The sequence below is a fragment of the Nostoc sp. CALU 546 genome, from assembly GCF_048836525.1.
This window is the reverse complement of the sequence record NZ_JAWJTF010000016.1, coordinates 1-47,788: the sequence shown is the minus strand read 5'-3', so window position 1 is coordinate 47,788 and position 47,788 is coordinate 1. Positions and strand designations below refer to the sequence as shown.

Here is a 47,788-nt window from a genome sequence, read left to right as displayed (position 1 = left end):
GTCGTCGAAGCCATCGCCGTTAATGTCCCCCGCACTGCTGACAGAGCCGCCTGAGAAGTCACCCGCATCAATGCCGTTAATTACAAAGCCGTTGCTGCCATCGAGGTCAGACAGGTTAAGACTGGCTCCAAACCCACTGCCGCTACCAAACACCACGTAGCTCTCCCCAGCTCTATCCTGACCGTTGGGGTCGGCACTTCTTGCCCCGATAATCAGGTCATCGAAGCCATCACCGTTAATGTCCCCCGCACTGCTGACAGATATAGGTATGCCTGAGTAGTCACCCGCATCAATGCCGTTAATTACAAAGCCGTTGCTGCCATCGAGGTCAGAAAGGTTGAGACTAGCTTCAAACCCACTGTTGCTGCCAAACACCACGTAGCTCTTCTCGGCCAAACTCTGATCATTGGGGTTGGCACGATATACCCCGATAATCAGATCATCGATGCCATCGCCATTAATGTCCCCCGCATTGCTGACAGAAAAGCCTGAGTTGTCACCCGCATCAATGCCGTTAATTACAAAGCCGTTGCTGCCGTTGAGCGTGGAAAGGTTCAAAACTGAAATAAATTTGGGTTTGGGTGCGTCATTGACTCCGTTAATGGTCAAATTGACGCTAGCTGTATTATTCAACTTGCCATTGTTAGCGCTGTATGTAAAGCTATCACTAGCGCTTTCACCCACAGCCAAACTTTCAAATTGAGCATTTGGGTCGTAGGTCAAGCTGCCATCAGCATTAAGGGTAATTAAAGCACCAGAATTCACGGTAATGGCAGTGCCAACAACAACTTCCTTACCATCAATAGCCGTCACCCTTAAGGAGTTGCTGTCGTTGGCTAAAATCTCTATATTAACGGCAGTGTCTTCGTCGGTGGTAGCCGTGTCATTAACTGGCATAGACGTAGGAGATGCAAAACCAAACACCACGTAGCTCTCCCCAGCTCTATCCTGACCGTTGTTGGGCGAGGCACTTCTTGCCCCGATAATCAGGTCATCGAAGCCATCACCGTTAATGTCCCCCGCACTGCTGACGGAAAAGCCTGAGTAGTCATAGCTATCAATGCCGTTAATTACAAAGCCGTTGCTGCCATCCAGTTCAGAGAGGTTAAGACTAGCTCCGAACCCACTGCTACTGCCAAACACCACGTAGCTCTCCCCGGTGCTATACTGACCGTTGAGGTCGGCACCAGGTGCCCCGATAATCAGGTCGTCGAAGCCATCGCCGTTAATGTCCCCCGCACTGCTGACGGAAAAGCCTGAATAATCATCCCTATCAATGCCGTTAATCACAAAGCCGTTGCTGCCATTCAGTTCAGAGAGGTTGAGACTTGCTCCAAACCCACTGCCGCTACCAAAAACCACGTAGCTCTCCCCAGACCTAAACTGAAGGGTGGAGAAGCCTTTTCTTACCCCGATAATCAGGTCATCGAAGCCATCGCCATTAATGTCCCCCGCATTGCTGACAGAGTTGCCTGAGTTGTCATAGCTATCAATGCCGTTAATCACAAAGCCGTTCCTGCCATCCAGGTCAGAGAGGTTGAGACTGGCTCCAAACCCACTGCCGCTACCAAAAACCACGTAGCTCTCCCCGGCATAATACTGACCATTGGGGGAGGCACCTGTTGCCGCGATAATCAGGTCGTCGAAGCCATCGCCGTTAATGTCACCCGCACTGCTGACAGAGTTGCCTGAGAAGTCATCGCTATCAATGCCGTTAATCACAAAGCCGTTGCTGCCATCCAGGTCAGAGAGGTTGAGACTGGCTCCAAACCCACTACCGCTACCAAAGACCACGTAGCTCTCCCCGCCTCTATCCTGACCGTTGGGGTCGGCACTTCTTGCCCCGATAATCAGGTCATCGAAGCCATCGCCATTAATGTCCCCCGCATTGCTGACGGATGTGCCTGAGTTGTCATAGCTATCAATGCCGTTAATCACAAAGCCGTTGCTGCCATCCAGGTCAGAGAGGTTGAGACTGGCTCCAAACCCACTGCCGCTACCAAACACCACGTAGCTCTCCCCGGCGCTATACTGACCGTTGGGGTCGGCACTTCCTGCCCCGATAATCAGGTCGTCGAAGCCATCGCTGTTAATGTCCCCCGCACTGCTGACGGAGCCGCCTGATACGTCACTCCTATTAATGCCGTTAATTACAAAGCCGTTGCTGCCATTGAGGTCAGAAAGGTTGAGACTAGCTCCAAACCCACTGCCGCTACCAAAGACTACGTAGCTCTCCCCGGCATAATTCTGACCGTTGGGATCGGCACGATATGCCCCAATAATCAGGTCGTCAAAGCCATCGCCGTTAATGTCACCCGCACTGCTGACAGATGTGCCTGATTCGTCACCCCTATTAATGCCGTTAATTACAAAGCCGTTGCTGCCATTGAGGTCAGATAGATTTAAAAATGTATTCGCCATTATTCTTGATTCTCTTTATGAATGAATTTAGGTTGTGTTGTTTATCAGGTGTAAAGAGGCAAAATTTCACCTCTGGACTCATCCCATTGTCACCATCCGCCGAATTTCATCACTCTTGAAGCCGATCGCCATTGGACGACGTACCCCCCCAAGTGCCACCACGTCATATAATTCCAGTACCACCCCTTCCATTCGCAGGGAATGCACAATATCCCCACTCCGCAGGTCAATCACCAACAATCCACACCGAGGTTCGACGTTTTTTTGTTGCAATTTCTCATTTAGGGGCAACCCACTAAAGGTCTTATTGTGCCTCGGCTGAGAAATCCCCACGATCGCAAAGTCGCCATGAAATGCACAACCACGCATGTATCCTGGACAAAAAGCCACGGGTTCAAAGCTGCCTCGTTCTAAGTCGACATACCCAAAATCGCCTGTCCCAGAGTTGAGTAACCACAGCTTGTCTCTATACCACCGAGGAGAATGAGGCATAGAAAGCCCCTTTAGTACTATCTCGTTACTCTCTACATCAATGACGCAACCACCATCAACCCGCCTGTCCCGCCATCCCTCCGCCGCATCTGATTGACTAACAACAGTGACGTATTTGGGTTGACCATCCCGCATTGCCAAACCGTTGAAATGACACCTATCTTCCGCTGCCAATTTACTAATAAATGGCGGTTGCCACAGGGGTATGAAACTGTGGGTGGGGCTAACTTTTGATAAACAGCTAAATAGCGTATTGACAAATATTAGATTCTCTGATTCATTTAAACCACCACTGGCAATTTTGCCGTTTGGGAGTGGGGAATTACTCAGAGCAATATCGTGAATATCTAAGTCGCCTGTTACACAACTCATCTGGGGCAAATAAACAGCATCGTAGTTGTCGTGAACTTGTCCCGGCTGTAGTATGTTCTCGAAGCGCCACAGTTGATAAAGCGTACTCATATACAAACTCCTCCCACAGGCGTACAAACCCATGCAGCGCTCAAAGGTGCGCTCGAAGACTGAGAGTTTGCCGTTTGGTTGCAAGCCAACGAAAAATAATTTACCTGCTTGATAGGTGCTGAAAGCTAGACTGAGATTCTGCTCTAACAGCCAAGGTGTGAATTGCCGTGAGGCATTTATTTCTAAGCTTTTAGTTGCAGCTACAGGAAATTGATTCATTTTTCTATCAGGGAGGAAAATTAAACACGATCTTATCCCGATGTAGGTTTATTCACTCTTGAATTATCTCTTTCTTCAGTAAGATCACATAACCTGCTTCACCAAATCTTGAAGATATAACTTTTTATCTAATTTGATAAATGATCAAATTTACATTAAATTAACTTTATTATTCGTTTGCGAATATTTTTTTTACTGATTATAAATTCCATATACTATGAAATTCTCTGTGTTTATTGACGAAAACACATTTTCTTTTTGTGTTATGGCTCATTATGTGATATTAGTTTTTACTAAAAATACATAAGTAAATTCTATAAATATAAATAGAGAACAATCTCACATCAGCAAGAATCAAGTTCATACAAGCTTTATATTCCCCTTCCGTACCCAGGACTGTCACAATAGGTGATACCATTCACGAAAAATATGATACAGATTTAACCCCTGAAAGCTTTCCTGCATCTAATTTTTTTAATTGCGAATGGGCGAAAAAGCGAATTGTGAATTGGTATGATCGCTGTCCTTAATTTTGCGTAAGCGAAAGACCTGGATGTGCAAGTCACGGAAGATGCTGTTTACGTTAGCGGTGAGAGGAAATCAGAAACTAAAACTGATGAAAAAGGTGTTACCAGAAGTGAGTTTCATTACGGCAAATTTCAACGCGTAATTCCTCTATCGACTCGAATTCAAAATACTAACGTTACGGCAGATTATAAAGACGGCATCTTGAATCTGACACTGCCTAAAACTGAGCAAGAAAAGAACAAAGTTGTCAAGGTTAATTTAGAATAACCTGCTAACTAATGGTTTGCGCTCAGACTAATTTACCTCCAATGATTGATTGAAATAGTTAAGAGCTTGGTCATGCGAGTGACCAGGCTTTTTTCTAAGCAATTTAGCGTTGATAAAAAAGTACTAAAGACTTTCGAGATTTTTAAGCACCTCTGTGGCTGACTGATATCGTTGAGTGAAGTCAAAATGTACCATTCTATTTAAAATAATAACTAACGCATTTGTAGCCTCAGTTAGTTCGCGCCAATGTTGCCAAACCTGTTGATTCCCATCAGATTCTTTTGAAATAATTATTTCACCAGTGTTTGTGTCTCTACGAAATTCTCTTGGTTCTACCCCAGTTAAACCTTGTATCCCCATAATTCCCAACGCATAAATATCGCTGTTGAGTTTTGGCAATCCACTCATTTGTTCAGAAGGTGCATAATTAGGAGTGCCAATTGAAATGGTCTGAGCTTCTTGCTGCTGAGGCTGAATTTGCTTAACAGCACCAAAGTCAATTAAAACAATATGCCCATCTGATTCTCGTCTAATCAAGTTGCTAGGTTTAATATCTCGATGGATGACGCCATAACTGTGAACAAAAACAAGTACGTTTAAAACTTCTTTGAGCATCTCCACAACTTCAGCTTGTTTGAGTTGCTTCCCAGAGGATAGCTCTTTATCCATAGCGTGCCCTCGAACAAATTCTTGGACTAAAGAAAATTGTCGATTTTCTTCAAAAAAAGCTAGCAATTGGGGAATTTGTGGATGCTTACCCAAAGTTTCTAAAATTTCTGCTTCAGCGTCAAATAGGCGTCTGACGACATTTAAATATTCTGCATCTTGGCGGGGAGGTCGCAACTGTTTAACCACACACTGCGGATTACCAGGGCGCTGGATATCGTCAGCCAAATAAGTATTGCTAAATCCTCCAGAACCCAAGGGTTGAGTAATTTTGTAGCGGTTGTTTAGCAACGTGCCTAGCGAAATTTCCTGCCCAATGGAATCAGCAATTACCGTTGGCGCTTCATTTGCGGCATTGCCGCGCTGCCGTAAAAGACCTTGCAATTCCACAATTAATTGTTGGTGTTCTTGAACCCGTTGGGTAATTTCTTTTTGCTCTTGCTTCGTTTGATAAGCAGTATAAGCAAGGACACTCCCAGCGGTAAATACTAACCCCAACGCCGGAGATATTACTGGCAACCATCCAGCTTGGGTAAAAATGACAAAATTAGCTCCAAATAACACTGCAAGGGCTGTTGCTCCTGCTAATCCTAAGCCTAGTGGATGTTGAATTCGCCATACTAACAACCCACCAACTAAAGTCCATCCCCATATTAAAAGGACTTCACCCCACTCAGGCAAAAACCAAAATAGAGGCTGTTTGTTAAGAACAGCACTGAGAATTTGACTAACGCTGTGGGCATGAATCTCAATTCCGGCTATTTTGCCAGAATTATCTGACTTACCGCTAGCAAATGGTGTATTAAAAATATCATTTAAACTATTGGCTGTTGAACCAATCAAAACGATGCGGTCTTTGACCAAATCTGGTTTAACTTGATTTGCAAGTACTTCTGTAATAGTTACCTGTTGGGCAACTTGATTACCAGAACGGTAGTTAAGCAGGATTTGGTAGCCATTGGTATCGGCTTTTTGATAACCGCCAGCGTTACTTTGCAGAGGTTTAAATACTGTATCTCGTAGTTGTAATTCCTTTGTTGGGGTAAATTCTACTTGGATGCCTCCAACTTCCAAGTATTTGAGTGCTAGTTGCAAGCTAAAAGAATAAGTACTTTGACAAGAATCGGACTCCTCTGCATTTACCAATAATAGGTTGCGGCGAATTGTGGAATCAGTGTCTTCTACGACATCATTAAATCCTACTCGCTCTGCTTCAACCCCTTTTGGAGGTGCTATTCCCGGATTGTTAGAACCAGAATGTTTGCAGATAGGAATGATGATATCGCTCTGTTGTAGGCGTTGTAGGAGTTTTTCATGACCAGGCTGTACTGGTAAGTCACGAAATATATCTAGACCAATGGCTCGCGGTTCATAAGCTTCAAGTTTGGCTAATACTTGGTCTAGAAGTTCACCAGACAGGGGCCAATTCCATTTTTGGATATCTTTTTCACTTAAAGCAACAATCAACAGACGAGCGTCTGGGCCTGGGTCGGCACGTAATTGCATCATTTGGTCGTAGACCTTCATTTCCAGAGGCTCGAAAACCCCAAGTTTTTGAATGCCTACTAGTAAAAGTGTAGCGATCGCACTTGAAAGAATAACTGGCTGTCTAAATAAACTTTTAAAATTTGCAACCATCTTTTTAAATAGGTTTTACTTTAAAATATACGAATATTTTTAGATTAATTTTTATTATTGAAATTATTCTATGCAATTTGCAACTTTTCAAAAAATATAGTAATTATATTTTACGTATGAAAATCTTAAGCTTAAGACTAAGATTCCCGATTTTTACAAGAAATCGGGAATCTTATTGTTTATGAATCATTAAGTAGGGCTACATAAGACTCATATTTGATTGCTGAAAAAACTCCGTAAAACTCAAAAACCCTTCTTACCTATTGCCTTCTTGCCTATTGCCTATTGCTTTCTTGCCTATTGCCTGTCTACACAAATCAATTCAAAAATCAAAGCAGATTTCTATCCCTCTTTAAGATAATGCACGATCGCCTCTGCTGTTGGCAAATTAGTTGCCAGTAAAACTTGATTAATAGTACACAATCTCAGCAATGCTTCTTCATTTGCTTGACCAGACTGAGGTTGCAGCAAATCTCTCAGGAAAATAACTGCTAAAATCTCTCCGGCTCCAACCAATGAAGCAATTGTTTGATATCCTCCAGAAGTTGGTGCAGGGGTTTGTTGACTAATAGTTATTCCTGCTTGTTGATGTAAGACTTCACTAACAGATGGCCACGTAATTGTAAAGCTCTCTGAGAAAAATTCCTGATGTTGAGAAACAAATTCAGCAAGTTCTAATTTCTTGCTTTCGTGAGCAATGAGGACTATATTTCTTTCAATGAGCGTTTCTTCCGGAGTTTCCTCAAACTCATCTTCTTTTACTTCAGGAACTTCTTCAATAGTCTGACTGATACTCTCAGTAGCTCCACTTTCTATTGTTTTCAAGAATTGAATATCAGCGGAGTTAAAAACTTCACTTGCTTGTTCAGAAACATCATCAACATCTACACTGACTTCTTCAGTACTTGTATTACTCGAATCAATGTATTGACTGCTGAAAACTTCCGGGACGTTATCATCAAGCGTAGTCAACGTTTCAGGAACTTCATTGACTGTTTCATCAGTAGCAGAACTAGATTCTACTTCATCAACATCTGCGCTGTCTTCTGCTGTAAACAACGTATCTAAATTTACTACTTCATCACTGATATCCTGTGTCGCTTGGCTCAAGGGTTCTTCTGGCTGAATGTCCGCTTCTTCAGGAATTTGACTGATAGCCTCATCAACATCTGCACTAACTTCTTCTACTACTGGCGTATCCAAGTTTGCTACTTCATCATGAGTAGCTTCTGGAACGAAGCTCTCTTCCTTAGATACTTGGTGAAAAATATCGCGCGGCTGCACAAAAGTGACTTCTGCTGCTAGTGCTGCTTCCCATTCTGCATCTTCATCGGAAATAGATTCTGCAATGGTACTCTCCTGTGCAGGAACTTCGTTGAAAATATCACGCGGCTGTACGAAGGTGACTTCCGCTTCCAGTGCTGCCTCTAACTCTGCATACTCATCGTCGGTAGCTTCTGGAATGGCACTTGTATCACGCTGCTGGACGATAGTAGATTCTGCCGCTAGTGCTGCTTCCAAGTCTGCAATCTCGTCGTCGGTAGCTTCTGGAAGAATACTTTCCTCTTCAGGAGTTTCAATAATGTTTTCAGGTGGAGCGATCGCATCATCAGCTACAGTAAAAGAAACTTCCTCACCATCTTCGCTGACTTCTGCAACTTCTACTTCCTCAACATCTGCGCTGACTTCTGTTGTAACTAAACGCAAATCCACAATTTCATCACGAACATCGTGTGGAACTTCGCTGACTGCTTCTGGTAACTGAATGATGTTTTCAGGGGCGATTATCTCAACAACCGGGATGACATCATCACCTTGATTAGAAACAACTTCGGAGATTTCGCTGATTTCTGGGGAAGGTGTTTCTACTTCGGGAGTAATTGGCGCTGCAACTTCGTTGACTACTTCTGGGGCTGGAGTAGCAACGTTGGGAGTGCTGATATTTTCAGGCGATCGCGGCCGAGAAAACAGTGAAGGATCTATAATTCTAAAGACTGTCTCTGGTTGCTCATAAGCAGGAGCAACTGCTTCTAAGATCAAAACATAATCTGCAATCCGAATAACGTCTCCATCGCTCAAAGAATATGGTCGATCTTTTTCAGCTTGTTTCCCATTAAATATTGATCCATTTCTACTGCCAAGGTCAGAGAAGTAGTAATTTCCACCTTTCACAAAAAACTTAGCGTGTACCCGACTAATATCAGGGCTGTCTAGTAGTAAATCAGAATCAGGAGAACGACCTATTAGCCATTCTCCTCTCGTTGGATTTTCTATGGTAAGGTCAACTTCATTGACTTCATTTAAAGTTGGTGAGTAGCTAACTTTTACTTTCATATTAATTTTTGGTTAATTTTATTGATTTCCGCTACCCAGCGCTGACGGGTAGTATGTTCTAAATTTAAAATATCATCTTGCGACCAGTGGAAATGATAAGCAATAAAAGCTACCTCCTCATATAAAGTATCAGAGGGGTAGCTTAGGACTCCCCCGCTAGTTCTAGCTCCACTGAAAATTGATTATTACAGTGGGGACATTGTGTCGGAATATTTACATTGCCTTGCTGATTAATTCGATTGTAAAATTCTCGGAGATAGGCAATGTCATGTAAAAGCAGTCCTTCGAGTAAATCAGGACTAACAGAGTTGAAACTACCCAAGCGAGTAATAACTCGTGCAAGCATCACCAATACACCGTAAGCTGGATTTTCCTGAACTCCGCGTTCTTGTTGCACCAAAATTTCATCTTTGGCGGTGGCTAAACGCATTACCCCATGACGATGTACTCGGTGTTCACCATCACTCAATCCTCTAGGAAGAGTGAAGGCAAATTCTGTGCAGAGAGTATCCTTTTTACGGCGCATAGGTAATTTAATTTGGGCATTGGGAATTGGAAATTGACTGGTTCCTAGCCTGAAGGCTGGGAACCCATTCTGGGAGGCTCCGCCTCCTCTTTGTTGACAAGAGGTAGAACCTCTGAGAATACATTTCCAGCCTGGAGGCTGGGAACGAGGCTAATGAGTCTTTGAACTCCATTCATGAGCCTTTGATACTCGTGAATGAGTCTTTGAACTCCGTTAACGAGTCTTTGAACTCCGTTAATGAGCCTTTGATACTCGTGAATGAGTCTTTGAACTCCGTTAATGAGCCTTTGAACTCCGTTAACGAGTCTTTGAACTCCGTTAATGAGCCTTTGATACTCGTGAATGAGTCTTTGAACTCCGTTAACGAGCCTCTGAACTCCGTTAATGAGTTTTTATCTCTATTCTCTACTCTCCTGCTCCCTGCTCCCTCATCCCAATTCCCCAGTCCCCAGTCCCCTTTCCCCAATTCAATTTTGAAGAAGTGCTTCGGGAGAATTTACTGTATCTTCCGGTATGGAAGTTTCGCCTTCCAAGCCATTAATTCGTCGGTAAAAATCTTGGAGGTAATTTAAATCTTGGGAAAAAAAGTTTTCCACGATTGCAGGAGTCACTTCTGATAAAGCACCCAAGTGGGTAATCACTCGCGCCAAGATAATAATTGTGGCATAAACGGGATTAGCTTTAACGCGGGGGTCACGCAAGGGTGCAATTTCGTCTATCGCCGTTGATAATCGCATTACGCCTTTACGGTGGAGGTTGCCTTCAGAGTCTAGATACCCCTTTGGCAGTGTAAATTCAAACTCTGTGGGAAACATACTCCTCCTAAATTACTTCAAGCGTTTAAATTCCTCAAAAGCAACCTCCACCTCCTCAATTTCGATGTCATGGCTGCGGGCGTTAACATCGGCAATTTTGTAACTTGCGGGCCAAGCACCGGCTAATTCAAATCTAGCTACTTCTTGATTTGCCTGATTATAAATAGACAAAGCAACAAGTCTACGTTGCTGTGACCAATTACCTTTTTCGACTTTTTCAAACCACTTCCAAAAATCCATAGAGTTGGTAGTACCTCTACGCAGAGTGAGATTACCACTCTTGGGATTGCTAGGAAGCTTAGTTCTCACCACCTGACCTTTTGATTGCCCTTTTGTACCCCAGGTTTGAGAAGTAACTTCAGAAATTTCAATTACCTCTTGGGTTCTTTTGAAGCCTTGACACTCCAAAAAAAAGCAATTGGCATCGTTTTGACCTTCTAGTGTCAGTTCCAAATAGAACCGATGGGCTGTCAGAACTTCTGGAATTCGGCTTGCGGATTGTACCACTGTTAATTACTGCAAATGCTAATTATTTGATTCGTTTAATTCCTTCGTGAACCAATTCAATAGTTTCATTCGCCATTTCACCACCAGAAGCAGTTAGGGTAGGCCCGGTGTATTTACAGGGATAGCAATTGACAATGTTCCAGCGTGCTTTTTCAGAGCCTTGTTGGTCGTAAGCAACAACCGAGCCAGTTTTACGATTCTGTGCCCACTTCCGAGGGTCTCCCATGTCTTCGTTACAGTCTTGATACCATTTATAAAGGTCTATATCATCAGTGGCGATGACTTTGACTGTGATGTTGGTAAATTTAACAACAGTTGGTGTAGCTTGACGCATGAGTTTTGCGCCCTTAGATGAACCGTGGACTTCTTGCGCTGGTGTATTTTCAACGCCTAGTCCGCTAATTTCTTTGATGAATTTATCAGTAATTCCGTCAGCCTCAAAGTAAAACTTACAAGAGGTTAAAAATTCGCCTGCCATACTTTTAGACTCCTTTGTGTGTAATTAATTTTGGGAATAGGGAATAGGGAATGGGGAAAAGCAATGCCCAATGCCCTATTCGCTATCTTCAATGCCATTCCATTGGCTGATGCGGAAAACAACAAATTCAGCCGGTCTGACGGGACAAACACCGACTTCAATATATAAACGTCCTAAAATTCTGGTTTCTGGTGGGTTTAATTCTTCGTCGCACTTCACATAAAATGCTTGGGCTGGAGATGCACCAAATAAAGCACCTTCACGCCAGATACGCTCTAAGAAGTTACTGACGGTGCGGGTGACACGTGCCCATAAATCTTGGTCGTTCGGTTCAAAAACTACCCACTGAGTCCCCAATTCTAAGGATTTTTCGATATAGCTAATTAATCTACGCACACTGATGTAACGCCACTCTGTTTTATCTGGCTCAACTAAAGTGCGTGCGCCCCAAATGCGGATACCTCGGTTGGGGAAGTTGCGAATACAATTTATTCCAAGTGGGTTTAATAGTTCTTGTTCGCGGAAGTTGGTGTCATAGCCCAAACCGATTACGCCTCTAGGAACTTCATTTGCAGGGGCTTTGTAAACTCCTCTGGTTTCGTCGGTGCGGGCCCAAACACCCATTACATGACCACAAGGAGGTACTAAAATTGGATTACCGCGATCGCGTGGATTGGGTACTTTAATCCAAGGATAATAAAGGGCCGCAAACATGGAACGACGGTTAAATCTATTCAACCACTCCACTACTTGTTGCGGTTTGACGGCTTCTGGTGGCGCATCCAGTACAACCATGCGGTTGGGCGGATTGGGAATATCGCCACTGGCGGAACCCTCGCACATACTAATCATCAACTCAATGATGCCGTGGACTTGATCTAAATTCAGTACTTGCTCTTGATAAGCCCGCATCACATCAGGACAAGCCAGCATTGTGATTTCATCAACTTCAAAGATACCGCGTACTCCGGTGCGATCGTCTCGAACCCCTTCTAAATTTTGCGAAAATCTATCGGGTGGGGCGGCGACAATGGGCGGTGCTAGTTCATATTGACCATTCACGGGACGACGAGCTAAAGGTTGTCCACTTTGAGTTATGTCTTCTACAGTGACATACATGGAATTTCTCAATGCCGCCAGCGCATAAGTTGCAACTTGAGCATTCGGTTCGCGGTTCATGCTCAAGTTTTCGTATTCCTCTAGAAGTTCATCTCCCCGACGAATTTGGATGGTGAAATATTCACCTGTATTTGGAGGTGCTTCTCCTTCAGTACCTTCAGGTAAGGCGCGGGGCGAACCATCAATAATTACAATATTTACTAATCCACCTGATGCTTGCTCAGGACGCAAAGTAAAGCGCAGGGCTGGACGATTACCTCTAGAGTTGATTCTGAGGGTAGCCGGTTCTGGAGTCGCCTGTCTGGGTGCGCCTGGTAACTGAGTCCCAATGCTTGTCACCCAGCAGCGACCGCCACCATTCATAAAGTAGCCGTAGACTGAAAAGGGTAAATAAGCGTTGAAGTCGGTGAAACCATCAGAATTGGGACGGGCAAAGTAGTTTAAAAATTGCGTCCAAGTGGTTACTAGCATGGGCTTGTATAACTCAGCCCCACCTCGGACATCTTCAGTAAAGCCTACAAATCCGGCAACTGCTGTGCTAACACCTTCAATTGGTCGGCTACCCCGGTCAATTTCTTCGATATAGACACCAGGAGCAAAGTAATCAAGTCTAGCCATGAAAGTCTCTCCAAGTCAGTAAAAATCTAATTATTCAGGAGTTAGAAATATTTCTTTGAAAGTATGACTTTGGTTATCTACCAATGCATTGACGTTTTGGGGTAAATAGCCAGGATGATTCAGTGTCAAAACATAATTACCTAAATGAAGGTCTTCAAAGAAGAACAGCCCTTCTTTAGTGGTTAATATGGATTTTTCAGTTCCCCTCACAGCCACTTCTGTCGCTACCAACGGCAGATTTGTCACCGCACTTTTGACAATACCTGCGATCGCAACTCGCCTGGTTAATACTAGACTGTCACTATCGCGAGACAATTGATTTCGCAAATTGAAAATTCGCTCCCAAACCAAAGGTACTGGAGTCGGTTGTGGCTCGAAGGGAATTGTAACTGTCAAATATAAGGCTGAACGCAATGGCACGTTGAGAGCGCTCCATAAAGAGCCAATCTCAATTGGTGGCTCTAGGGCAACTGTCAGGTTCAAATTACCATAGCCCCGTAATTCCGGAACCAAAAACTCCTCTTCCAAGGTGCGATGGCGCAACAGCACAGTCAACGCCTCACTAATAAAGTGATGCTCACCTAAAGCTGTTCTATCCCACGCTGTTAATAGCAGCGAAACATCAAACCAAGCTGGTGCCCAATTTACAGTAGCAGGTTGTAGAGCGCGTGTTAGCTTGCGTTCAACTTGCCTGCCAGAATGTTGTACCTGCTTACTCTCACGTATATCAAAAATGTATAAATTGAGAGTCGGGCCTGCTCCCTCTTCCCTCCGATTACCAGGATGGCTAAAGTCAATTTGCTCTGTACTGGTAAGTGAGGTTCCTCCAGCGAGAATTTCGGCTAAAGTTTGAAGAACGAAGATAAGCATGAAGGTGTTCTGCTGGTAGCTAATCCAGATGCATCTACAGTATATGTATCAGCCTTCTAAAGTTAATTAGACTTTTGTCGATATTTTGGGATTGGGCATTGGGCATTGTCTCATGGATAAATTCCCTGTAGAGACGGCGATTTATTGCGTTTCTCTAACCGTCAAAATGAATTTGACAGACCATTAGAGAAGATTTAGATTTTCAAAAATCCGAAAAGCGGTAACTTCAGTTTGTAGATTAGTCTGGAATAGTTCTTAATCGGACGCACTACATTTTTTGTGGGGCGGGCAATTTTACCATTGGTGTTAAATGTGAAAGCCATATTAGAACAAGCTTTTAGATATGTCTCGTTCCCAGTCTCCGACTGGGAATGCCCATCGTTGAGGCTCCGCCTCTAGACTTGCGGCTCTGCCGCTTTTGAGTTGCATTTCTAGCCATAGGCTGGAAACGAGATTTGAAAAGGGTTTTACTTTAAGTTGACACCAATAGCGACACACTTATCTCACAAAAGTTATTGAGTTGTGACTAATACAACTATTAAATGCTTGTATATACTTAGAAAAATCACATGCGGTTTTGAATGTAAACTTAATAATTCTTTGTATTAATGAGTTACAAAGATAACTTAACAAAAAAATAAACATTCCTGAGACTGCATAATTTTATACTGGTCAGCAGAAGAGTAAAAACATTTGGTTGCAAAAAGCGAGTGAAGCTATGACACTAAGCTTTTCTGTACAAAAACTAGACAATGGCTCTAATTATTTGAATTCCTCAGAAATTCAGAGCTTTTGTCAGCTTGAGTCTGAGCAGTTAACTAGTCAATATCCAATTTTTTTCGCTCGGATTGTCTATCATGATTCGTTATTGAGAGCTAATCAGGAAATTATCAATTATGGTCAAGACCAAGCTCCTTTTTGCCAAAAGACTTTAGCTTATTTGCGCTCAGAGGTATGGCTGACAGATTTTCCGCCTGTTTTGACTTTACATAAATTTAGACTTAAGGACTTTTCATGCATTTCCTACATTTGCCCCATATCCTATAGAAATCAAAAACCTGAATACATTCAAATTATTACTCGTGAACCTCTCTCATTGAATTTGCAATTATATGTAAAACGTTCTGCGATGCTCCTGAGTAACTATGTAGATATTTACTTAGACTATGGAAGACAAAAAACTGAAATTCAACTCCTGGAAGATATCCTGCATCGAGTAGGACATCAATTGCGTAACTCTCTAGGACTCATAGGATTGTATGCACATAATTTATGCTTAGGATTAAAGGATAGCCCTTGGCAAGAACAAGCAACAATTATTGGCGAAAGCATACAAAATTTAGATATTAATTTAAACGAACTGATTGATTGTGGTCAAAGTGCAAAATTAAGGATCACACTTCAAGATTTAAGAAGCATAGTGGTTGAAAGCATCACAAATTTACAGCCTCTAATTAATCAGAAAAAACTTAAAATATTGATTCCCGATACATCGACAATACTCAAGATAGACAGATTACAAATCAAACAAGTATTTGACAATATCCTCAGCAATGCTGTTCATTTCAGCCCTAATTCAGGAACTATAACCTGTAACTGGCAAATTTTTCAAGATGAAGTTTTAATTAAAATTTCTGACCAAGGGTCAGGACTATCTCAAGAAGATTTACAAAAAGTATTTACCCCATTTTATTCCCGGCGGAAAGGAGGCACAGGACTGGGTTTAACTATTGCTAAAAAAATTATTCTGGATCATCAAGGAAGTATCTGGGCGCAAGTTTTATCAGAAAGTGGGGCACAATTTTCGATGATTTTGCCTCGACCAAGAAGCGGATAAATAATTCGTAATTCTTAATTCTTAATTCGTAGTTTGTAATTAATAAAGATGGCTAATGATAGTAAGAAACTTTCGGTTTTGCTGGTAGACGACGAAGAACGCTTTCGTCAAGGGTTACGTACTCTCCTGAATTTTTATAGTATTAATTCTGCATTACCTGTAGAAGTTATGGGTGATGCGGATTCTGTAGAGCAGGTTTTAAAGTTTACAGCCCAGAAGTGTCCAGATTTAATTTTGCTGGATATGCAATTAAAAGGATGTGATGGGATTACAGTTTTAGCACGTCTTAAGGAAACTGCTTATACTGGCAAAGTTTTAGTATTATCGGCTCATCAAGAAGACGACTGGATTTTTAGAGCAATGCAAGCGGGAGCCGCAGGTTATGTGTTTAAAAATCGTTTAGCAACCCAATTGTGTGAGGCTATTGACACTGTTACAAGGTCGGAAATTTATCTACCTTCAGAAGTTGCTAGTCGATTTTTCCGGTTTTTTCAGGCTTATTCAGATTCTTGTGTAAAAGCGTGTCATGAAGTGCATTTAACCGAAAGAGAGCAAGAGGTTTTATACTGGTTAACTCAAGGTGCTTCTAATGAAGAAATCGCTAAACATCTATATGTAACAGTTGCTACTGTTAAGGCGCATCTCACCAGTATTTTTGAAAAATTGAAGGTTACTAGCCGGACTCAAGCGATTGTGACAGCCCTCAAGTTAGGATTAGTTCACGCTTGAGCGCGACGGAAGTAATCGGCGCAATTCACGAAACTCTTTGTATATGCCTTCATTTGAATCTTTATATCAAGAATACCCCTGCTCGTATAATTCTCCCTTAAATTGCGATCGCCCTTTCCAAACGGCACAGCAAATTAAGGGCGCTAAGTTTTGCTTGGAATGTGGTTTTCCAGCAACTTTACCGCAGGAGGCTGAGATTAAAGGAAGTCAGGGGACTTATCAAATAGCTAGTTTTATTGGTGTGCGGGGTTTAGGCCGCTTATACTCAGGTGTTCAACTCAAGGACAAACAGCCTGTCATCATCAAAGAATACCTCCTACCCAATCGTTGTTTTAATGAAAACGAGACTCAAAAGCGCAAAGAGACTTTCAAACGAGTGGGTGGGATAAGTTTAGCCGATAGTCGAATTCAAAACTTCCGTCTTGTGGAAACTAAAGAAGCGATCGCAGATGAAAAAGGAAAACGCTGTTATCTAGTTACTCAAGGAATAGACTCATCCCAAACTTTAGCTAAGTATCTCATAGAAAAAGGAGCAATGATATCTGCCGATGTGCGTGAGGTACTAAATCAAGGTTTGCAAACTCTCCAGTTTCTCCATACCCAAAAGCTGCGTTTTCCCTCGAATCAAACACAACTCGGTATAACTCACGGCAACATCAGTTTAGATAGTACCTTAATTAAAATAGAAAATAATCAAAAGTTTTCTATATACTTTTGTGATTTAGCTATTTGGGAAAACTTATTTATTCCACCTATTATTGCTCAACCCACTCCCGCTAGACCTGAGCAAGATTTAGAATCATTAGGCTTACTAGCCTTTTATTTATGGACAGGACGGACAACTAACTTTTTATCCAACCAGCCTCTCGATCCTAGAGATAATCAACAATGGCCAGATACCGATAGCCATTTAAAGCAGTTTATTTATCGACTAATTGGGTTAGAAACTCCTTTCGAGAACGCAGAAGCGGCTCGTCAAGCACTGCTGCAACTTCCCAAAGAAGATCATGGCAAAGGTTCAAGTTCCCTACGTTCGCCAGCTTCTAAAGAAACAGCAAAGCGTTTCCCAATGCCCTTAATATTGCTAGTAATTATGGCGTTATTACTACTCGGTGGGGGAATTTGGTATTGGCTTTGGGGCAGGAAAACAGATAATCCTAATCAATATATACTATGGTCTAGACTTGTGCGGAATTTCTCAGAAGTTCCCAACGTTCCTTCTGGGCAATTTACTTACACAGGAGAAAAAGAAAGTACATGGAGTTATATTTTAACGCAACCAGTAGACAACAGTCGCTTAGGAGATTTATTGACGAAACCAAAGCCAGATGCAACAGCAACATTTAAGTATGAATCTGTTTTGTCAGCAAATATAGGTAATCCAATTAAAAGTATTGCAGAAGTCCAAACAAGCCAAAAAGATTTTGCAATTACTAGTTTAGTAGACAATATCACAGATAAACTTGCTAAAAAACAGGTTGCTTATGATGGATTAATTGTTTTTGTAGCATTTAATAAAAGAGACTCAAATCTTGCTAATGCTTTGGGGGGACAAATCAATCTTGAGCAATTGCGTCAAATATACACAGGTAAAATTACTAATTGGCAGCAAATTAATCCCAAACTTCCAAATCTGACTGTGAAACCTTTTGCTCCAAATGAACCAGAAGCAATCAGTAAATTTCAGGAAATAGTTCTTAAAAACGCTCCCCAAGACGAAGCTTTATTTGCAGCGAAGGTTACTAAACTTGATACAACAAAAACCCAAAACCAGATCCGCAGTGAGACTTTAGAGGGGCGAACCACTGGGATTATCAGTTTTGGCATTATCAGTAAAACTTGGAAACAATGTACTGGCTATCCGCTAGCGATCGCAGATGGTAAAAAGTCAGCTATTCAACCTCTGTTTCAAAAACGCGATCGCCGCTCAATTAATCCCTCAGATGACTTATGTCAGCATGATGATTATTATGTTGATGTCACAACTTTCCAAAGCTACCCCCTGGGATACCCTATTTTTGTAGTGTACCCTAAAGACAGCAACCGCCTGCCTGGTGGTTCTACATTTGCCCAGATGCTAACTACTCGTCAGGGTCAGTGTTTACTTAGTAAAGTAGGTCTTGTAGCTTTACAACCTATGCCTGATGATATAAACTCCTATGCCTGCAAATCGGTGCCCTAATCCCAGTTGCGAATATTTTAACCGTGCCCTGCCTAACAATGCTAAGGTTTGTCCCTGGTGTTCCACTCCCGTGGGTAATGTAGTTGCTCCAACACCACAACCACCTATTCAACCACAGCCTAGTCAACAACCACCCAGTCAACAACCGCCAGTTCAGTATCAACGACCAGCAACAGACCAACCTAATTATCAGGTTCCCCAACAAGCTCCCGTTGATTATTCAACAGTTTATCAGCCACGGGTTTCTTATCCACCAACACCGCCTGTTTATACTCCCCCGCCTCAAAGAGCGCCAGTCTTAAAGCTGATTCATAGCACTGGAAGAGAATTTAACCTCGTTGGGGAAGGAGGCTATATTGGTCGCCGCAGTCAGAGTCCAGGAATAGCGCCGCCAGAAATTGACTTAACCGGCATTCCCAGTGAAGGAATAGTCTCTCGTCGTCATGCGCGAGTCGATTGGGACTGGTCGCAAAATTCATACATGATTGTTGATATGAGCACAAATGGTATTTATTTAAACAATACTTCTCTAACTCCTGGTATGCAATATCGCCTACTTAACGGTGACTCACTGCGATTTGGTCAGGATAACCTAGTTAACTTCACTGTATATATTGTGTAGTAAATTCGTAATTCGTAATTCAAGGTTACTAATGACAAATGACAAATGACCAATGACCAATGACAAATGAGCAATATATTTCGGGAATTCTTGCAAAAGGTAGGCGGTGGAAGTCACACGAGCGAAAATTTAACTCGTATAGAAGCAGCCACCGCTACTAAAATGATGCTGCTGGGTGAAGCGACACCAGCCCAAATCGGCGCGTTTTTGATTGCTCATCGAATCAAGCGTCCCACGGGGGAAGAGTTAGCCGGAATGTTGGATGCTTATGATGAACTGGGGCCAAAACTACAACCAATAGCCTCTGAGCGACCAGCGATCGCACTTGGCATTCCTTATGATGGCAGAACACGCACAGCACCAATTAGTCCGGTAACAGCTTTATTACTCGCCGCAGTGGGACAACCAGTGATAATGCACGGTGGCGATCGCCTACCAACTAAGTACGGTTTACCCCTAATAGATATCTGGCAGGGTTTAGGAGTCGATTGGACTACCCTAGCACTAGCAAAAACTCAGCAAGTATTTGAGCAAACGAGAATTGGCTTTATTTATCTACCTCAGCATTTTCCCTTAACTACAAGTATTTGGGAGTACCGTGACCAACTTGGCAAACGTCCACCCTTGGCGACAATGGAGCTAATTTGGTGTCCTTATGCTGGGGATGCTCACGTAATTGCTGGGTTTGTTCATCCGCCGACAGAAGGAATGTTTAAAATTGCTTTAGGGCTGCGGGGAGTAAAAAAATTTACATTAGTGAAAGGATTGGAAGGTAGTTGTGACTTACCACGCGATCGCACTGCAATTATCAGCTTATCTTCATCCGTAGCTTCCCAAGAGGTAGAGCGATTGCACCTCGTACCGCGCGATTACGGCTTTACTACCAAGAACGTACCCCTTGGAACTACTGAAGAATTGGTGGCGGATATTAAGGAAGTTTTAGCAGGTAAACCAGGTGAATTAATGCAAACAGCCTTGTGGAATGGCGGATTTTATCTATGGCGGAGTGGTATTTGTCCAGATATGCCAGAGGGTTTAGCTAAAGCAGAAGAATTATTAACCAATGGTGTGGTAGCAGCTAAACTCCAAGAACTCAGCCAGTCAGTAAATTAGCCGTCACCAGTGTTTGCACCAGTGTCATTAATTACGAATTACGTAGCTTGCTTCTCGCCCTTGGCGAGTATTACGAATTACGAATTACTTACTCAACAAATCCTCCAAAATAGATTTTTGTTGCAACCAATCTTGACCCACTTGGATACTGATATCCGAGCCGAGGTTACCCGTACTTTCCACGCGCACTTCTCCAAATCCCAAAGTGTTGCGAATTGATTCGGCACTTTCACCATCTCCTTGTTGGGCGACAATGTGAGTTACGTCTAGAGGTTCACCCCATGCTTTGGCTATATAGATGTTGCGATATCCAGATTTTTCCAAGGTGCTAATTAACGGTTGGAGGTTAGAGCGATCGCCACCTGTACTATCTTGAATTGCTACACGCAAATAGCGTGGATTAACCATCTGCTGCTCCTGGTCTGATTCCAAACCAAAGTGCTGAACCATGAGTTTGGCAATTCCATCTTTGTTGGGCAACCAATAGCTAGCATCATACTCATTCTTCTCGCTAAAGCGACCTGGCAGCATTAACATCTGCATATTAGAGCGATTTGTCCGGACTCCAAAACCCAATAGTGCCACTAACTCTTCAACAGTCAAGTTGGTATCAATGTAGTCTTTAACGACATCAAGAACTTTAGGTAATTGAGCAACAGTAGCAGGGTTGAGTGTTTGATCCATCAAGGCACGCATAACCATTTGCTGCCGCTGAATCCGACCAATATCACCAAGTTCATCATGACGAAACCGCAGCAATTGTAGTGCTTGATCGCCGTTGAGATGCTGCTTACCCGCCTTCAAATTGATGTACAAATGTTGAGAATCATCTTGATATTTCATATCTTTGGGGACGTAAACTGTTACACCACCCAAAGCATCAATCAGCTTACCAACTCCCAGAACGTTAATTCGGACATAGCGATCAATTCCCGCCCCACCTAAGAGATTACTGACGGTTTTAGCAGTTAAAGCTGGGCCACCTTCAACATTGGCATAATTAATTTTTTTCACTCCATACCCTTCTATTCGTGTGCGGGTATCTCTGGGAATGGAGAGCATAACTATTTTTTTCGTCTCTGGATCAAATTTGACCATGAGCATCACATCAGCAAGACCATCAAAGGAGTTTACTTGGGGCAGGTATTTGAGGTCTTTGGTTTCTTCGGGAGGGTTTTGGACATCTGGAGGAAGTACGCTCATCCCCATCACTAAGAGATTGACTGGGCGAGTTAATTCTGAAAATCGCATCACACCTCCAGAGATGCGATCGCTATCAAAGACAGCCTCATCCTGTGGACTTAGCTGGGCTTGTTGCAAAGGCGTACTGGTCAAAGACACCGCCAAAAGTGCCCCCGCTGTTGCGGACACCATTGCAATACCACTCATACCTACCCAAAACCACAGCCAACGTGCTGATTTCGAGTTCTGGGAAAGGGAAATTTTTCTACTGGACTTTGAGGCTTTTCCCGACTGGTTTTCTTCCGCCGAACTTCTTTGAATGGTCACAGACTTCCTCACACTTACTCAATAATCAAATTTGGTAAATTTGCAGACTAAAAACATCCAAACAAATCAACCCATAATAACTAACTCTTAATTATCAGTGCTAACTTTTTTAATGTAGTGTCAACCACAACACTTATAGCAGCATTTTTCCTTCTTTTGGGCCAACTTGGAGATGTTTTACTGAAGTATGGCAATAATAAACTAGATTTGACTAGATATATAGATAAATTAACCGTAATCTGTGACCAAATAAGTACAAATACGGATAATTTATTACCTGAAAAAATTAAGATAAATACTTGCCAATTACTCGTTCTGCTAAATTACTAAATCCTGGTAAACGTCCAGATTTGCCTTGCATCAGGCGCAAAATCAACCAGACACTTACTAAAAAATAACCAGATGTGAGAAAACTATTCAGGATAAATAGACGTAGCGGAAAAAAATCTGAAGTTGCGGCTCCGGTGACTAATAATAGATATCCTAACAGCCAAGTAAGTGCCAAAGTAATAGACAGACGACTAATAGCAACTTGTTCCCGACTACCTTGGCCCCGATAGAGAGTCCATAAGGATGGGAAAAAGCCGATAATCGGAACTAAATGTAAAAGCAATTGTGTTTTGGGCATAGGGCATGGGGCATTGGGCATTGGGCATTGGGCATTATTATTCTCCCCCCGCTCCTCTGCTCCCCTGCTCCCCTGCTCCCCTGCTCCCCACTCCCCAGTCTCTTTCGGTTCAAAATTTTCCATCGGGGTTAGTCTAACTCCTAAACTAGAAGGATGAACAAGACTCATATAGTTAGAGATAATAAGCTGTAAAGAAAGATTTAACTTAGTTCTATCCCGCAATCAGTTCAAAATGCAGACACGCAAGCTACTCGACTGGTGGCAAACATTTACTCCAATAGCGCGAATCGTGGCGATCGCGCTATTCGTTCCGCTGCTAGTTCTCAATGGTTGGGCACTTTCGGTATTTTTCAATTATTTCCATTCTCTCATAGTCATTTTAGTTGGAGCCTCAGTGCTAGCATTTCTGCTCAACTACCCCGTGAGTTGGATGGTGCATCATGGTGCTAGGCGAGAACAAGTCGCTATCCTAGTATTTCTCTTGGCTGTATCGATTTTATTGGCGTTGGGTGTGACACTTTTTCCTCTGGCCCTTACCCAAGCTCAACAACTGGTGGCTCGTTTGCCAGAATTGATCGACTCTGGACGCTCCCAGTTAATGATATTAAACGAAAAAGCTGAGACTTTTGGCTTACCGATTAATCTTGATGCTCTGGTAGTGCAAATCAACGATCGCGTCAAAGGACAATTGCAAGCGATCGCTGGACAAGTTTTAAATCTGGCTGTACTCACAGTTACTAGTCTGCTAGATATTCTCTTAACGATGGTTCTGACCTTCTATCTTTTACAGCATGGCGGTGAACTCTGGCAAAGTTTAGTCGAATGGCTACCGAATAAATTTCGCGATCCTTTCTCTAAAACAGTCCGCCTCAGCTTCCAAAATTTCTTCATCACCCAGTTGATTTTATCTACCTGTATGGCCTCAGCCCTAATTCCTACCTTTTTATGGCTGAAAGTGCCATTTGGGCTGTTATTTGGACTAACCATTGGACTCATGGCTCTCGTGCCCTTTGGCGGTTCTGTGGGCATCGCCTTGACTACACTATTGGTAGCATTGCAAGATTTCTCAATGGGTGTGAGAGTGTTGATAGCGGCGGTAATCATACAGCAAATTCTTGAAAACTTAATCGCGCCCCGAATTTTAGGCAGCTTTACAGGTTTAAATCCAGTTTGGATTTTAATTTCGGTCTTAACAGGGGCAAGAATTGGTGGACTGTTGGGTGTAATTGTGGCAGTACCCACCGCTGTTGTGATTAAGACTGCTTTAAGTGCCTTGCGTCTTGGGAGCCTAAGCAGCGACACAGACGATAGCGCCACAGCTGCATCCGTTACAGCAAATGAATCCCCGAAAGCTGAAGGTAAAAACACTCTAAGCATTTCTGAAGCGACATTACCCTAATTAAAGGAGGCAGGAGGTTTTCTCACTGCGGCTCGATGATGGAACCCATAAACAAAATACTTCCCGTCTGATTATCCCTAATCGCACAGAAGAAGGGACGATCAACAATCATTCGGAATGGTTCTGGCTCATCTCTCAAAGATGTTGCTACTATTCCCACTGAAGTAGCCGCAGCCGCTTCGGTTCCTTCTTCGTTCACTTCGACAAAAGTTTTATGTTTAACTTGGCTAATAGCAAAATTTTTACCCATGCCAGAAAAATTGGCTTTGTTACTGAAAGCCTCTCCCATGCCTAAAGTTTTCAAAGCATCATTGAGTGTAATATCATATTCTGTTTTGAAGCGAGGTAAGCGAATAAATCCTTCTTGTTTGTTGAACTGGGTCATCCATTTTTCCCAGTTCTCAACATTTAAATTTTGATAAAAAGTTTTGAGGTTAGAGTTTTCTTTGGGTAGGAAGATATAAAAACTGACTTTACCATCTTTGCCGTAAGGTAAACTAACAGCCTGAAATTGTTCGCTCTCATAATATCTATAGTCACCCTTTTGCGACATCATTGGGTGTTGTTTTTGCTTCCCAGATGTGATGTAAAAAGGGTGTTGAGCAGTTTCTTGTTTGTCAAACTCGTTGCTCCAATTACCTTTAAAATATATAGCATTAATCAGAAATAACACTTGATTGGGTTCAATCGTTTCAACTATTTTATTAATTTTGCCATTAGTATTTTCTTTTACCCAATTATTAATAGTACTAGATGCGGCGGCATCTTTAAAGTTTAAATTACTGACCTTAGTTTGATAGAAATCCTGGGTTCTTTTAAGGAAGTCTGGCGCAAAGCTAACATCTTGATTTGCCCAAAGTGAGTTAGCGATATTCAGTTGCACTTTCGCATCCGAATTGTCTAAAAGCTGTTTTAATGCCGCCGCGTAAGAAGAGTTGATTTCTGGTAGATTCATCCCCTGCAATTCTAGAGTTTTTGCCATTGCTTGTTGAGTCGAGCCGCTAGCGCCGTTGTAGGTCATAGCAAGAGCGATCGCGACACTCGAAGGTGAGATAAAAACATTATTCTCACCTTGATCATTTTTCAGAACTTCTGAAAATAGTTTGAAGCCAAACTTATTGTTAGACTCAACGATTTTTGTATCAGTCTTGACTGTTTTTTTTTGCAATGGATTTTCTGGCTGAGGTAAATTAGATTGGGCAAGGGCACTTTTACTACTCTCGACTTGAGAACACCCTAATACACTGAATAGAACAACACTTGCAGCTGCCAAAGCATAACGTCTGCCCAGACTAACACCGTAACGTCTTTGCAGGAAATTTTCTTTTGCATCACTAAACTTTTGCCGATTCATTCTGCTACCTCACTTGCCAAAGATTCCCGATCTGTGCTTAGAGTTGACGCAGATACTGTGTCAATGACTAACTATTGCATTTGCTCTAATAGAAAAATCGGCTGTTACAGTTTTTGTAACAACAAGTTAGTGATTGAGAGCAATTAAACACAACTTCTGACAGTTGCTAACTCCTAATTGAGGCGGCTATACAGACGAGTGATGAAAAACTTTGATTTCTAGGAGTTTTTCTATTTTAGACACAAACGTATTGTAAGCTACGTAATCACAAAATAACCACTTGTGTTGAATTCTGATAGATAGAATAACTTTTCTCAATGGTATGAAATACACAATTTTCGTAGGGACGCACGGCTGTGCATCCCTGTTTCAATTGATAGGTACACTCCACCAAGCTAAACTATAGGGTTGAGTCGCTTCATTGAGCTTTTGACGAAACTGGACGCGGATTTTGTAATTGCCAGTAGCCGCAACTGGGCAGAAAATATGTTCTACACTATCGATTTGGCTGATTGAGGAGCAAACAGCACCAACCTCTGAATTTTGAGCATCAGATTTTACCAGATAAAGATCGAGATTATTCAAACCGCGATCGCGGAAACTTTCGCCCACATCATATTGCTGGTTTTTATTTTTATCGTTGAGTTCCACCAATCGATCCCAACTCAGGGTAACAGCAACAAAACTTCCCTGCTTTAACGGTTTTGCTAATATATAGTCAACAGAAGCTCCAACATCGACTGTGCGATAATCCCAACCAATAGCTGGCACCGCACCTGATGCTTGCCATTGACCAGCACTAAATTGCTGATAAGCGCGAGATACATTTAAATGACCCGCTCCCATTTGGGCATCCAAGGGAAGCTTTGAATCTTTGTAAGCATCAGAATCTAGCCAGCTTTGATTTTGTTTATCAATTAGCGTCCGCGTCATTCCCAACCGTAAGCCATCACCACTATCTAAAATTTTGTCTGCTGAATTCAGTAATACAGCTTTCATTACTTGATGACGTCGAGCATCAATGCTCCAGTTACGTTGTTTTGTCCGCATCTGTCGGTCAGCAAGTTCCTGCAATAGAGCAACCGTAGCCGTAACTTGAGGTGCTGCAAAACTTGTACCTGTAACTTTGTTCAATTTGCCATCTGGATTGAGCAAAGGTAGGTTATTTCCAGGAGCAACTAAACTGATGGCACGACGACCATCAAGGTTAAATTCTCTTCCAGCTAGCCTTCCACTCACTCCTTGGTTAGCACCAGCCAAATTAGCCACGTCTACTTTGTTAAAAACTCCCCCTCGGCGGGATGAAAAGGCCACGTTCATTGCGTTAAAATTATCTGTAGGGATGGGAATACCGCCCTTACCTTGGTTGCCTGCGATCGCATACAAAACATCATGAACGCGACTAGACCAGTCAACACATAAAGTTAGTAAAGCATTGCCGTCTAAAGTAGCCTCTGGTCTAGGATCGCGGCTCAGAGGTTCACCAAAACTAAAGTTAATGGCACGGACATCACCACTATTTTGTAGCGCTATGTGCTGGGCCGATAAGCACTCTTCTGGTTGACCCATATTTTTAGTGGAACCCACCGCCGATGAATACAGCCGCGCTCCCGGAGCAACTCCCGGCAAAGCCTTGTCTTGACTCACCATGACACCAGCGACATTGTAGGCGTGAGGGTCAACACCGCTATTAGACTTAGCTGGCCCATTGCGTAAGAAGACTGCCGCTAATGATATGGCACGATTTTTAGACACCGCCTTATCCCACCCAAACATTCCCGGTCGGCCAATTTCCACTTGACCAATAGCAATCTTACGACCGATTAAATTATAAGGAGGTTGGTGTAGCTTTAGAGCATCAATGCCGTTAGTTCCCAGCGCAGATTCTAAAGCTGAAGCAATTACTGGCACACTCAAATAAGAAGCACTTAATCCCAAAATTATCCAGGTTAGTTTTTTAGTCATTAGTTATTAGTCATTAGTCATTCAATTTTAGATTTTGAATTTGGGATTTGGGATTGAAGGAAAATCTAAAATCCAAAATTATGAGTCTTGCTCAATGTTTTGTTACAATGCGTACAGACGAGGACGCTTAAAAACCCACTAGCCATGACCCAAAACCTATCTCAAAAGCCCATTGTAATTGCTCCATCTATCCTGTCAGCCGATTTTAGTCGTCTGGGTGATGAAATTCGCGCCATAGACGCGGCCGGAGCAGATTGGATTCATGTTGATGTAATGGACGGTCGTTTTGTACCTAATATTACGATAGGCCCTCTGGTTGTGGAGGCGATTCGTCCGGTTACAACCAAGCCATTGGATGTCCACTTGATGATTGTGGAGCCAGAAAAGTATGTAGAGGGATTTGCTAAGGCGGGTGCAGATATTATCTCCGTACATGCAGAGCATAATGCTTCCCCACACCTACACCGCACCTTGGGGCAAATTAAAGAGCTTGGTAAGAAAGCTGGGGTTGTACTGAATCCTGGCACTCCTCTAGAGCTAATTGAATACGTTCTAGAATTGTGCGATTTAGTACTGATTATGAGCGTCAACCCTGGTTTTGGTGGTCAAAGCTTTATCCCTGGTGTGTTACCCAAAATTCGCAAGCTGCGTCAAATGTGTGATGAACGTGGTCTTGACCCTTGGATTGAAGTGGATGGAGGACTGAAGGCAAACAATACTTGGCAAGTTTTGGAAGCGGGAGCCAATGCAGTTGTCGCCGGTTCTGCTGTATTTAACGCTAAGGATTATGCTGAAGCCATTACAGCAATTCGCAACAGCAAGCGTCCTAGCCCAGAATTAGCTAAGGTTTAATTCATTTTTGGATTAACTATTCTCCACAAAAAAAGGTGAGTAAATTGCTCACCTTTTTTATGTGTAAATAAAAAAACTGGAAGCTATTCAAGTTTTGAACCTCCAGTAGTTACTATATAAATTGAAAGTTTAGAAACCAGAGATAATCCAGGTTGGGAGGACTAGGATTACAATAGTTGAAAGAGAAGCGTATGAGCTACTAGTTCTACCAGCCAAGGAAACGATTTCACCGTAACTTTTCTCTTTCTGTTCCTGGTATTGATGTTAAGCGTTTGCTTTATTAACTAAAGCAACACCAAGCACAGGATAGGAAGTCTTATAAGCATTACTCGCACCGTCTGCAGTCGGTTAAAGCTGTATAAAATTTGGATTGGGGGAATCCACCTCTCCAAATTTTCTTTGCTCAGACTTCCTCAAAAATAGAACCACCAGTAGCAACGGTTGGATCATCAGTCTTGGTTTAGGAGTTATTTACCCCATGAAATGCTGACTACTTTTGTAATCAGTTTGATTTATTTCATAGTCAGAACTAATCATTGATTTTATTTAATTAAATTAACTTGCTTGCCAATCACCTCTATTTTGGTTCAAGTTGTAGTTGTTATTAGTTTACCAATACTGTCAGTATATATTTGCCATTTTGGCAGATTTTTGCAAAAAGTTATCAAATTAATGAGTGCTATAGAAAACCTGCCATGCTATAAATTTTAAATTAGCATAGCAGGTTCTCAGAGACGGAATCACCTCTAGGGCAGAATCTATTGATTCAAAATACTTTTTAATTGAATCCACAAGATTTCAAGGATATATCTTGAGTATTCTCTGGTTTTAATGGTGATTTGCTCGATTGATGTTCGTTAATGTGCTGTGTCAATCTTTGGTCTAAACTACCACCACGGATGTCTGTTTTTTTCTTTCCAACGACTTCCAGATAAGCTAGGTCTTTAATTTTGCTTAAGCAGCTTGATGATACATTACTATCAGACCTAGAATCATTAGCGTGTTTCAGCATTTTGAGATTTTCACTTTGCTGTTGTTTGGTTCTGTTGGCTTGAGAGTTTTCTTTGAGCAACCGATTGTAGGTGCGATATGGAATGTAATGGAGAGGATTATAACCACCAAATCTCAGCATTAAAACACATGCCCAGGAATACTTCCCAGCAAGAATTGCTTCAACTACTTTGTCAAATTGTTGAGCCTTGACTGTCTTATCTAAGTTGTTACTAATGCCAGCAATGTCTTGATTCATCATAGTTTTTAGTTATCTGGGATGAAGTAAACTAGTTCAGGTTCTGCGATTGTTGCTGTTTCAATTGATGTGTACAGACTGCACTAGCCTTTTTGCAGCTGTGGAATCGCTTCTCGGAAATTATCAGCAATGGGACTGTGTTGGATGTTGACAAGAGATAAAAATCTATGAATCAACAGACGTGTACATAACTTTCCCAAGCTCTGATTGACTCTTGCAGCTTTGAGCGGTAAAGACTCAGGCTGATGATTCTTTCTTTCCATGAACTGACCTTTGATTAAAAACTTGATTGTTTTTAATCAAGTTTGTTGGCTGCTCAGTCTTAATTATCCAGATTCCCTCCAATGAATGGAAGAAACTGTAGCTTTTACTTTTTATTAAGTGAAAGTTCAAAATTTATCTTTTGTCTTGTCGGATGACTGATAGGACAAAATCTCAGTGTGATTATTGGTAGATGTAGTTTTATCTTGTTAAACTTTCTCAACTCCTAATTCAATAAATTGTCTCTGTTCAAACGGTTGTATTTCTTACTACTGCTGAATTAGGCATTTTCCGGGAAAATTGCATATTTTTTTGGATAGTGGAGAAAATTTATTTATCTTTGAGCGTTAACAACGTCATTCGTATTTATACTATTTTTTGTCGTTAATGTCATCTACTAAGTTAGCAGATTTATAAGCTAAATTTACTGAATGTATTCTGATACTTACTTGCGTATTGTGCAACTTTTACTTTTGTCCCTCTTTGCTAATTCATGGGGGGTCTTACCCCTCACACAATATCAATTTAAACCTTTTAGTATTGTCAAGTCACTAGAAAATATTACCATTAAATCTGATGTAAAACAACTTCTAAAAATAGTATATACAGAGAATAAAAAGTGTTAGCAGGCATGGTGTTGAGCCTATTTTTCAATAAGTTCAATTAGAGGACTATATCTATCAGCCTTGTATTTCTTGATTTACAAGAGCTACAGCTTCAGCGTATCTACATGAAAACGCTGTAAACTGATCATAAATATTTCATGAGTGTCAGTCATGAATTTATAGATAGCCTAGTTTTAAAATTAAATTACTGGTTATGAATAATAGAGGAATCGTAAGTTGTTTAAAAAGTCTCAGTACTCTTGTATGGGGTGTTAGCAGAACGTAACGCACCCTACATATATTTCAAAAACAAATAATAGTCTTATAGCTTTAATCATCATTATTATGACTAAAGTAAAATGACCATAACTGTATGCTTTTACCCAAAAAGGTGTGGCAGATTAAGTCTGTACAGCATTAAATAATTTTGTAATAGAGATAAAGCAGCTAATACAGAATATTATTAAGCTGATTTAGTAGTATTTTTTTATGTATTAATATTTAAAATATTTATAAACTTGAGATTAAAAATGTAGTGGTACTTGGACTAAATAGTAGTAAAAACACCAATTACCATGAGTTCTTCATGAATGCCTTGCTCAACAAGAATACCTCGGTCTAGAACACTGCGCTGTTAAGGTAATGCGCCAGATATCCAAAATCAGGAAGCTGATGGTAAAAAGATTAACGGAAAAGAAGCTTTATCCTATTTAGCTAGCTCCAAACTCTGGATGCGAAAGCCACGCCTTGGCTATGGTTGGGAAATCAATATGCGATCGCCTTTAACTCTCCAGACAACTATATAATGAATTTCTTGCCAATCAGCTATCTGTGGGTTATAATATGAGTCCGGCTTACTAAGACTCGCCCTCACTAATAGCGCTTCATATCCCAAAGTTTGGGCTACTTTTGCTAAACCCTGGAGAGATACACGTCTATGATCTACCCGCGCTAACTGAGGCAAAGTGTAGAGATTTAAACATAAGCTCCAGTATTGGCTAATCATTGCCAAGCACGTAGCACCACGATCTGGTGAACTTTGTTTTTGAGTAAAGGAATAGGAACGCCATAACCTAGCCTTTGATTGTGAACATAGTCTGGGAAATATTAGCAATATTTATCGCTAAAGCTAGTAATATTCGCATTTTTTGAAACGTAGTCTTGAATTCTCAATGCTTCAACTCTTACCATTACTGTAATTTTCCCTCGCTTCCGGAAACACTCGGAAAATAAAATCACAAATCTAGACTCTGCTTTCTCAGATGAAGATGGGCTAAATTTGGCAACGCGCATATTATATGTGGAATAGGGGAAAGGGGAAGGGGAAAAGGGAAAAAGATGTATTCAAAACCTTTTCCCTTTTCCCCTCTAACCAAACCGTATTGGTAGGGGTAGCTGTATACCCCTACGTGTGTTGCATGAAAACGAGAATGGCTTTGATAGCTAATCAATTAATAACTAAGTAAATTCCCCAAATCGCCATTGGTCGCAGGTAAGTGCTAGCGCGGAAAGTCCCCGCTGCGGTGATAGCTTCAGGTGTGCGAAATTGCAGACCATTGTTATAAATTTGCTGCACCACAGCTTGCGTCAACCTCAACGCTTCATCCTTCATTCCCATCTGCACGAGAAAAGCCGCCAGCCCAAAGTTTATCCCCGTCCAAACTTCTAGAGGGTGAGTAGCTTGGGGATTTTCTGGTGAACCATCAGGACGAACACCATTAGCAGCACCAAACTCACCATTGCAGAATTTCAAAAAGCAGGCATCATAAACAGTGTTTAGGGCAGAAAGGGCGCGATCGCTCGGTACAATATCAGGTAAATCCAGCAGACGGGCATAAAACTGTCCGCACAATTGATCTGCCATCACCACATCGGAACCACTTTCACTATCAAGTTTGTAATATTGCCCATTCCAGAGTTTTTCTTGGTAAATAGGAAGAGATTGTTGTAACCAAGTTTCATAGATAGATTTTTGGGCTGCCAACTCTGCTGTGTTACCTGTCTGGTAAGTTAATAAAATATCGCTAATTGCGATCGCAGCCTCTAGCGCCGCCAACCACAACCCACCACAATAGGCGCTGACACCCTGTAACCGCCAATCATCAAAGGTTTGGTCAGGCGCACCAGAATTTTCCGGAATCCCATCGCCATCAAGGTCAAAAGTTTTCAGGTAGTCAAGGGTTTGAACGATCGCATTCCAACAATCTGCTAAGAATTCTACATCGTCAGCACCCGTGAGCAGAAAATCACGATACACTTGCAAGACAAAATCACTACCCAAATCTTTCCACAAATTGCAGTCTTGATAGCTGGTGTAGTTAGTTTTCTCCCAAACGTGTTCATTGGGTGCGCCTAAATCGTGGGGTGTTGCACCTGCGACTTTACGAACTGCAATCGGGCTTTCTGCCTTAATTGTCATGTAATAACCAATGATTCGGGGAGTATCATCACCTTGAGGAATCGCCCTTGCAAATGCCCGAATCACCGACTTTTCTAATTCTGGAAACAGCATCAGCAGGGCAAAAGAGCCATATAACCGCACATCTAGACTTTCATACCAGCGGTAATCTAAGCACTCCAGCACCGCAAACTGACCGATGGGGTCAAGTTCTGATGCTGCACTCCAGAGAGTACCGCCGCTGGTGAGGTCATAAAGCTCATTAAATAGAGCCATTTTAAACCAGTCGGGTAAATCTTCCCGGTCGATAATCGGTTTTTGCCAACTTTGAATTTGCGATCGCCAACTTTGGTATTCTTGTAGGGCAGTAGATGCGATCGCCCAAGCATTATTTCCACTTTTACCAAAAAAGTCCGTATATCTGCGATAATAATCAACCCCAGCCGCAAATTCTGTAATGGGTAAATCCCAAGCGAGGACAAAGGGGATTTCGAGAGTTTCGCCTGGTTGGAGAGTGAAACGGAGTGCGATCGCAGCCCCTAATTGTGTATTATCTATTGCTGGAGTCGGATCTAGATAATTAGGCAAAGAACCATCTTTAGCAAAGCTTTCCCATATTTCCTCACCCGTTCCTTCTGGATTCCAGCGGGTGTGGTGGAATAATTCAACTTGGGGATGTTTCAGCGTCGCAATACACCAAGTTCCGTCACCTTCTTGCAAAGCATCACTACCAATCCGACCTAATACACAACCAAACTGTTGTGTATTTTCAACTATTTGGTTATAGTTTCCTTGACTTTCGCCCCAGCGTGGTTGGTATTCGTAAACCGGACTACCATCATCGCGCACTTGCACTTGGGGAGATTTGAGGGCATTAGTAAACCAGCCCACCATATTTTGCCAAGTCAGCATAATGCTGATAGTAATAGGTGCATCTGTGGGATTGTGGGCATTCCAGAGGAATAGTGCCACAGGGTAGCTAGTTTCTTGATAATTGCCTGCCCAGGCTGGTGAAAACTGCTCACAAGTCAACTGTGCTTGAAATACATTTTCATACACAAACCAGCTACGTGGATATAGCGCGTGATAATTGCCCGTTCCTTTTGTGTCGGCAAGTGTCGGATACCACTGCCAAGCTTGGAGAGTGCTATCATCGGGTGCTTGCGTAGACAAAGCGTAGGCTTGGGAAGATGTACCACTGGATTCAAACACACTGAATTGACAAGCGGGAACGTTTTTGAAGGTATGTTCACCACCGTCGATGTGCCACAGGTTGAAATCTCCCCGTGAAGAACGACCGATGCAACCTGCACCAAAGCCACCTAAAGGCGTACCATGCCAAGGGCCATCATCAATATTACTTGCGTAGCGGACGGTATAAGGTTTGTCCCAGCCTAAGCCGATAGGACGGCTCCAAGTACAAGAGGGAATTTTCGGGGAAAGTTGATTTGTCATCACCTGATGTTACAGCGTGCAGTTACGTCAATGAAGACTAACGCGATGTGTGATTTTTCTCAAGTAAAACGCGGTGATAGCATAATAATGTTTCAATCTTGGTTGAAGAAGGCAGTTCTTGCTGGAGGCTTCAGCGCTGGAGGAACAATTAGACGGGGTTATTTTGAAGCTAGGCTAATTATCATTTTTTCAAAAATTTTCAGCACATGTTCCTCTCCATTGTCCCTAGTAAAAATGCTAAAATTTGGGTGAGAATTGATTTCAATTAACCAATATTGATTATCTCGGTCTAATACGATATCTAAGCCACCATAATCAAGGTCTAATTCTTCAAAAACTGGTTTAGCAAAATTAGCAATATCTGACAATATTTGTGGATCGTTGATATACTTTGCTTTTGCACCATTCCAGTGCAGAGGGCTAAGATTCCCTGCAAACTCTGCATTACTTATATCTTTTTCATAGAGCAAAACTAACTCTTTATTTAAGAAAACTGCTCTATATTCAGATTTTATGTCAATAAACTCTTGAGCAAGAGCGACATAATCATACTTTTTAAAATTGACATTAAAAATTCCTTTTAAAGCATTTTCAATTTCATCTTGATTCTGACATAAAAATACATTATGTCCGCTAGAGCCAGAATTCCTTTTAACAATCACTGGCGTTTCAAAATTTTCTTTTATTTCTAATACGATATTTTGAATAGTTGGAAATTTTAAGTAGATTTTATACTCTATGTCACAAAAAGGAGAAAGAAAACCTACTGTCCGAGGAAGTTTAATTTTTTTATTTAAAACATGATAAGTGTATTCCTTATCTTTCATAAGATGTGATACTGCTTGATTAATCAATGGAGTGCTATAGTTACAAAAATAATGGGGTTTATTATTGAGTTTGATTTTGATTAAGTTTTCAGCAGGATGAATAACTTCATAGCTGATGTTTAAGTTGTTACAAGCTTGCAGCAATAGCGAAACGTTGTCTAACATAAATACTTCAAGTTAAACCTCTAAATTACGAATTATTTTAACTTGTTGTTTGCCGTTTAAAAATTACTATCTCAGTACCAACAACTGGGTTACGAGCTATTAGCCTCTTTTGGGAGTCGATAATTTCTAAATGGGTAAAATCAAGTTCTTGAGAGCGTTGTAATATCTCCGCAGCTAGTTTGTCTTGCTGAGATTCTTGGAGAGTATACCAATCATCACTAATTTTGACTGTCAGATTACTCGTGCGAAAGTTGGCTTCAATTGACTTTATCAGACCAGAGGCAATGCGATCGCTAATTTCGGCTACCTGATTTTCAATAGCCGCAATCAAGGCTTGTTCTGGTGTCAATTCTATGATTGGTGTCGGCGTTGGCGTTGGCGTGGGAGTTACTTCTGGTTCCGGTTCCGGCGTTGGTGGGGTGGTTTCTACTTCTGGCGGCGGCGTAATTTCCTCTGGTGGCTGTGGTTCAGGTGTAACTGACTCCGGTGGCGTGGTTATCGTTGGTGTCGGTACAGGAACCTCCTCAACTGGGGGAACTGTTGCTATTTCAGTAGGTTTACCAGTAAAGACAGTTGTAGTCGTCCAAACGAGAATTACAGCAATTCCAGTAACAATTCCCGTCAAAGCTGTATCTGATAACTTTGTTGACAAATTTGATGGTAAAAACAAGCGGATTGTCCTTAATAGTCCACCCCATCGCAACTGAATCTGCTGGAAAAAACTGGGTGTTTCCTCAGTACCAGGTAGGGGTGCTGTCTCCAGTTTGTCCACCGTTGTTTCTAAAACCCCAATCGTCCCTCGGAGAAGTTGGATAATTTTAGCCTTCCAAAATGGCTGAACTCTCTGGTAAGGTTTTTGGGGAGGTTGAGTTACTTGCTCATCCGTCGGTTTTGACTGATTGTCTTGTGACATGGAACTTTCACCAAAAGCAGCGAATCAAAGACAAACAACGTATATTATTACTGATGCTGCCTTCTTTTGCCTTAATGTATCATTTCGTTGCACATTGCTTCGGCTAATCTGACTATTTATTAAATTTGGTGAGCTATGAAACTAAAACGTCGTCAATTTTTATTTTTAAGTAGCCTCAGCGCCATTAGTACAGGATTTTTTTCCTGGATGTTAGTTCGTCAAAATAATCAAAGTGCTGATATTAGTGATTTAACAACAGCTATAGCCGCCAACCCAGTCAAAAAAGACTTGTTATTACGTTTTGTGTCTGTAGCAGATACGGGGACTGGAGCTAAAGGACAGTATGCTGTGGCTGGAGCAATGAATGCGTATCACAAACAAAATCCTTATGATTTAGTCGTTTTAGCTGGAGATAATATTTACAATAACGGCGAAATCGAGAAAATTAATGCAGTTTTTGAGCGTCCTTATCAAGGTTTACTCAAGCAAGGTGTGAAATTTCAGGCTTGTTTAGGTAATCACGATATTCGTACTGCTAATGGTGATCCACAAGTCAAGTATGCCGGCTTTAATATGAAGGGAAGACGCTACTATACATTTAGCCGTGGCTCTGTGCAATTTTTTGCTTTAGATACTAACAGTAATGCTGATTGGAAAAATCAACTACCTTGGTTAGAAAAAGAATTAAGTCTTAGTAAAGCCCCTTGGAAAGTCGTATTTGGCCACCATCCAATTTATTCATCTGGTGTCTATGGGACTAATACAGAGTTTATTAAAACTTTTACTCCGCTGTTTCAAAAATACGGCGTTCAAGTTTATATAAATGGTCACGAACACCATTATGAACGCACTCGTACTATTAATGGAACGACTTATTTAGTTACTGGTGGTGGTGCAGGGACTCGTCCTGTAGGGCGTTCAGAATGGACAGAGCATTCTGCTGAGAAGCTGAGTTTTGCCGCGTATGAGGTGTATCCAGATAGAATAGAAGTAAGTGCGATCGCTACTGATAAGCGCGTTTTTGATAAAGGTATTATTCAATTAAAATCAGCTTAGTTAGATGACTCAGCCAGAACTTCCTTCTGCACTCAACAATATTATAGAATCATCTCAAACGCCAGATGCTATATTTTCTGCATTATTGCCAGCCATAGGCGATTTTTTACAGTCTGACAGATGTTTTCTATACCTGCATAATCCACACACTAACCTTGGTAGAGTTGCCTTTTGTTGGATTCGCACTCCAGATGTACCAACTGTCTACAATGAAAAATGGGAAGCTCAACCCCCAACTTTAGTAGATGATGATCCAATGTTTGCGGCTGCGCTACGTGCTGAACCTTCAATCTTTGTCGAAGATGTAGAAACTGCTGATTCTCAGGTTTTAAATCGCGAATTTGAACAGAAGTATTTTGGACATCGCGCCCTGATTCATGCCCATATCCGCCAAGATGGCCAACTCTGGGGAATTTTACAACCATGCATTTTTGGTAATCCCAGAGTTTGGACTGAATATGAACGAGGGGTGATTAATAATCTTGTCGAAAAAATCACACCTTTGACAGTTTCTTATGTCAAGTCTGCTTTTGATTAGCTGTTTTTTACCGATTTCTTAACTGTATTGAATTACTACGTTCAGCGTTGTTAAAACTATGAAAGTCAAACGCTTGGAAATGCAATCCTTCCGTGGAATTGGCGATTTGACCCTGGAGTTTGATGAAACGAGTCCAACGGTACTTATCGGTATCAACGGCGTGGGAAAATCAAGTATTCTTGATTGTCTCGCTATTCTTTTGTCACAGTTTATAAGGGAGATTGTATATGCAGAGTCAATAAAGACAAATATGCTATTTATCAATAATTTATCTTATCGTTCTAGCAATCGTGATCAATATGAGAAATCTATTCCGGGAAAACCGGATATCGAAGAACGTTTCTTCAGCGAAGACGATATTACAAACGGACACAAGGAGACACATAATAGGATTAAAATTTTTCTGCAATCAAGGGAAGTAAGCTGGTTTCTTACAAACTCTAGTAAAGAACGCAGCGAAGATATAAAGAAAGAAAATGCGGAGTTAAACACAGTTGCTCAAGATATTTACCGTCAGTGGAAATCAAATCCTAAGTTTAACTTGCCTTTAGCCATTTATTACCCGGTTAAACGTTCGGTTCTTGGGATTGACATGGAAATTACAGAAACGCATTCATTGAAACAGATAGATGCTTATGATCAAGCACTAAATGGAGTACAAATTAGTTTCCATAGATTCTTTCAATGGTTTAGATCCTTGGAAGATTTAGAAAATGAAGAAAGGCGGGATAATCCTGAATTTAAAACCCAGCAGCTAGAAGCAGTAAGACAATCTATTTATTCATTAATTCCAGGGTTTTCTAACTTACGGGTACGGCGTTCACCCCTACGAATGACTGTGCGAAAACAAGGTGAAGAACTTACAGTTAATCAGTTATCTGATGGGGAGAAATGCTTGCTGGCAATGGTGGGAGATTTAGCACGACGATTAGCGATCGCCAACCCAGGTTTACCAGATCCACTCCAAGGTAGTGGTGTTGTTTTAATTGATGAAATTGAGTTACACTTACACCCCAAATGGCAACGAGAAATTATTCCAGCTTTGACAAGAACATTCCCCAATTGCCAATTTATTGTCACTACCCATTCGCCTCAAGTACTTAGCCAAGTCAAACCGGAAGGAATTTATATTCTAGAAAAAACAGACGAAGGTGTTATTGCTAAAAAACCAGAAAGTTCTTTTGGGAGAGATAGCAATCGCATTTTAGAAGACCTCATGGGTGTTCCAGAACGTCCACAGGAAATTAAGGAAAGTCTTTTAGAGCTTTTTCGACTAATTGATGCTGGAAATATAGAAGGTGCTAGGCAATTACGTCAACAATTGGCTCTTGAAATTGGAGCAGATGAGCCAGAGTTTGTTAAAGCGGATGTACTCATTCGGCGGAAGGAAATTCTCAACCGATGAAGTACATCAAAAAGAGTCAGGAACCAGAAAAATTTACCAAGTGGAAGGCTCTGGAAAATGATGATTGGAAACCTAGCTGGGATGATAATTTTCAAACACCAGAAAAACCTGTTGTACATGATGCTTTACTAAAAGATCAGGGATATATCTGTTGCTATTGTGGAATGCGTATCACTAGAGCAACTAGCCACATAGAACACCTAAAACCTCGTAGTACTTATCCAAATCTGGCACTTGAGTACACAAATCTCATCGCTTCATGTCAAGGAGAAAGTGAAGAACCTCCTACTGTTCCGGTGCATTGCGGACATAAGAAAAAGTATTGGTACGACGAAAATTTGATGGTTTCACCTTTGGAAATAGACTGTGGTGATTTTTTTAAATATCCTGCTTCAGGTGAAATTCAACCAACAGATAATCCAGGTAAAAAAGCTGTTGCTGAAACAACAATTAAGAAGCTTGCACTTGACATTGACAAATTGCAAAAGATGCGTAAAGTAGCAATTGATGCTGCATTACTAGCTACTGAAGGTTTGACTGAAATAGAAATACAACTACTTGCTGAAGGTTACGAAAAACCTGATGTTGATGGACAACATACTCCGTTTTGTGCTGCAATTAGCTATTTACTTAAAAACTATTTTTGATTGAGTAAAATGTCTGCGTAAGTGTAACCCGTCGTAAATATCACATTTACTTTATACTAAATAACATTACATTAATACTCACCGCAAAACTTTATGATTCTTGAGGCAGTTATTCTTAATGTCAAATCTGGACTAGAACCGGATTTTGAAGCTGCTTTCAAAAAAGCTTCTAAAATTATTTCTTCAATGGACGGATATTTATCCCATGAATTGCATAAATGTATAGAAGTCCAAGGTAAATACTTATTACTTGTCAGATGGGAAACTTTAGAATCTCATACTGTTGGATTTAGAAGTTCTCCTGAGTATCAAGAGTGGAAAAAACTTCTGCATCATTTTTATGAACCATTTCCCACTGTCGAACACTTTGAAGAAATTGAAATATAAAAAACAAGATTCCCTACTTTTCAAAAAAGTAGGGAATCTATGGTTTTGTTTTCAAACTTTTTGCAACTGTGCTACTCTTGGATCAACAATTTTCTGCCCTAAGCTAGCAAATTTAATTGCCACAGACATTTTATTACCTGTTCCAAATACATGCGTTATTTCACCAAGCCCAAAAGTTTTGTGTAATACTCTATCGCCTACTTGCCAATTCTGGGCTGAGTCTTGTTTCCCATTAGAAGTAGAGGCACTTTTGGTATAACTTTGACGACTCGCGCGTTTGGTAGATAATAATTCTTCTGGTAATTCGTCGAGAAATTGCGATCGCATCGCAGGTTCACGAGAACCATACAAACGACGTTCCCGCGCGTGTGATAAAAATAACCTTTCTTGGGCGCGAGTAATTCCCACATAACACAGGCGGCGTTCCTCTTCCAAAGATGCAGGATCACCCAGCGAACGATAGCCGGGAAATAGCCCTTGTTCTAATCCCACCAAAAATACTACGGGAAATTCTAAACCTTTGGAAGCGTGCAAAGTCATCAATGAAACGGCTGTTTGCCCTTCTTTTAAGTTATCCAAATCGGAACTGAGGGCGGCGCTACTCAGAAAGTCTCGTAGGGAAACCTCTTCGTTTTCTTCTTGAAATTGCAGTGCAGCGTTATAAAGTTCCTGGACGTTTTGTACCCGATCTGTGGCTTCATCTGTGCCTTGACTCATCAAGTCTTGAACGTAACCAGAATCTTCTAGTATTCCTTGCAAAACCTCAGTCACGGGAAGCGTGCCAATTTGTGCTTGCCAACGGCTAATCATTGCGGCAAAGTTATTTACAGCTTTTGTCGCTCGTCCAGCTAATGTATTAACTGATGTCTCATCACTGAGTATTTCCCACAGGGTTGTCCCTAATTGTTGGGAGGCGTTCATCAAAGCATCAATAGTGGTTTTACCAACTCCTCGGCGGGGAGTATTGATAACTCGTAATAAACTGACTGTATCAGATGGGTTAGCGATCGCTCTTAAATATGCGATGACATCTTTGATCTCTTTGCGATCGTAAAATCTCATTCCTCCCACAACTGTGTAAGGAATTTGATATTTCACCAACAATTCTTCAAATGGTCGAGATTGGGCATTTGTCCGATAAAGTATGGCAAAACTACCCCAGTCTAACTCTGGATTTTGGTTTTCTAAAGTGCTAATTTGATTAATTACAAATGCCGCTTCTGCAAGTTCTTCATCGGCTTTGTGACAAGTAATCTGCTCACCCGGCCCCCGCGTCGCTTTCAGGATTTTATCAATCCGTTGGGTGTTATTTTCAATTAATTCATTAGCCGCTTGCAGAATATTTTCACAAGAACGATAGTTTTCTTCCAACTTAACCATCGTTTGGGTGTCATCATCCACTAAACCATCACCAAAGTCTTCCTGAAATCCCAGCAAGATGGTGAAATCTGCCATCCGAAAGCTATAAATTGATTGATCTGCATCGCCAACAACGAAAACTGAGCGATTTTGCCATTCCCATTCGCTCTTTTTAGTTTCGCCGTTAGTCACTAATAAGTGGATGAGTTGATACTGAGTGCGATTAGTATCCTGATATTCATCTACGAGGATATGGCAAAACTTCCGATGCCAATAACCCAATACTTGCTCGTTTTGCTGAAATAATCTAGTCGGCACAAGAATTAGATCGTCAAAATCGAGAGCGTTGTTTTCTGCTAATTTATCTTGATATAAATTGTAAACTTGGGCAATTACCCGTCCGCGATAATTTGGTTGATCTTGCTCAAATTCTTGGGGGGATAAACCTTGGTTTTTAGCGTTACTAATAGCATAACGGACGGAGCGAGCGTCAAACTTCTTATCGTCTAAATTTAGCTGTTTATTAACAATTTCTTTAATCAGAGTCATCACATCTGATTCATCAAAAATAGAGAAATTACGATTCCAACGCCGTCCTTTTTCGTCTACGTATTTTTCAATATCAAAACGGAGAATACGAGAAAATAGACTGTGGAAAGTGCCACACCACAAATCCTTGATAGTGCTTTTGTAAACTTGCGATCGCAGTTGCGTTTGTTGATATTCTGTCAACAAATCCAACCGCTGACCGTGTTGTTTCATCGCCAGTTGTTCAGCAAACAGCCGTTGAACCCGGTCTTTCATTTCCCGCGCGGCTTTGTTGGTAAAAGTAACAGCCAGGATATTTTCTGGATCAACACGGTGTTTCAGAATCAAATTGGCAATCCGATAAGTCAGCGCTCGTGTTTTACCGGAACCTGCGCCAGCAACAACTAGCAACGGGCCACAGTAATGTTCGACAGCTTGACGTTGACTAGGGTTAAGGTGACTGAGAAAGTCGATGGTTGTTGTCATGGATGTGAAAAAGCGATTGCCTGGTGTCACATCAATAGAGAGTCGCTATTGCCCAGGTTACAATATCCTAACGAAACTTGGTTAATAAAGATTGTGTGGCAATCTTCTTAACCAGAATGGTACTGTATCATAATTTATGTATCAGTAAGATAGTTGGTTTCATCAGCACGTCGGTAACAAAACCACTAATTTTTAATCGCGAGAACCCTTGATTTTTAAAGCTCTTTGGGGAATGAATCAGTCCTGCCTTAGTAAGGGAGAGTTAGAGGGGGTGAGAAGCAATACTGCTTGGGTAAAGCATTTTGAACTCGGAATTGGGTTTGGGGAAAAGGTTAAAGGGTAAAGGTTAAAGGTTTTTTCTTTCCCCCTTTCCCTTACCCTTTTCCCCAAAACCCGACAAGTATTGGGGTGAGAAGGACTTGTGTATACACCGTAGCTTACATTACGCTTTTGGGGGTAACACACACTGGGAAAATGCTGGAGACGCGATGAATCGCGTCTCTACAATTGAATTTGATGAATTACGCCATGACCATACCGCCATCGACGTTAAAGACTTGTCCGGTGATGTAGTTGGCGGCGGGATCGGCGGCGAGGAAGCGCACCATCCCAGCAATTTCTTCAGGCTGACCGAAGCGGCCAAGTGGAATGTATTTCAGAATATCTTCGGGGTTGTTGAGATCGCTGGTCATATCGGTGGTGATGAATCCAGGGGCGACGGCGTTAACGGTGATACCGCGTGTAGCTAGTTCTTTAGCAACGCTTTTGGTGAAGCCGATTACACCTGCTTTAGCGGCGCTGTAGTTTGACTGACCTGGGTTGCCCATTTGCCCAGCAACGGAGGTAATGTTGATAATCCGCCCCGATCGCTGCTTGAGCATAATTTTACTGGCGGCGCGTGTACATAAGAAAACACCAGTTAAATTAAGGTCTATCACAGCTTGCCAATCTTCTGGCTTCAAACGTAAAAGCAGTGTGTCACGAGTAATACCTGCGTTGTTGACTAAGATATCCACACGGCTGAACTTTTCCATAACGGTGTTAACTAGTGTGTCTACTTGATCGCTTTTAGAAACGTCTGCCTGGATAGCGATCGCTTGACCTCCCGCTTCTGTAATTTCTGTAACAACTGCCTCAGCCGCAGCGCTAGAACTGGCATAGTTGACAACTGCGATCGCTCCTTGTGAGGCTAATTCAATTGCGATCGCTCGCCCAATTCCTCGTGAAGCACCTGTCACAATTGCGACTTTATCTTGTAATAGTGTCATTTAATGTTCCTCAATCTTAGAAATACCGCGCTAATTATCTTATGGTGATTTCGGGAACATCTGAATATTGTCTGGATAAAATCTAACTCTTGCAGGATGACAATCTTGCTGGCATGATGCAAATTAGATATCTAAATAGATAAAGTTCTACGTCGTTTTTAGCTAGATAGATATAACTTAATTTACACAAATTAACGTTTTACTATAGCAGCAATCTGATAGCGAAGCGGTAGCGAGTCTTGTCTACGACACGCTACGCGAACAAGCGTCTTTGATTTGGAGAATCACTCGTAGAGGTAAGGGACTGGGGACTGGGAAGAAGGAATAAAGGTGTACTGAGTTTTGTTCAAAAATCAAATAGGAGTCCTATATAATTAAATATCTATGAGTTGTTTTTTGTTAATAGATGAATAACTTGAAGCAATATATTGCTGATTTATTTATAGCTGCACCACCGAATAGCCCGTCGTAGAAATCACTCTCGTGAGGTCTCTATAATTATTCGGTTAGTCACAATAGGTTTAAATACATATCTAATGGATATGCATAAACTCAAATAGTATATGTATTTTATTATAATTATTTAAGTTTTTAGCTGATAAATCAGTCTATATTAATTAATCTAATCTTTTCCCAACAAAAACCCATAATCCTATACCTATTTTATTTTCTAAGAATTACTATTGAAACAAACAATTGAAAATCGGCGTGTGTCACAATGGCAACTAAAAAAGAATTTAACAGTTTTGATGATATGCTATCCGCTTCTGATGTGCCTGTATTAGTAGATTTTTACGCTGACTGGTGTGGCCCCTGTCAGATGATGGTGCCAATTTTAGAGCAAGTCAATGCCCAACTTAAGGATCGCCTACGAATTGTCAAAATCGATACAGAAAAATACACAGACTTGGCCAGTCAGTATAAAATTGCCTCTCTCCCAACCCTGGTACTGTTTAAGCAAGGTAAGCCTGTGGATCGGATAGAGGGAGTGATGCAAGCACCGCAGTTGGTGCAATATCTACAAACAAAGATTTAAGTTAATACTGACAATTTGGGTTTTGCTTCTTAGAGGCGCGATACTTCGCGTCTCTTTCAATAGATGGCGAATAAAACCTTAAGTAAATATTAAGCATATTTACTTATACCTCTAGAGAAAGTAGTTTAGAAATTGAGATGGCTATATTGTATAGATATCATAAAATGTCTTGACAATAAAAGCAATACATGGATAATAACCAAGGAAAATTTAACAAAGCCTATATTTGGGTAAATCTTGATTTTGATAAGGTTAAACACAGAATAAATGCAGTGACTTGCCAAATTGAGCAGGTTATACAAAAGCACCAACTTTCAAATCAAAGTAAAAACTCAGGTAAAAGAAACAATTAGGTTATGTGTGAGACTATACGTCTTATGGGCTACGCACTTTATTTTTAGAGTAGTGTAGGCGTTGCCCAAACTAAGCATCCCAACAGTTTTGCACAACATATTTTGGGCAAAAAATATTATTATTTGATAATCGTCCACCGACTTTCTACTTATCTTGGGATTGTTAATCAGTTTCATCCCAGAGAAGCTTTAGCGATCGCATAAAGAAAATTTTTAGAGGATGATACATACCACGCTTTAAAAAAATACGCAAGACCTTACAGTAAGTAATATTTTTAACAAAACATTTGTAACTACCCTTGCAGTTTATTTACCCACCGCCTGCTATTCTTATAGTTACTTCGGTCTGTCATAGCAGATAGATTATCCTCAATAATGTTTAAATTTTTTAGCGCTCATATACCATCCTGGTAATGTGGGTGCTTTTACTTTATGCTTCATAGCAGCAAAAAACCTAACCCCTTTCCGCGTTGGGAAAGGGGGGAAATTCAAAGTCTCTCTTATTTCAGGAGAAAGGTTTTCCAGATAGCTTAAGCTGACAGTGAAGCTTTAACTTGACCAAAACGGCGATCGCGATTTTGATAGCTCAACAAAGCCTGATAAAATGCTTCTCTATTAAAATCTGGCCAAAAAATGTCCGTGAAATACATCTCTGTATAAGCCATTTGCCATAAGAGAAAATTACTCAATCGCATCTCACCACTAGTACGAATCAGTAAATCGGGTTCTGGAGTATCTGCGGTGTAGAGGTGTTGTTCTACAAGACTTTCATTCACTTCTTGGGCGCTGAGTTTGCCCTGTTCCACCAGTTGAGCTACTTGACGGCAAACTCTGGTAATTTCATTGCGGCTACCGTAGTTGACTGCAACAGTAAAGTGGATTGCTTGATTGTTCAACGTCTCTTTCATTGAACGTTCCATTTCCGTCTGTAGAGACTTGGGTAAAGCCGATAAATCTCCAATAAACGAGATTCGTACTCCTTCACGATGCATCTGAGCTAACTCGCGGCGTAGTAATCGCTCAAACAACAGCATCAGAAAATTCACTTCTTCAACGGGACGCTGCCAATTTTCTGTTGAGAAAGCGTAGGCTGTCAACGCTTTGATTCCCCAATCTTTGCAACAACGTAATAGTTCTTTGAGTGTTTTTGCTCCTTGGCGATGTCCGGCGATGCGCGGTAATCCTCGACTGGTTGCCCATCGTCCGTTACCATCCATGATCACGGCGATATGTTGGGGTATTTTTTGGGGGTTTAAATCGGCTGATTTGTCATTTGTCATTTGTCATTTATCCTTTGTTATTTCTTAATGAGTAATTTCAAATAAATCTTGCAAATATTTTGGTGTGAGCGTGTTGTTCCAACTCCACAGATGATGCATTGTGTAGGCGAAGGTGAAGAAGAGAGTTGTTTTGTTGGTTAATGACCAAGCATTCCAGTTGAGTGTACCCATCATGCGGCGGAGAGTACGCATGAGGTTGTTACGTTGATAGCTTTGCGATCGCGTTTTGATGAGTGTGCGGCCAATTCGCACCAACCCAGTATCAGGGAAAGTCCAGACTCCAAACCCCCAGAATTTGGTCATGTGGTTGATTTCATCCTGTGCTAGTTCTTCTAAAACATCCTGGAGTGCGCCAGTGGTGTGAGCCATCAACCAAATATAAAGACAGGTAGCACCGTATTCTGTAGCAATGCGGTGTAAGCCGTGGCGATATAAGTCTTCGTGAGCGTCATCTGTAGGAAGATAGCTTCTAACAGTCCGAAATTTTGGGGTAATTTTCTCGCCTGTTAATTGGGTGTAGATTTTGATTAATGCAGGTGTGTGCTGACGTTCTTCCTTTTCCCACAAACCAAGTTCTAGCAATTCGCCATCTTTACCAACAGTTCCACCAACAAACCGAGCCATTTGAGGATGCAATTTTTCTAAATACTGGCGACTTGTTTGGGTATAGCCGCGAATGGGAGCTTCTGTGTCCATCGCACCTATCAAGATAGATAAAAATACCTCTGCGTCTAAACCGATAATTTGATTGCGGTTAATTGTTTGCCAATCAATGGGTTTCCAGGGACGCGGTTGGGGATTGGCAAACTGTATCGGTAAATCTTGCAGACGCTCATGTAGTTTTTCGACTGCAATATATTTGTCTATAAGGGAACGAATGCGGCGCTGTGTTTGCAAGTAATGAGGACTGTGATAGCTTTGGCCTGCTAAGTCTTCTGTGATTGGGCTGAGGGTGTTAAGCATATTTTTATACTTAATTTGTTATCTCTATGCCCAATAGCCTAAGCGATCGCACTTCCTTTTGTCAGTCGGCTGAAGTCGGCAGTTTTATGTGATGGGGTTGCAAAAGTCGGGTAAAAAGTCTTTATTGTCGTTGTAGTAAACTGCAATCAAGGTATTTTCAAACCACTATTAACTGACTCTTAAAACGGGTGGCTTATTTACGCTGTGCGGTACTATAGGGACTCATATTTGATTTCTGAAAAAACTCAGTACAACTAAGAAGCCTTCTTGACTGTAGCAAGATTGCCTATTGCCTATTGCCTATTGCCTATTGCCTATTGCCTGCCTACGCAAATTAGTTCAGAAATCAAAGCGGATTCCTATAGTCGTCTGTCTCGTTAATTATGAGTGGTTATAAAAGTTCGTAGTCAGGACTTTAGTCCTGACTACGAACTTAGTAATGCAGATATTCTAGGCGAT

General features: G+C 41.5%; 39 protein-coding genes and 1 pseudogene. 15 read left to right on the top strand and 25 right to left on the bottom strand.

Translation table 11 applies throughout. The annotated features are described in order from the left end of the window. Together RRG12_RS10695 and RRG12_RS10690 are read right to left on the bottom strand one after the other, a co-directional pair. Positions 1–2,421, bottom strand: a 2,421-nt coding sequence (locus tag RRG12_RS10695; RefSeq protein ID WP_420759256.1) for an Ig-like domain-containing protein, incomplete at its 3' end; no start/stop codon positions are given. Between the two features lie 78 nt (positions 2,422–2,499). After that, on the bottom strand, positions 2,500–3,594 hold the full coding sequence (locus RRG12_RS10690) for a TIGR03032 family protein (RefSeq protein ID WP_420759255.1): 1,095 nt from the start codon (positions 3,592–3,594) through the stop codon (positions 2,500–2,502). Between the two features lie 540 nt (positions 3,595–4,134). Here RRG12_RS10690 and RRG12_RS10685 point away from each other — a divergent pair. Continuing rightward, positions 4,135–4,389, top strand: a pseudogene (locus RRG12_RS10685) (Hsp20/alpha crystallin family protein); the annotation flags it as partial. A gap of 123 nt (positions 4,390–4,512) precedes the next feature. Here the strand turns inward: RRG12_RS10685 and RRG12_RS10680 are convergent. From RRG12_RS10680 to RRG12_RS10640, 9 genes are all read right to left on the bottom strand, one after another. Next, positions 4,513–6,693 carry a CHASE2 domain-containing protein gene (locus tag RRG12_RS10680; RefSeq protein WP_420759254.1) on the bottom strand — a complete coding sequence of 727 codons (2,181 nt, stop codon included), beginning with the start codon at positions 6,691–6,693 and terminating at the stop codon, positions 4,513–4,515. Positions 6,694–7,035: 342 nt separating this feature from the next. Beyond that, positions 7,036–9,027 carry an FHA domain-containing protein gene (locus RRG12_RS10675; RefSeq protein ID WP_420759253.1) on the bottom strand — a complete coding sequence of 664 codons (1,992 nt, stop codon included), beginning with the start codon at positions 9,025–9,027 and terminating at the stop codon, positions 7,036–7,038. After that, positions 9,024–9,206 carry a DUF6760 family protein gene (locus tag RRG12_RS10670; protein ID WP_084227029.1) on the bottom strand — a complete coding sequence of 61 codons (183 nt, stop codon included), beginning with the start codon at positions 9,204–9,206 and terminating at the stop codon, positions 9,024–9,026. The genes RRG12_RS10675 and RRG12_RS10670 overlap by 4 nt, the downstream gene beginning before the upstream one ends. Further along, the gene (locus tag RRG12_RS10665) at positions 9,170–9,553 is read right to left on the bottom strand and encodes a phage tail assembly protein (protein WP_420759252.1); all 384 of its coding nucleotides are present in this window, start codon (positions 9,551–9,553) and stop codon (positions 9,170–9,172) included. The genes RRG12_RS10670 and RRG12_RS10665 overlap by 37 nt, the downstream gene beginning before the upstream one ends. 467 nt (positions 9,554–10,020) lie before the next feature. Beyond that, positions 10,021–10,368: a hypothetical protein gene (locus RRG12_RS10660; RefSeq protein ID WP_420759251.1), complete on the bottom strand. Its 348-nt coding sequence runs from the start codon at positions 10,366–10,368 to the stop codon at positions 10,021–10,023. A 12-nt stretch (positions 10,369–10,380) separates the two neighbouring features. Then, the gene (locus RRG12_RS10655) at positions 10,381–10,875 is read right to left on the bottom strand and encodes a phage tail protein (RefSeq protein WP_420759250.1); all 495 of its coding nucleotides are present in this window, start codon (positions 10,873–10,875) and stop codon (positions 10,381–10,383) included. 22 nt (positions 10,876–10,897) lie between these two features. Continuing rightward, positions 10,898–11,353, bottom strand: a complete 456-nt coding sequence (locus RRG12_RS10650; protein ID WP_069069276.1) for a phage tail protein — start codon at positions 11,351–11,353, stop codon at positions 10,898–10,900. Positions 11,354–11,428: 75 nt separating this feature from the next. Next, positions 11,429–13,090, bottom strand: a complete 1,662-nt coding sequence (locus RRG12_RS10645; protein ID WP_420759249.1) for a phage tail sheath family protein — start codon at positions 13,088–13,090, stop codon at positions 11,429–11,431. Between the two features lie 30 nt (positions 13,091–13,120). Continuing rightward, positions 13,121–13,960 (bottom strand): Pvc16 family protein, encoded by an 840-nt coding sequence (locus RRG12_RS10640; RefSeq protein ID WP_420759248.1) that lies wholly within the window; start codon positions 13,958–13,960, stop codon positions 13,121–13,123. 718 nt (positions 13,961–14,678) lie between these two features. On the opposite strand from RRG12_RS10640, the gene RRG12_RS10635 reads away from it, so the two are divergent. The 5 genes from RRG12_RS10635 (at position 14,679) to RRG12_RS10615 (ending at position 20,443) form a co-directional block, all read left to right on the top strand. Further along, positions 14,679–15,797, top strand: a complete 1,119-nt coding sequence (locus tag RRG12_RS10635; RefSeq protein ID WP_069069279.1) for a sensor histidine kinase — start codon at positions 14,679–14,681, stop codon at positions 15,795–15,797. A 48-nt stretch (positions 15,798–15,845) separates the two neighbouring features. Next, positions 15,846–16,526, top strand: a complete 681-nt coding sequence (locus RRG12_RS10630; RefSeq protein ID WP_420759247.1) for a response regulator transcription factor — start codon at positions 15,846–15,848, stop codon at positions 16,524–16,526. A gap of 43 nt (positions 16,527–16,569) precedes the next feature. Further along, on the top strand, positions 16,570–18,708 hold the full coding sequence (locus RRG12_RS10625) for a substrate-binding domain-containing protein (RefSeq protein ID WP_420759246.1): 2,139 nt from the start codon (positions 16,570–16,572) through the stop codon (positions 18,706–18,708). Next, complete coding sequence (locus RRG12_RS10620; RefSeq protein WP_420759245.1) at positions 18,686–19,330, top strand: FHA domain-containing protein; 645 nt, start codon at positions 18,686–18,688, stop codon at positions 19,328–19,330. Before RRG12_RS10625 ends, RRG12_RS10620 begins: the two co-directional genes overlap by 23 nt. A 66-nt stretch (positions 19,331–19,396) precedes the next feature. Then, positions 19,397–20,443 (top strand): anthranilate phosphoribosyltransferase family protein, encoded by a 1,047-nt coding sequence (locus RRG12_RS10615; RefSeq protein WP_420759244.1) that lies wholly within the window; start codon positions 19,397–19,399, stop codon positions 20,441–20,443. Between the two features lie 84 nt (positions 20,444–20,527). Here RRG12_RS10615 and RRG12_RS10610 read toward each other — a convergent pair whose 3' ends face one another. Then, entirely contained in the window at positions 20,528–21,952 is a 1,425-nt protein-coding gene (locus RRG12_RS10610; protein ID WP_420759243.1) for an LCP family protein, read from the bottom strand. A gap of 286 nt (positions 21,953–22,238) precedes the next feature. Continuing rightward, on the bottom strand, positions 22,239–22,601 hold the full coding sequence (locus RRG12_RS10605; RefSeq protein ID WP_420759289.1) for a hypothetical protein: 363 nt from the start codon (positions 22,599–22,601) through the stop codon (positions 22,239–22,241). 211 nt (positions 22,602–22,812) lie between these two features. Here RRG12_RS10605 and RRG12_RS10600 point away from each other — a divergent pair, with 211 nt between their 5' ends. Continuing rightward, positions 22,813–23,979, top strand: a complete 1,167-nt coding sequence (locus RRG12_RS10600; protein WP_420759242.1) for an AI-2E family transporter — start codon at positions 22,813–22,815, stop codon at positions 23,977–23,979. Between the two features lie 22 nt (positions 23,980–24,001). Here RRG12_RS10600 and RRG12_RS10595 read toward each other — a convergent pair whose 3' ends face one another. Together RRG12_RS10595 and RRG12_RS10590 are read right to left on the bottom strand one after the other, a co-directional pair. Then, on the bottom strand, positions 24,002–25,333 hold the full coding sequence (locus RRG12_RS10595; RefSeq protein WP_420759241.1) for a serpin family protein: 1,332 nt from the start codon (positions 25,331–25,333) through the stop codon (positions 24,002–24,004). 369 nt (positions 25,334–25,702) lie between these two features. Continuing rightward, positions 25,703–27,298, bottom strand: coding sequence for a S8 family serine peptidase (locus RRG12_RS10590; protein ID WP_420759240.1), 1,596 nt, complete (start codon positions 27,296–27,298; stop codon positions 25,703–25,705). A gap of 144 nt (positions 27,299–27,442) precedes the next feature. Here RRG12_RS10590 and rpe point away from each other — a divergent pair, with 144 nt between their 5' ends. Further along, a complete protein-coding gene (gene rpe / locus RRG12_RS10585; RefSeq protein WP_069069288.1) occupies positions 27,443–28,150 on the top strand; it encodes a ribulose-phosphate 3-epimerase in 708 nt (235 codons plus the stop codon). Positions 28,151–28,928: 778 nt separating this feature from the next. On the opposite strand, the gene RRG12_RS10580 is transcribed toward rpe, so the two are convergent. The 6 genes from RRG12_RS10580 to RRG12_RS10555 form a co-directional block, all read right to left on the bottom strand. Next, positions 28,929–29,399, bottom strand: a complete 471-nt coding sequence (locus RRG12_RS10580) for a HetP family heterocyst commitment protein (RefSeq protein WP_069069289.1) — start codon at positions 29,397–29,399, stop codon at positions 28,929–28,931. Positions 29,400–29,482: 83 nt separating this feature from the next. Beyond that, entirely contained in the window at positions 29,483–29,662 is a 180-nt protein-coding gene (locus RRG12_RS10575; RefSeq protein WP_069069290.1) for a hypothetical protein, read from the bottom strand. 1,354 nt (positions 29,663–31,016) lie between these two features. Next, positions 31,017–31,271, bottom strand: coding sequence for a cysteine peptidase family C39 domain-containing protein (locus RRG12_RS10570; RefSeq protein ID WP_420759239.1), 255 nt, complete (start codon positions 31,269–31,271; stop codon positions 31,017–31,019). 441 nt (positions 31,272–31,712) lie between these two features. Beyond that, a complete protein-coding gene (locus RRG12_RS10565) occupies positions 31,713–34,118 on the bottom strand; it encodes a GH116 family glycosyl hydrolase (RefSeq protein ID WP_420759238.1) in 2,406 nt (801 codons plus the stop codon). A gap of 158 nt (positions 34,119–34,276) precedes the next feature. After that, the gene (locus tag RRG12_RS10560; protein ID WP_420759237.1) at positions 34,277–35,110 is read right to left on the bottom strand and encodes an ATP-grasp domain-containing protein; all 834 of its coding nucleotides are present in this window, start codon (positions 35,108–35,110) and stop codon (positions 34,277–34,279) included. A gap of 37 nt (positions 35,111–35,147) precedes the next feature. After that, positions 35,148–36,023, bottom strand: a complete 876-nt coding sequence (locus RRG12_RS10555; protein WP_420759236.1) for a hypothetical protein — start codon at positions 36,021–36,023, stop codon at positions 35,148–35,150. 135 nt (positions 36,024–36,158) lie between these two features. Between RRG12_RS10555 and RRG12_RS10550 the strand changes: the two genes are divergently transcribed. The 5 genes from RRG12_RS10550 to RRG12_RS10530 all read left to right on the top strand — a co-directional run bounded on the left by RRG12_RS10550 (position 36,159) and on the right by RRG12_RS10530 (position 40,056). Next, the gene (locus tag RRG12_RS10550) at positions 36,159–37,079 is read left to right on the top strand and encodes a metallophosphoesterase family protein (RefSeq protein WP_420759235.1); all 921 of its coding nucleotides are present in this window, start codon (positions 36,159–36,161) and stop codon (positions 37,077–37,079) included. 4 nt (positions 37,080–37,083) lie between these two features. Next, positions 37,084–37,617 carry a GAF domain-containing protein gene (locus RRG12_RS10545; RefSeq protein WP_420759234.1) on the top strand — a complete coding sequence of 178 codons (534 nt, stop codon included), beginning with the start codon at positions 37,084–37,086 and terminating at the stop codon, positions 37,615–37,617. A 58-nt stretch (positions 37,618–37,675) separates the two neighbouring features. Beyond that, positions 37,676–39,022: an AAA family ATPase gene (locus RRG12_RS10540; protein WP_420759233.1), complete on the top strand. Its 1,347-nt coding sequence runs from the start codon at positions 37,676–37,678 to the stop codon at positions 39,020–39,022. Further along, on the top strand, positions 39,019–39,669 hold the full coding sequence (locus RRG12_RS10535; protein WP_420759232.1) for a retron system putative HNH endonuclease: 651 nt from the start codon (positions 39,019–39,021) through the stop codon (positions 39,667–39,669). The genes RRG12_RS10540 and RRG12_RS10535 overlap by 4 nt, the downstream gene beginning before the upstream one ends. Positions 39,670–39,762: 93 nt before the next feature. Continuing rightward, complete coding sequence (locus tag RRG12_RS10530; RefSeq protein ID WP_420759231.1) at positions 39,763–40,056, top strand: antibiotic biosynthesis monooxygenase family protein; 294 nt, start codon at positions 39,763–39,765, stop codon at positions 40,054–40,056. A 51-nt stretch (positions 40,057–40,107) separates the two neighbouring features. On the opposite strand, the gene pcrA is transcribed toward RRG12_RS10530, so the two are convergent. Together pcrA and fabG are read right to left on the bottom strand one after the other, a co-directional pair. Continuing rightward, positions 40,108–42,429, bottom strand: coding sequence for a DNA helicase PcrA (gene pcrA / locus RRG12_RS10525; protein WP_420759230.1), 2,322 nt, complete (start codon positions 42,427–42,429; stop codon positions 40,108–40,110). A 521-nt stretch (positions 42,430–42,950) separates the two neighbouring features. Then, positions 42,951–43,697: a 3-oxoacyl-[acyl-carrier-protein] reductase gene (gene fabG / locus RRG12_RS10520; RefSeq protein WP_420759229.1), complete on the bottom strand. Its 747-nt coding sequence runs from the start codon at positions 43,695–43,697 to the stop codon at positions 42,951–42,953. A 718-nt stretch (positions 43,698–44,415) separates the two neighbouring features. Here fabG and trxA point away from each other — a divergent pair. Both trxA and RRG12_RS10510 read left to right on the top strand, forming a co-directional pair. Next, the gene (gene trxA / locus RRG12_RS10515; RefSeq protein ID WP_069069303.1) at positions 44,416–44,733 is read left to right on the top strand and encodes a thioredoxin; all 318 of its coding nucleotides are present in this window, start codon (positions 44,416–44,418) and stop codon (positions 44,731–44,733) included. A 188-nt stretch (positions 44,734–44,921) separates the two neighbouring features. After that, positions 44,922–45,086 (top strand): hypothetical protein, encoded by a 165-nt coding sequence (locus tag RRG12_RS10510; protein ID WP_420759228.1) that lies wholly within the window; start codon positions 44,922–44,924, stop codon positions 45,084–45,086. A 530-nt stretch (positions 45,087–45,616) separates the two neighbouring features. On the opposite strand, the gene RRG12_RS10505 is transcribed toward RRG12_RS10510, so the two are convergent. Both RRG12_RS10505 and RRG12_RS10500 read right to left on the bottom strand, forming a co-directional pair. Continuing rightward, complete coding sequence (locus RRG12_RS10505) at positions 45,617–46,366, bottom strand: isoprenyl transferase (RefSeq protein ID WP_420759227.1); 750 nt, start codon at positions 46,364–46,366, stop codon at positions 45,617–45,619. Between the two features lie 24 nt (positions 46,367–46,390). After that, entirely contained in the window at positions 46,391–47,329 is a 939-nt protein-coding gene (locus tag RRG12_RS10500) for a ferritin-like domain-containing protein (protein WP_420759226.1), read from the bottom strand. Positions 47,330–47,788: the final 459 nt, after the last annotated feature.

Coding starts and splice junctions, on each gene's coding strand:
- RRG12_RS10690 (WP_420759255.1), bottom strand. CDS start 3,594: ATGAATCAATTTCCTGTAGCTGCAACTAAAAGCTTAGAAATAAATGCC.
- RRG12_RS10680 (WP_420759254.1), bottom strand. CDS start 6,693: ATGGTTGCAAATTTTAAAAGTTTATTTAGACAGCCAGTTATTCTTTCA.
- RRG12_RS10675 (WP_420759253.1), bottom strand. CDS start 9,027: ATGAAAGTAAAAGTTAGCTACTCACCAACTTTAAATGAAGTCAATGAA.
- RRG12_RS10665 (WP_420759252.1), bottom strand. CDS start 9,553: ATGCGCCGTAAAAAGGATACTCTCTGCACAGAATTTGCCTTCACTCTT.
- RRG12_RS10660 (WP_420759251.1), bottom strand. CDS start 10,368: ATGTTTCCCACAGAGTTTGAATTTACACTGCCAAAGGGGTATCTAGAC.
- RRG12_RS10650 (WP_069069276.1), bottom strand. CDS start 11,353: ATGGCAGGCGAATTTTTAACCTCTTGTAAGTTTTACTTTGAGGCTGAC.
- RRG12_RS10645 (WP_420759249.1), bottom strand. CDS start 13,090: ATGGCTAGACTTGATTACTTTGCTCCTGGTGTCTATATCGAAGAAATT.
- RRG12_RS10640 (WP_420759248.1), bottom strand. CDS start 13,960: ATGCTTATCTTCGTTCTTCAAACTTTAGCCGAAATTCTCGCTGGAGGA.
- RRG12_RS10635 (WP_069069279.1), top strand. CDS start 14,679: ATGACACTAAGCTTTTCTGTACAAAAACTAGACAATGGCTCTAATTAT.
- RRG12_RS10630 (WP_420759247.1), top strand. CDS start 15,846: ATGGCTAATGATAGTAAGAAACTTTCGGTTTTGCTGGTAGACGACGAA.
- RRG12_RS10625 (WP_420759246.1), top strand. CDS start 16,570: ATGCCTTCATTTGAATCTTTATATCAAGAATACCCCTGCTCGTATAAT.
- RRG12_RS10620 (WP_420759245.1), top strand. CDS start 18,686: ATGCCTGCAAATCGGTGCCCTAATCCCAGTTGCGAATATTTTAACCGT.
- RRG12_RS10615 (WP_420759244.1), top strand. CDS start 19,397: ATGAGCAATATATTTCGGGAATTCTTGCAAAAGGTAGGCGGTGGAAGT.
- RRG12_RS10605 (WP_420759289.1), bottom strand. CDS start 22,601: ATGCCCAATGCCCCATGCCCTATGCCCAAAACACAATTGCTTTTACAT.
- RRG12_RS10600 (WP_420759242.1), top strand. CDS start 22,813: ATGCAGACACGCAAGCTACTCGACTGGTGGCAAACATTTACTCCAATA.
- RRG12_RS10595 (WP_420759241.1), bottom strand. CDS start 25,333: ATGAATCGGCAAAAGTTTAGTGATGCAAAAGAAAATTTCCTGCAAAGA.
- RRG12_RS10590 (WP_420759240.1), bottom strand. CDS start 27,298: ATGACTAAAAAACTAACCTGGATAATTTTGGGATTAAGTGCTTCTTAT.
- rpe (WP_069069288.1), top strand. CDS start 27,443: ATGACCCAAAACCTATCTCAAAAGCCCATTGTAATTGCTCCATCTATC.
- RRG12_RS10580 (WP_069069289.1), bottom strand. CDS start 29,399: ATGAATCAAGACATTGCTGGCATTAGTAACAACTTAGATAAGACAGTC.
- RRG12_RS10575 (WP_069069290.1), bottom strand. CDS start 29,662: ATGGAAAGAAAGAATCATCAGCCTGAGTCTTTACCGCTCAAAGCTGCA.
- RRG12_RS10570 (WP_420759239.1), bottom strand. CDS start 31,271: ATGATTAGCCAATACTGGAGCTTATGTTTAAATCTCTACACTTTGCCT.
- RRG12_RS10565 (WP_420759238.1), bottom strand. CDS start 34,118: ATGACAAATCAACTTTCCCCGAAAATTCCCTCTTGTACTTGGAGCCGT.
- RRG12_RS10560 (WP_420759237.1), bottom strand. CDS start 35,110: ATGTTAGACAACGTTTCGCTATTGCTGCAAGCTTGTAACAACTTAAAC.
- RRG12_RS10555 (WP_420759236.1), bottom strand. CDS start 36,023: ATGTCACAAGACAATCAGTCAAAACCGACGGATGAGCAAGTAACTCAA.
- RRG12_RS10550 (WP_420759235.1), top strand. CDS start 36,159: ATGAAACTAAAACGTCGTCAATTTTTATTTTTAAGTAGCCTCAGCGCC.
- RRG12_RS10545 (WP_420759234.1), top strand. CDS start 37,084: ATGACTCAGCCAGAACTTCCTTCTGCACTCAACAATATTATAGAATCA.
- RRG12_RS10540 (WP_420759233.1), top strand. CDS start 37,676: ATGAAAGTCAAACGCTTGGAAATGCAATCCTTCCGTGGAATTGGCGAT.
- RRG12_RS10535 (WP_420759232.1), top strand. CDS start 39,019: ATGAAGTACATCAAAAAGAGTCAGGAACCAGAAAAATTTACCAAGTGG.
- RRG12_RS10530 (WP_420759231.1), top strand. CDS start 39,763: ATGATTCTTGAGGCAGTTATTCTTAATGTCAAATCTGGACTAGAACCG.
- pcrA (WP_420759230.1), bottom strand. CDS start 42,429: ATGACAACAACCATCGACTTTCTCAGTCACCTTAACCCTAGTCAACGT.
- fabG (WP_420759229.1), bottom strand. CDS start 43,697: ATGACACTATTACAAGATAAAGTCGCAATTGTGACAGGTGCTTCACGA.
- trxA (WP_069069303.1), top strand. CDS start 44,416: ATGGCAACTAAAAAAGAATTTAACAGTTTTGATGATATGCTATCCGCT.
- RRG12_RS10510 (WP_420759228.1), top strand. CDS start 44,922: ATGGATAATAACCAAGGAAAATTTAACAAAGCCTATATTTGGGTAAAT.
- RRG12_RS10505 (WP_420759227.1), bottom strand. CDS start 46,366: ATGACAAATGACAAATCAGCCGATTTAAACCCCCAAAAAATACCCCAA.
- RRG12_RS10500 (WP_420759226.1), bottom strand. CDS start 47,329: ATGCTTAACACCCTCAGCCCAATCACAGAAGACTTAGCAGGCCAAAGC.